This is a genomic window from Phenylobacterium sp. P4_E10 (assembly GCF_056401675.1).
On sequence record NZ_JBFUIW010000011.1, the window covers coordinates 1 to 54,203 of the forward strand.

57 protein-coding genes, 1 pseudogene and 1 riboswitch (1 of these 59 running past the window's edge) are annotated in these 54,203 nt (G+C 68.0%); of the genes and pseudogenes, 35 read left to right on the forward strand and 23 right to left on the reverse strand.

All coding sequences use genetic code 11. From position 1 onward, the window contains the following. The first annotated feature begins 127 nt into the window (after positions 1-127). The 11 genes from ctaD (at position 128) to AC1DQJ_RS13635 (ending at position 10,670) form a co-directional block, all read left to right on the forward strand. Positions 128-1,783: a cytochrome c oxidase subunit I gene (gene ctaD / locus AC1DQJ_RS13585; protein ID WP_477604125.1), complete on the forward strand. Its 1,656-nt coding sequence runs from the start codon at positions 128-130 to the stop codon at positions 1,781-1,783. 81 nt (positions 1,784-1,864) lie between these two features. Continuing rightward, entirely contained in the window at positions 1,865-2,836 is a 972-nt protein-coding gene (gene cyoE, locus AC1DQJ_RS13590) for a heme o synthase (protein WP_477604127.1), read from the forward strand. Then, positions 2,833-2,985: a hypothetical protein gene (locus AC1DQJ_RS13595; RefSeq protein ID WP_477604129.1), complete on the forward strand. Its 153-nt coding sequence runs from the start codon at positions 2,833-2,835 to the stop codon at positions 2,983-2,985. Before cyoE ends, AC1DQJ_RS13595 begins: the two co-directional genes overlap by 4 nt. A gap of 64 nt (positions 2,986-3,049) precedes the next feature. Then, positions 3,050-3,598 (forward strand): cytochrome c oxidase assembly protein, encoded by a 549-nt coding sequence (locus tag AC1DQJ_RS13600; protein ID WP_477604471.1) that lies wholly within the window; start codon positions 3,050-3,052, stop codon positions 3,596-3,598. A gap of 75 nt (positions 3,599-3,673) precedes the next feature. Next, entirely contained in the window at positions 3,674-4,549 is an 876-nt protein-coding gene (locus AC1DQJ_RS13605; protein WP_477604131.1) for a cytochrome c oxidase subunit 3, read from the forward strand. A 7-nt stretch (positions 4,550-4,556) separates the two neighbouring features. Further along, entirely contained in the window at positions 4,557-4,913 is a 357-nt protein-coding gene (locus tag AC1DQJ_RS13610) for a DUF983 domain-containing protein (RefSeq protein ID WP_477604133.1), read from the forward strand. Then, a complete protein-coding gene (locus AC1DQJ_RS13615; RefSeq protein WP_477604135.1) occupies positions 4,906-5,631 on the forward strand; it encodes an SURF1 family protein in 726 nt (241 codons plus the stop codon). The genes AC1DQJ_RS13610 and AC1DQJ_RS13615 overlap by 8 nt, the downstream gene beginning before the upstream one ends. After that, positions 5,631-7,025, forward strand: a complete 1,395-nt coding sequence (thrC, locus tag AC1DQJ_RS13620; RefSeq protein ID WP_477604137.1) for a threonine synthase — start codon at positions 5,631-5,633, stop codon at positions 7,023-7,025. Before AC1DQJ_RS13615 ends, thrC begins: the two co-directional genes overlap by 1 nt. Next, a complete protein-coding gene (locus tag AC1DQJ_RS13625) occupies positions 7,000-8,289 on the forward strand; it encodes a M16 family metallopeptidase (protein ID WP_477604139.1) in 1,290 nt (429 codons plus the stop codon). Before thrC ends, AC1DQJ_RS13625 begins: the two co-directional genes overlap by 26 nt. A gap of 48 nt (positions 8,290-8,337) precedes the next feature. Then, positions 8,338-8,949: a GNAT family N-acetyltransferase gene (locus AC1DQJ_RS13630; RefSeq protein WP_477604141.1), complete on the forward strand. Its 612-nt coding sequence runs from the start codon at positions 8,338-8,340 to the stop codon at positions 8,947-8,949. 62 nt (positions 8,950-9,011) lie between these two features. Next, the gene (locus AC1DQJ_RS13635; protein WP_477604143.1) at positions 9,012-10,670 is read left to right on the forward strand and encodes a putative bifunctional diguanylate cyclase/phosphodiesterase; all 1,659 of its coding nucleotides are present in this window, start codon (positions 9,012-9,014) and stop codon (positions 10,668-10,670) included. Positions 10,671-10,676: 6 nt separating this feature from the next. Here AC1DQJ_RS13635 and AC1DQJ_RS13640 read toward each other — a convergent pair whose 3' ends face one another. Beyond that, on the reverse strand, positions 10,677-11,246 hold the full coding sequence (locus AC1DQJ_RS13640; RefSeq protein WP_477604145.1) for a YqgE/AlgH family protein: 570 nt from the start codon (positions 11,244-11,246) through the stop codon (positions 10,677-10,679). 112 nt (positions 11,247-11,358) lie between these two features. Between AC1DQJ_RS13640 and AC1DQJ_RS13645 the strand changes: the two genes are divergently transcribed. From AC1DQJ_RS13645 to AC1DQJ_RS13655, 3 genes are all read left to right on the forward strand, one after another. Further along, positions 11,359-11,841: a redoxin family protein gene (locus AC1DQJ_RS13645; RefSeq protein ID WP_477604147.1), complete on the forward strand. Its 483-nt coding sequence runs from the start codon at positions 11,359-11,361 to the stop codon at positions 11,839-11,841. Positions 11,842-11,961: 120 nt separating this feature from the next. Beyond that, positions 11,962-13,143, forward strand: coding sequence for an amidohydrolase family protein (locus AC1DQJ_RS13650; protein WP_477604149.1), 1,182 nt, complete (start codon positions 11,962-11,964; stop codon positions 13,141-13,143). A gap of 40 nt (positions 13,144-13,183) precedes the next feature. Beyond that, complete coding sequence (locus AC1DQJ_RS13655; protein WP_477604151.1) at positions 13,184-14,413, forward strand: esterase-like activity of phytase family protein; 1,230 nt, start codon at positions 13,184-13,186, stop codon at positions 14,411-14,413. Here the strand turns inward: AC1DQJ_RS13655 and AC1DQJ_RS13660 are convergent. Next, positions 14,410-16,158, reverse strand: a complete 1,749-nt coding sequence (locus tag AC1DQJ_RS13660; protein WP_477604153.1) for an acyl-CoA dehydrogenase — start codon at positions 16,156-16,158, stop codon at positions 14,410-14,412. The genes AC1DQJ_RS13655 and AC1DQJ_RS13660 overlap by 4 nt on opposite strands. Before the next feature lie 147 nt (positions 16,159-16,305). Between AC1DQJ_RS13660 and AC1DQJ_RS13665 the strand changes: the two genes are divergently transcribed. From AC1DQJ_RS13665 to AC1DQJ_RS13695, 7 genes and pseudogenes are all read left to right on the forward strand, one after another. Beyond that, positions 16,306-17,583 (forward strand): YceI family protein, encoded by a 1,278-nt coding sequence (locus tag AC1DQJ_RS13665; protein ID WP_477604155.1) that lies wholly within the window; start codon positions 16,306-16,308, stop codon positions 17,581-17,583. An 8-nt stretch (positions 17,584-17,591) separates the two neighbouring features. Further along, positions 17,592-18,479, forward strand: coding sequence for an L-threonylcarbamoyladenylate synthase (locus AC1DQJ_RS13670; protein ID WP_477604473.1), 888 nt, complete (start codon positions 17,592-17,594; stop codon positions 18,477-18,479). A gap of 23 nt (positions 18,480-18,502) precedes the next feature. Beyond that, entirely contained in the window at positions 18,503-19,912 is a 1,410-nt protein-coding gene (locus AC1DQJ_RS13675) for an FAD-binding oxidoreductase (RefSeq protein ID WP_477604157.1), read from the forward strand. A 7-nt stretch (positions 19,913-19,919) separates the two neighbouring features. Further along, positions 19,920-20,717: a peroxide stress protein YaaA gene (gene yaaA / locus AC1DQJ_RS13680; protein ID WP_477604159.1), complete on the forward strand. Its 798-nt coding sequence runs from the start codon at positions 19,920-19,922 to the stop codon at positions 20,715-20,717. Between the two features lie 4 nt (positions 20,718-20,721). Next, a complete protein-coding gene (locus tag AC1DQJ_RS13685) occupies positions 20,722-21,519 on the forward strand; it encodes a 3-hydroxybutyrate dehydrogenase (protein WP_477604161.1) in 798 nt (265 codons plus the stop codon). A gap of 706 nt (positions 21,520-22,225) precedes the next feature. Further along, positions 22,226-22,558, forward strand: a pseudogene (locus AC1DQJ_RS13690) (helix-turn-helix domain-containing protein); the annotation flags it as partial. Between the two features lie 121 nt (positions 22,559-22,679). Then, positions 22,680-23,474, forward strand: coding sequence for a sterol desaturase family protein (locus AC1DQJ_RS13695; protein ID WP_477604163.1), 795 nt, complete (start codon positions 22,680-22,682; stop codon positions 23,472-23,474). 45 nt (positions 23,475-23,519) lie between these two features. Here the strand turns inward: AC1DQJ_RS13695 and AC1DQJ_RS13700 are convergent, their stop codons facing one another. Beyond that, the gene (locus AC1DQJ_RS13700; protein WP_477604165.1) at positions 23,520-23,957 is read right to left on the reverse strand and encodes a hypothetical protein; all 438 of its coding nucleotides are present in this window, start codon (positions 23,955-23,957) and stop codon (positions 23,520-23,522) included. A gap of 94 nt (positions 23,958-24,051) precedes the next feature. Then, the gene (locus AC1DQJ_RS13705) at positions 24,052-24,849 is read right to left on the reverse strand and encodes a glutathione S-transferase family protein (protein WP_477604167.1); all 798 of its coding nucleotides are present in this window, start codon (positions 24,847-24,849) and stop codon (positions 24,052-24,054) included. Between the two features lie 133 nt (positions 24,850-24,982). On the opposite strand from AC1DQJ_RS13705, the gene AC1DQJ_RS13710 reads away from it, so the two are divergent. Together AC1DQJ_RS13710 and AC1DQJ_RS13715 are read left to right on the forward strand one after the other, a co-directional pair. Next, a complete protein-coding gene (locus AC1DQJ_RS13710) occupies positions 24,983-25,765 on the forward strand; it encodes an SDR family NAD(P)-dependent oxidoreductase (RefSeq protein WP_477604169.1) in 783 nt (260 codons plus the stop codon). Between the two features lie 82 nt (positions 25,766-25,847). Then, complete coding sequence (locus AC1DQJ_RS13715; protein WP_477604171.1) at positions 25,848-26,825, forward strand: NAD(P)H-dependent flavin oxidoreductase; 978 nt, start codon at positions 25,848-25,850, stop codon at positions 26,823-26,825. 88 nt (positions 26,826-26,913) lie between these two features. On the opposite strand, the gene wrbA is transcribed toward AC1DQJ_RS13715, so the two are convergent. Beyond that, complete coding sequence (gene wrbA, locus AC1DQJ_RS13720; RefSeq protein WP_477604173.1) at positions 26,914-27,513, reverse strand: NAD(P)H:quinone oxidoreductase; 600 nt, start codon at positions 27,511-27,513, stop codon at positions 26,914-26,916. Positions 27,514-27,575: 62 nt separating this feature from the next. Then, positions 27,576-28,274, reverse strand: a complete 699-nt coding sequence (locus AC1DQJ_RS13725; protein ID WP_477604175.1) for a pirin family protein — start codon at positions 28,272-28,274, stop codon at positions 27,576-27,578. Between the two features lie 111 nt (positions 28,275-28,385). Here AC1DQJ_RS13725 and AC1DQJ_RS13730 point away from each other — a divergent pair, with 111 nt between their 5' ends. After that, positions 28,386-29,303: a LysR family transcriptional regulator gene (locus tag AC1DQJ_RS13730; protein WP_477604177.1), complete on the forward strand. Its 918-nt coding sequence runs from the start codon at positions 28,386-28,388 to the stop codon at positions 29,301-29,303. On the opposite strand, the gene AC1DQJ_RS13735 is transcribed toward AC1DQJ_RS13730, so the two are convergent. Next, entirely contained in the window at positions 29,300-29,827 is a 528-nt protein-coding gene (locus AC1DQJ_RS13735) for a type III secretion system chaperone family protein (protein ID WP_477604179.1), read from the reverse strand. The two genes, AC1DQJ_RS13730 and AC1DQJ_RS13735, sit on opposite strands and share 4 nt — an antisense overlap. A gap of 85 nt (positions 29,828-29,912) precedes the next feature. Here AC1DQJ_RS13735 and AC1DQJ_RS13740 point away from each other — a divergent pair, with 85 nt between their 5' ends. The 3 genes from AC1DQJ_RS13740 to AC1DQJ_RS13750 are packed head-to-tail and all read left to right on the forward strand — an operon-like array spanning position 29,913 to position 31,797. Next, positions 29,913-30,344: a TIGR02301 family protein gene (locus tag AC1DQJ_RS13740; RefSeq protein ID WP_477604181.1), complete on the forward strand. Its 432-nt coding sequence runs from the start codon at positions 29,913-29,915 to the stop codon at positions 30,342-30,344. Positions 30,345-30,377: 33 nt separating this feature from the next. Continuing rightward, positions 30,378-31,337: an SPFH domain-containing protein gene (locus AC1DQJ_RS13745; protein ID WP_477604475.1), complete on the forward strand. Its 960-nt coding sequence runs from the start codon at positions 30,378-30,380 to the stop codon at positions 31,335-31,337. Between the two features lie 4 nt (positions 31,338-31,341). Next, the gene (locus AC1DQJ_RS13750; RefSeq protein ID WP_477604183.1) at positions 31,342-31,797 is read left to right on the forward strand and encodes an NfeD family protein; all 456 of its coding nucleotides are present in this window, start codon (positions 31,342-31,344) and stop codon (positions 31,795-31,797) included. On the opposite strand, the gene AC1DQJ_RS13755 is transcribed toward AC1DQJ_RS13750, so the two are convergent. From AC1DQJ_RS13755 to ispH, 4 genes are read right to left on the reverse strand one after another with little or no spacing between them, the layout of a single operon-like run. Continuing rightward, positions 31,757-32,236: a MarR family winged helix-turn-helix transcriptional regulator gene (locus AC1DQJ_RS13755; protein WP_477604185.1), complete on the reverse strand. Its 480-nt coding sequence runs from the start codon at positions 32,234-32,236 to the stop codon at positions 31,757-31,759. The two genes, AC1DQJ_RS13750 and AC1DQJ_RS13755, sit on opposite strands and share 41 nt — an antisense overlap. 53 nt (positions 32,237-32,289) lie before the next feature. Then, on the reverse strand, positions 32,290-32,733 hold the full coding sequence (gene rnhA / locus AC1DQJ_RS13760) for a ribonuclease HI (RefSeq protein ID WP_477604187.1): 444 nt from the start codon (positions 32,731-32,733) through the stop codon (positions 32,290-32,292). Continuing rightward, the gene (gene thrB, locus AC1DQJ_RS13765; protein WP_477604189.1) at positions 32,730-33,698 is read right to left on the reverse strand and encodes a homoserine kinase; all 969 of its coding nucleotides are present in this window, start codon (positions 33,696-33,698) and stop codon (positions 32,730-32,732) included. The genes rnhA and thrB overlap by 4 nt, the downstream gene beginning before the upstream one ends. 34 nt (positions 33,699-33,732) lie before the next feature. After that, entirely contained in the window at positions 33,733-34,698 is a 966-nt protein-coding gene (gene ispH / locus AC1DQJ_RS13770) for a 4-hydroxy-3-methylbut-2-enyl diphosphate reductase (RefSeq protein ID WP_477604191.1), read from the reverse strand. 128 nt (positions 34,699-34,826) lie between these two features. On the opposite strand from ispH, the gene AC1DQJ_RS13775 reads away from it, so the two are divergent. Both AC1DQJ_RS13775 and argS read left to right on the forward strand, forming a co-directional pair. Next, complete coding sequence (locus AC1DQJ_RS13775) at positions 34,827-35,510, forward strand: Tat pathway signal sequence domain protein (RefSeq protein ID WP_477604193.1); 684 nt, start codon at positions 34,827-34,829, stop codon at positions 35,508-35,510. After that, positions 35,507-37,339 carry an arginine--tRNA ligase gene (gene argS, locus AC1DQJ_RS13780; RefSeq protein ID WP_477604195.1) on the forward strand — a complete coding sequence of 611 codons (1,833 nt, stop codon included), beginning with the start codon at positions 35,507-35,509 and terminating at the stop codon, positions 37,337-37,339. The genes AC1DQJ_RS13775 and argS overlap by 4 nt, the downstream gene beginning before the upstream one ends. 15 nt (positions 37,340-37,354) lie before the next feature. On the opposite strand, the gene AC1DQJ_RS13785 is transcribed toward argS, so the two are convergent. Beyond that, entirely contained in the window at positions 37,355-37,705 is a 351-nt protein-coding gene (locus AC1DQJ_RS13785; protein ID WP_477604197.1) for a nuclear transport factor 2 family protein, read from the reverse strand. 181 nt (positions 37,706-37,886) lie between these two features. Next, positions 37,887-37,980: riboswitch (glycine riboswitch) on the forward strand. 155 nt (positions 37,981-38,135) lie between these two features. On the opposite strand from AC1DQJ_RS13785, the gene gcvT reads away from it, so the two are divergent. The 5 genes from gcvT to AC1DQJ_RS13810 all read left to right on the forward strand — a co-directional run bounded on the left by gcvT (position 38,136) and on the right by AC1DQJ_RS13810 (position 43,132). Further along, a complete protein-coding gene (gcvT, locus tag AC1DQJ_RS13790; protein WP_477604199.1) occupies positions 38,136-39,248 on the forward strand; it encodes a glycine cleavage system aminomethyltransferase GcvT in 1,113 nt (370 codons plus the stop codon). A gap of 14 nt (positions 39,249-39,262) precedes the next feature. Then, entirely contained in the window at positions 39,263-39,628 is a 366-nt protein-coding gene (gcvH, locus tag AC1DQJ_RS13795; RefSeq protein ID WP_477604201.1) for a glycine cleavage system protein GcvH, read from the forward strand. A gap of 51 nt (positions 39,629-39,679) precedes the next feature. Further along, entirely contained in the window at positions 39,680-41,023 is a 1,344-nt protein-coding gene (gene gcvPA / locus AC1DQJ_RS13800; RefSeq protein WP_477604203.1) for an aminomethyl-transferring glycine dehydrogenase subunit GcvPA, read from the forward strand. Next, entirely contained in the window at positions 41,023-42,606 is a 1,584-nt protein-coding gene (gcvPB, locus tag AC1DQJ_RS13805) for an aminomethyl-transferring glycine dehydrogenase subunit GcvPB (protein WP_477604205.1), read from the forward strand. The genes gcvPA and gcvPB overlap by 1 nt, the downstream gene beginning before the upstream one ends. A gap of 139 nt (positions 42,607-42,745) precedes the next feature. Then, entirely contained in the window at positions 42,746-43,132 is a 387-nt protein-coding gene (locus AC1DQJ_RS13810; protein WP_477604207.1) for a PGPGW domain-containing protein, read from the forward strand. Positions 43,133-43,140: 8 nt separating this feature from the next. On the opposite strand, the gene AC1DQJ_RS13815 is transcribed toward AC1DQJ_RS13810, so the two are convergent. The 9 genes from AC1DQJ_RS13815 to AC1DQJ_RS13855 form a co-directional block, all read right to left on the reverse strand. Beyond that, positions 43,141-43,638, reverse strand: a complete 498-nt coding sequence (locus tag AC1DQJ_RS13815) for a F0F1 ATP synthase subunit B (RefSeq protein ID WP_477604209.1) — start codon at positions 43,636-43,638, stop codon at positions 43,141-43,143. Continuing rightward, positions 43,638-44,243 carry a F0F1 ATP synthase subunit B family protein gene (locus AC1DQJ_RS13820; protein ID WP_477604211.1) on the reverse strand — a complete coding sequence of 202 codons (606 nt, stop codon included), beginning with the start codon at positions 44,241-44,243 and terminating at the stop codon, positions 43,638-43,640. Before AC1DQJ_RS13820 ends, AC1DQJ_RS13815 begins: the two co-directional genes overlap by 1 nt. A 77-nt stretch (positions 44,244-44,320) precedes the next feature. Further along, positions 44,321-44,545 carry a F0F1 ATP synthase subunit C gene (locus tag AC1DQJ_RS13825; protein WP_477604213.1) on the reverse strand — a complete coding sequence of 75 codons (225 nt, stop codon included), beginning with the start codon at positions 44,543-44,545 and terminating at the stop codon, positions 44,321-44,323. A 49-nt stretch (positions 44,546-44,594) separates the two neighbouring features. Continuing rightward, a complete protein-coding gene (locus AC1DQJ_RS13830; RefSeq protein ID WP_477604215.1) occupies positions 44,595-45,380 on the reverse strand; it encodes a F0F1 ATP synthase subunit A in 786 nt (261 codons plus the stop codon). A 16-nt stretch (positions 45,381-45,396) separates the two neighbouring features. Then, positions 45,397-45,747, reverse strand: a complete 351-nt coding sequence (locus AC1DQJ_RS13835; protein WP_477604217.1) for an AtpZ/AtpI family protein — start codon at positions 45,745-45,747, stop codon at positions 45,397-45,399. 224 nt (positions 45,748-45,971) lie between these two features. Beyond that, entirely contained in the window at positions 45,972-49,415 is a 3,444-nt protein-coding gene (locus AC1DQJ_RS13840) for an AAA family ATPase (RefSeq protein WP_477604219.1), read from the reverse strand. Positions 49,416-49,432: 17 nt separating this feature from the next. Further along, entirely contained in the window at positions 49,433-50,047 is a 615-nt protein-coding gene (locus AC1DQJ_RS13845) for a thioredoxin domain-containing protein (RefSeq protein ID WP_477604221.1), read from the reverse strand. Between the two features lie 2 nt (positions 50,048-50,049). Further along, entirely contained in the window at positions 50,050-50,664 is a 615-nt protein-coding gene (locus AC1DQJ_RS13850) for a DsbA family protein (protein WP_477604223.1), read from the reverse strand. A gap of 76 nt (positions 50,665-50,740) precedes the next feature. Beyond that, positions 50,741-51,286, reverse strand: a complete 546-nt coding sequence (locus tag AC1DQJ_RS13855) for a DUF721 domain-containing protein (protein ID WP_477604225.1) — start codon at positions 51,284-51,286, stop codon at positions 50,741-50,743. 57 nt (positions 51,287-51,343) lie between these two features. Here AC1DQJ_RS13855 and mutY point away from each other — a divergent pair, with 57 nt between their 5' ends. After that, positions 51,344-52,390, forward strand: coding sequence for an A/G-specific adenine glycosylase (mutY, locus tag AC1DQJ_RS13860; protein WP_477604227.1), 1,047 nt, complete (start codon positions 51,344-51,346; stop codon positions 52,388-52,390). Here mutY and AC1DQJ_RS13865 read toward each other — a convergent pair. Both AC1DQJ_RS13865 and AC1DQJ_RS13870 read right to left on the reverse strand, forming a co-directional pair. Then, complete coding sequence (locus AC1DQJ_RS13865; RefSeq protein WP_477604229.1) at positions 52,387-53,469, reverse strand: DNA methyltransferase; 1,083 nt, start codon at positions 53,467-53,469, stop codon at positions 52,387-52,389. The two genes, mutY and AC1DQJ_RS13865, sit on opposite strands and share 4 nt — an antisense overlap. 88 nt (positions 53,470-53,557) lie before the next feature. Continuing rightward, positions 53,558-54,203 carry the 3' portion of a DUF2332 domain-containing protein gene (locus tag AC1DQJ_RS13870; RefSeq protein WP_477604231.1) on the reverse strand. It continues 407 nt past the right edge of the window, so 646 of the gene's 1,053 nt are visible here — the last part of the coding sequence; the start codon falls outside the window, past its right edge — the gene reads right to left on this strand; it ends in the stop codon at positions 53,558-53,560.

Consider the following 54,203-nt stretch of genomic DNA (forward strand, 5'->3'; position numbering starts at 1 on the left):
CTGCGGCCCCGGCCGCCGCTGCGGCTCCGGGTGCTGCGGCTCCCGCCGCGGCCGCTCCGGCCCCGACCTCCACGCCCGCCGCGCCCGCCGCGGCGCCGGCCGCGAAATGAGCCTAGGACACAGTAAGATGGCACAAGCCGCAGCTCACGATCATCACGACGAAGCCGACCACAAGCCGGGCTTCATCTCGCGTTGGTTCTTCTCGACCAACCACAAGGACATCGGCACGCTCTACATCCTGTTCGCCATCATGGCGGGCCTGGTGGGCGGCGCGCTGTCCGGCCTCATCCGCTGGGAACTGGCCGAGCCGGGCATCCAGATCTTCAAGGAAGGCTCGTCCATCCAACTGTTGGGCCTCGTGGAGCAGTCCAAGCACGGCTACAACGCCGTGGTCACCGCGCACGCCCTGATCATGATCTTCTTCATGGTCATGCCCGCCATGATCGGCGGTTTCGGGAACTGGTTCGTGCCGCTGATGATCGGCGCGCCGGACATGGCGTTCCCGCGCATGAACAACATCTCGTTCTGGCTGTTGGTGGCCGCGTGGGTGCTGCTGGTGACGTCGATGTTCGTCGACGGCGGCCCGGGTAAGGGCTTCGGCGGCGGCTGGACGGCCTATCCGCCCCTGTCGACCTCTGGTCACACGGGTCCGGCGATGGACTGCGCGATCCTCGCGCTCCACCTGGCCGGCGCCTCGTCGATCCTCGGCGCCATCAACTTCATCACCACCATCTTCAACATGCGCGCGCCGGGCATGACCCTGCACCGGATGCCGCTGTTTGTGTGGTCGGTGCTGGTCACCGTCTTCCTGCTGCTGCTCTCGCTGCCCGTCCTGGCCGGCGCGATCACCATGCTGCTGACCGACCGGAACTTTAAGACGCACTTCTTCGACGCGGCCGGTGGTGGCGACCCCATCATGTACCAGCACCTGTTCTGGTTCTTCGGTCACCCGGAAGTGTACATCCTGATCCTGCCGGGCTTCGGCATCGTCAGCCACATCGTGTCGACCTTCTCGCGCAAGCCGGTGTTCGGCTACCTCGCGATGGCCTACGCCATGGTCGCCATCGGCTTCATCGGCTTCATCGTGTGGGCTCACCACATGTACACGGTCGGGATGAGCATCAACCTGCGCGCCTACTTCGTGGCGGCCACCATGGTCATCGCGGTGCCCACCGGCGTGAAGATTTTCTCCTGGATCGCCACGATGTGGGGCGGCTCCATCGACTTCAAGACGCCCATGCTCTGGGCGATGGGCTTCATCTTCCTGTTCACCGTCGGCGGCGTGACCGGCGTCGTGCTGGCCAACGCGGGCATCGACTACAGCCTGCACGACACGTACTACGTCGTGGCGCACTTCCACTACGTGCTGTCGCTGGGCGCGGTGTTCGCCATCTTCGCGGGCTTCTACTACTGGTTCGAGAAGATGTTCGGCGTGAAGTACCGCGAGTGGCTCGGCCAAGTGCACTTCTGGGTGATGTTCGTCGGCGTGAACCTGGTGTTCTTCCCGCAGCACTTCCTGGGCCTGCAAGGCATGCCGCGTCGCTACGTCGACTATCCGGAAGCCTTCACCTACTGGAACCACGTTTCGTCGATCGGTTACCTGGTGACCCTGGCCGGCGTGGCTGTGTTCCTGGTGGTCCTGATCGACGCGATGGTGTTCCGCCGCAAGGCCGAGGCCAACCCGTGGGGCGAAGGCGCCACGACGCTGGAATGGACCCTGTCGTCGCCGCCGCCGTTCCACCAGTTCAACGAACTGCCGGTGGTCAAGCCGGACCTGCACTAGGTCCGGCTCGGTAGAAACTTCTGCGGGGCGCGGGCTGGGACATTCCAGCGCGCGCCCTTCGGTCGTTTTGAGAGTATTCTAATGACCATGTCGCCAGCCCTCTCCCGCTCCAGCGCGCCCCCGCGGTGGCAGGACTACGTCCAGCTGCTCAAGCCTCGGGTGATGTCGCTGGTGATCTTCACCGCAATCACCGGCCTGGTCTGCGCCAGCTCGCCGATCAACCCGGTGTTGGGGGCGGTGGCGATCCTCTGCATTGCGGTCGGAGCGGGCGCGTCCGCCTCGCTCAACATGTGGTACGACGCCGACATCGACGCGATCATGCGCCGCACCCGCGGCCGGCCGGTCCCGGCGGGCAAGGTGCAGGGCGCGGACGCCCTGGCGCTCGGCATCGTACTGTCGCTGTTCTCGGTGATGCTGCTGGGCATGACCACGAACTGGCTGGCCGCTGGCCTGCTGGCGTTCACGATCTTCTTCTATGCGATCGTCTACACGATGTGGCTGAAGCGCTCGACGCCGCAGAACATCGTCATTGGCGGCCTGGCCGGCGCGCTGCCGCCGGTGATCGGTTGGGCGGCGGCCACCGGCACGGCGCCGCTGAACGCCTGGCTGCTCTGCGCCATCATCTTCATGTGGACCCCGCCGCATTTCTGGGCGCTGTCGCTCTACACCAGCGAGGACTACCAGAAGGCCGGCGTGCCGATGATGCCGGTGACGGCGGGCGCCAAGTCCACCCGCAAGCAGATCCTGATCTACAGCCTGCTGTTCGTGCCGCTGTGCATCGTGCCGGCGTTCACCGGACTGGGCGGGTTGACCTATCTGGCGGTCGCGGGCCTCGGCGGCCTGGTGTTCCTGGTTCTGGCCTGGCGTGTGTTCAAGAGCCGAGCCGGCGAGACCGGCGGCCAGCGCAACGACGATGGCCTCTACGACGTCAAGGCCAGCTCCAAGGACGCGCGCAACCTGTTCGCCTTCTCGATCCTCTACCTGACCCTGTTGTTCGCGACGCTGCTGGCCGAGCACCTGCTCGACCTGCCCGCCGTTGGAGTTTTCTCGTGAACGAGCCCACGCCCGATCCTACCGCCGAAGCGCGCGCCCGCCGTGGCCGCAACATCGCTCTGGCGCTCGGCCTGGTGCTGTTCGTGGTCCTGGTCTTCGTGGTGACGGTCGTGCGCCTGGGAGGCAGCGTTGCCCATCGACCCCTCTAGCGGCGATCTCCGAGCCAAGCGCAATCGCAAGGTCGCGCTGATCTGCGCCGGCGGCTTCGTAGCCATGGTCGGCGCGGCGTTCGCCTCGGTGCCGCTCTACAAGGCGTTCTGTCAGGTCACCGGTTTCGACGGCACGGTTCGCCGCGCCGAGGCCGCGCCCGACAAGATGCTGGAGCGCAAGCTGCTCATCCGCTTCGACGCCAATGTCCGCGAGCTGCCCTGGACCTTCACCGCCGAGCAGACCTCGCAGGAAGTGCGAATCGGCCAGACCGGCCTCGCGTTCTTCAAGGTCACCAACAACGGCGACAAGCCGATCACCGGCCGCGCGATCTATAACGTCGTGCCGGAATCGGCGGGCGCCTACTTCCAGAAGCTCGAATGCTTCTGCTTCTCGGACCAGACGATTCCGGCCAAGACGACCATAGAATTCCCGGTCGTCTACTTCGTGGATCCCAAGTTCGCCGAGGATTTCGAAACCAAGGGCAAGGGCGAGGTGACCCTGTCCTACACCTTCTTCCCGTCGGTCGAGGCGCAGCGCGGCGAAAAGCGCGCAGACGCCACGCCGTCAAAGCACTCATCCGCCCTTGGCGTTCCGGCCAAGGCGGGGCTATAGCGTCACGCGAAATGTCATGCGCCGGTCCGAGAGAGGGACAGGCGTCTGTAAGATCTAAGAGGGGTTAGGACCGAAATGGCCCACGGCGAAGTTAAGCACGACTACCACCTGCTGCCGCCCAGCCCATGGCCGTTGGTCGGGTCCTTGTCCGCGACGGTGATGGCGCTTGGCGGCGTGGCCTGGATGAAGGGCCTGTTCGGCATTCCGCAGCACAATCCGTGGCTGTTCTTCGCGGGCCTCGCCGGCGTGCTCTACACGATGTTCGGCTGGTGGTCGGACGTGGTGAAGGAATCCAAGGCGGGCGACCACACGCCGGTCGTCTCGATCGGCCTGCGCTACGGCATGATCATGTTCATCGCTTCGGAAGTGATGTTCTTCGTCGCCTGGTTCTGGATCTTCTTCGAAATGGCCCTGTTCCACGGCCACCGCACCCTGTCCTCGATTGAGGAAGTGCGCACCGCCTGGGCCACTTGGCCGCCCGCCGGCATCGAAACCGTTCCGGCCTGGAACCTGCCCCTGGTGAACACCCTGACCCTGCTGCTCTCGGGCACCACGGTCACCTGGGCCCACCACGCGCTGCAGCAAGGCGACCGCAAGGGCACCAAGATCGCGCTGACCCTGACCATCATCCTGGGCGCGCTGTTCACGTCCATCCAGGCCTACGAGTACCACCACATCCTCGAGCACAAGTACTTCTTCGGCGCCGAGGGGCAGGCCAACTCCGGCCTGTACGGTTCCTCGTTCTTCATGGCGACCGGCTTCCACGGCTTCCACGTCCTGATCGGGACGATCTTCCTGGCCGTCTGCCTGATCCGCCTGCTGCGTGGCGGTTTCACCCCGCAGAAGCACTTCGGCTTCGAAGCCGCCGCTTGGTATTGGCACTTCGTCGACGTGGTCTGGCTCTTCCTGTTCGCCTTCATCTACGTGGTGTTCGGCGGGGCGGGCCACTAGGCCCGCCATGGACAGCCCCAATCCGCTCCTGGCCGGCCTGCGTGGCCGCTGCCCGAATTGCGGAGTGGGGCGTCTGTTCTCAGGCTTCCTGACGGTCGCTTCGGCCTGCGACCACTGCGGCTATGACCTAGCCAAGGCCGACTCTGGAGATGGTCCCGCGGTCTTCGTGATCCTGATCGCGGGCTTCCTCTGCGCCTTCGCCATGCTGTTCGTCGAGATGACGTTCAAGCCCCCGATCTGGGTGCATCTGGTCGTCTTCCTGCCCCTGACCCTAGCGGTTTGCATCGGCCTGCTGCGTCCGCTGAAGGGCCTGATGCTGGCGGCCCAGTTCGCCAACCACGCCTCGGAAGCCCGGCATGACTGACCCGTCGCGGCGCTTCCCGATCGGCCTCACCATCGCCGTCGGCATATCCCTCATCATCCTGCTCAGCCTGGGCGCCTGGCAGCTGCAGCGCCTGGCCTGGAAGGAAGGACTTCTGGCCCGCGTCGCGGCCCTGCAAGCGGCGCCCGCGACCTCGGGCGAGGCGGCTCTGGAGCGCATGGGCGCCGGCGCCGATCTTGACTTCACCCGTATTCACATCATTTGCCCCGGCTTGGCCGCCGCGCCCTCTCTGGAACTGTTCTCGGTCCGCGACGGTCAGGCGGGTTCGCGCCTGATCTCGGCCTGTCACGCGGCCGGCGGTCCCTATCGCAGCATCCTCGTCGACCGCGGCTTCGTCCGCGACGACGTCTCGGCCCGACCGGCCGTCAATGTCTCCGATCGCGCGCCAGTGGAGATCGTCGGCGTCCTGCGTGCGCCGGAGGCCGGCAACAGGTTCAGTCCGCCCAACGACGTCGCCGCCAATCGCTGGTACGTCCGTGACACCGCGGCGATGGCGCAGGCCCTGAAGGTCGAGAAGCCGGCTCCCATGTTCCTGATGGCCGAAACCTCCTCCAACCCGGAGTGGAAGGCGCTCGATCCGGCGCCGCTGCCGGCCGAAATCTCCAATCGCCACCTGGAATACGCCGTGACCTGGTTCGGCCTTGCCGCCGCCCTGGTCGGCGTCTATGCCGCCATGCTCTGGCGGAAGTGGAAATCTTGATGCGGTACGTCTCCACCCGGGGCCAAGCGCCCTCGGTCGGCTTTGTCGATGCGGTGCTCTCGGGCCTGGCGCCCGATGGCGGGCTGTATGTGCCCGAAGAGTGGCCGACCTTTACCCGCGACGAGATCGCCGCCTTCGCCGGCCGTCCCTACGCTGAGGTCGCCACGGCGGTGCTCGCCAAATTTGTCGGTGATGAGATCGATCGCGAGACCTTGGGCGAGATGTGCGCCGAGGCCTATGCGAGCTTCACCCACGCCGCTGTCGTTCCGGTCCGTCAGATCGGGCCAGGCGGCTTCATCGCCGAACTGTTTCACGGCCCGAGCCTGGCCTTCAAGGACGTGGCCATGCAGCTGCTGGCGCGGCTCTCGGACCATGTCCTCGCCGCCCAGAATCGTACGCAGACCATCCTCTGCGCCACCTCCGGCGACACTGGCGGCGCGGCGGTTGAGGCCTTCCGCGGCCGTGCGAACACGAAGATCGTGGTGATGTTCCCGGATGGCCGGATCTCCGAGGTCCAGCGCCGCTTCATGACCACGGCCGCCGAGGACAACGTCCGCTGCGTCGCGGTGGCCGGCGACTTCGACGATTGCCAGGCGATCCTGAAGACTTCGCTGGCCGACGCCGGTCTGAAGCAGTCGGTCGGCCTGTCGGCGGTCAACTCGATCAACTTCGCCCGCATCGTCGCCCAGAGCGTCTATTACTTCACCGCAGCGGTGGCGCTGGGTGCGCCGCATCGCGAGGTGGCGTTCGCCGTGCCGTCGGGCAACTTCGGCGACGGCTTCGCCGGCTATGTCGCCAAGCGCATGGGTCTGCCGATCGCGCGGATCATCATCGCCACCAACTCCAACGACATCCTCGCTCGCACCTTCGAGGACGGCCGTTATGTCCGCGGCGTCACCGCTCCCACCCAGTCTCCGGCCATGGACATTCAGTCGGCCTCGAACTTCGAGCGGCTATATTTTGAGTGCGTGCGCCGCGACGGCTTGGAGACCGCCCGCGCCTTCGCCGCCTTCGCGGAGACCGGCGGTGTCGATATCCCGCCGCAGGCCCTGGCCACCATGCGCGAGACCTTCACTGGCGTCGCGATCGGCGAGGGGGACACCACCCGGACCATCGTGGCGACCCTGCGCGAGACCGGCGAACTGATCGACCCGCACACCGCCGTCGGTGTCGCCGGGATGCAGCGGGCCCGAGCCGCGACCACCGCGCCGATCGTCGTGCTGTCGACGGCCCACCCGGCCAAGTTCCCGGAAACGGTCGAGGCGGCCACCGGAGAGACCCCGGTCATGCCGCGCACTGCCGCCCATCTGGCCGGCAAGCCCGAACGTTTCGACCGCCTGCCGGCTGACGCCGACGCCATCAAGGCCTATGTCAGGGCCTTTGCGGAAGGCTGAGGCTCTGCCCAACATCCACACTCTGAAGAATGGGGTTCGCGTCGTCTGCGATCCCATCGACGGGCTCGAAACCCTGGCCCTCTCGGTCGTCGCCGGCCGCGGCGCCCGCTCCGAGGACCCGCATCGTTCCGGCTGGTCGCATCTGCTCGAGCACATGGTGTTCAAGGGGGCGGGCGAACGCTCGGCCAAGGATATCGTTGAGACGATCGAGGCCGAGGGCGGCCAGATCAACGCCGCCACCGGCTATGAGCGCACCAGCTTCCAGGTCCGCGCCCTGAAGGGCGGCCTGGACCTCGGTTCGGCGGTCCTCGCCGACCTGGTTCAGCGGCCGACCATGGATGGGGCGGATCTGGTGCGCGAGATCCAGGTCGTCGGCCAGGAGATCGCCGAGGCGGCGGACACTCCGGACGACCACGTCTTCGAAATGGCGCAAGAGGCGGCTTTCGACGGTCAGCCGCTGGGACGCCCGATCCTCGGCACCGACGAGTCGATTGCCCGAGCCGACAGCGCCAGCCTTTCGGAATGGCGCGCCGCGCTTTACGCTCCCGACGCCTTGGTGATCAGCGCCTCTGGCGCGGTCGATGAGGACGAACTGCTGGCCCTGGCCGAGCGGGATTTCGGCGACGTGGCGGGGCAGGGCGCTCCCGCGCCCACCGGCGCCCGCTTCGAAGGCGGCGCGCGCACCTCCACGCGGCCGCTGGAGCAAGCCAACCTCGTCTTCCTGCTGCCGGCCGTCGGGGTCCGGGATGAGGCCTACTTCGCCCTGCGCCTCTATGCCGAGATACTCGGCGGCGGCATGGCCTCGCGCCTGTTCCAGGAAGCGCGGGAGAAGCGCGGCCTGGCCTATGCGGTCGACGCCTATTCCGAGACCTATGCCGATACTGGCGTGCTGGGCGTCTTCGCGGGCTGCGCAGCCAAGGATGCGGCCGAGCTGGCTAAGGTCGCGGCTGGCGAGATCAAGGGTATGGCCGAGCGCATCGAAGCGGGGGAACTCGCCCGAGCCAAGGCCCAGCTGAAGGCCTCGATGTTCATGGCCCGCGAGCAGCCGCTGTCGCGCTCGGAACAGGCTGCCGCGCAGGTGCTGCTGTTCGGGCGCACTCTCGCTCCGACTGAACTCGCCGCTCAGATCGATGCGGTGAGCGCAGATGACCTGACGCGATTGGGTGCGGCGATCCTGGCGCCGCGCCGCGCCGCCGCCAGCGTGCTTGGCCCCAAGGCGGCGACCAAGGCGGCCGACGCCTTCCAGAAGGCGCTGTTCGGCTAGGTCGGATGCGATCTTGACGCGCGCCCCCGGTTCCCGCGAGTCTCGGACATGGCCTTGCTGGATTGGATCGCGCCGGAGAGCGGCTTGCGCATCGAGGGGGACGGCGTGCGCCTGCGGCCGCCCCGCGCCGCCGACTTCGCCGAGTGGCGCGAGCTGCGCGCCCAGTCGAAAGACTTCCTGCAGCCTTGGGAGCCGACCTGGCCGGACGACGATCTGACCCGTGCGGCCTTCCGCCGCAGGCTGGCGGCCTACGGGCGTGACCGAGAGGCCGGAACAGCCTTTCCGTTCTTCGTCTTCCGCTCGCGCGACGATGCGCTGACCGGCGGCATAACGCTCTCCAACGTTCGTCGGGGCGTCGCCCAGATGGGTTCAATCGGTTACTGGTGCGGCCAACCCTTCGTCCGCCAGGGCCAGACCCTGGCTGCGGTGCGCGCCTTGGCGGTGTTTTCCTTCCGCACCCTTGCCCTGCATCGGCTGGAGGCGGCGTGCCTCCCCAGCAACGAGGCGTCTCGGAATCTTCTCAACCGAGCCGGGTTTCGCGAAGAAGGGCTCGCCCAGGCTTATCTGAAAATTAACGGCGTCTGGCGAGATCATGTGTTGTTCGGTCTCGTGTCTCCCCTGCGGATGCACGAGGAACCGGACGAAGGAGTGTCTGTTTAGCGCGCTTCGGCTGTCGTGGGCCGGACCGCTCTGCGGCGCGTTGGCCGAGATGTCTTGAGACAATGCCGAACGATCGTTGGAGCTGGGACGCAACCGCGACCTTGGAGGCGCTAGGCGCCGCTGATGTGGCGCTCTGGCTTTGGGAGCCCGAGAAGGATCGCCTTCACCTGACCGGCGCCTCGCGCGCGCTGGGTCTGGGTCCGCTCGCCCCTGAATGCTCGTCCGCGGCCATGCGCGCGCTCGCCCTGCCGCCGGACCGCGCCCTCGCAGAAGATGTGCTGCGCGTCCAGGAGCCGGGCACCGAGATTTCCGTGCGCATGCGCATGCGCGGCGGCGGCACCTGCATCTGGCGCGGTGTCTGGCTCGAAGAGGGCCTGCGCGCCGCCGGCGTGGTCGCCCCGGAAGCCAAGTTTGCCGCCTCCGATCAAGACAGCCTCACGGGCTTGCTCGACCGCAAGAGTTTCGTCGCTCACGCCCGCGAGCGCCTGCAGCGCCCGGGCCAACACGAGCTGGTGGTCGCCGACCTCGATCGCCTGCGCCGCCTGAACGAGGCCCTCGGCCACGAACGCGCCGACCTGGTGCTTGCGGCGCTGGGCTCGCGCCTGGCCGCGGCCTTCCCGCCGCACGCCCTGCTGGCCCGCGTCGGCGAAGACGAGTTCGCGGTGCTGACCACGGTCGGCCGTCCGTCCGCCGCCGAAACCCTACGCCAAGCCCTGGAGCAGCCCCTGCGGGTCGCCGGCTTCGATATCCATCCCACCCTCTCCATCGGCGCCGTGGAGGCCATCGGCGGGGAGGACGCGCCCGAGGCGGCCGAACTTCTGCGCCGGGCTGAACTCGCGGTGGAAGCCGCCAAGAGCGGCGGACGCGGCGGCGCGGCCGCCTACGGCCGCAGCCTGGAAAGCGATGGGCTTTCGCGTCTGGCGCTGGAAAGCGACCTACGCGGCGCCATGGGCCGCAACGAGATCGTTCCGTTCTATCAGCCGATCGTGCGCCTCTCGACCGGGGCGCTGTCGGGCTTCGAGGCGCTGGTCCGCTGGCGCCATCCCCGACGCGGCCTGCTGACGCCGGATCAGTTCCTGCCGCTGTGCGAGGAAATGGGCCTGATGAGCGAAATCGGCGCGCTGATGATGCGCCAGGCCGGCAACCAGCTGGCCGTTTGGCGACGCGACCACCGCGCCGCCGGCGAACTGACCGTCGCGGTCAATCTCTCGACCGGCGAGATCGATCGTCCCGACCTGATCTCCGACGTCCTCGCCATCCGACGCGAGACGGGTCTGCCGCCTGGCGCGCTGAAGCTGGAAGTCACGGAAGGCGACGTCATGCGCGATCCGGACCGAGCCGCCGTCGTGCTGCGCGACCTGCGCGAGGCCGGCGCGGCCCTGGCGCTGGACGACTTCGGCACCGGCTTCTCGTCGCTCAGCTACCTGACCCGCCTGCCATTCGACACCCTGAAGATCGACCGCTACTTCGTGCGCACCATGGCCACCAACGAGGGCTCGGCGAAGATCGTCTCCTCCGTGGTCAAGCTTGGTCAGGATCTGGCGCTGGAAGTCGTCGCCGAAGGCGTCGAGAACGCCCAGATGGCCCGCCAGCTGCTGTCGCTCGGCTGTGACTACGGTCAGGGCTTCGGTTACGCGCCGGCGCTCTCGCCGCAGGAAGCCGAGGTCTATCTCAATGAGAGCTATGTGGACGGCGCCGCACCGGTCAAGGCGCGAGGCTAGAGGGCTCTAGGCGCGGCCGGCGGTCGAACTGAGCAGGCTGGCGTCGACGCCGATCTTGGCCAGCGCCCGGGACCACTTGTGCGAATGGTCGCTGCCGAAGACCAGCTCTTCGTCGGGCTCGCAGGTCAGCCAGACGTTCTCGCGGATTTCCCGCTCCAACTGGCCTGCGCCCCAGCCGGCATAACCGAGGGCCAGCAGGGCGCGCCGCGGCGCATGGCCGTGGCCGCCCATGGCTTCCAGCACCTCGCGGGTGGCGGTCAGGGCCAGGTCGTCGCCGACCGCCAGGCTGTGCTCGCCGGCCATGTAGTCCTCGGTGTGCAGCACGAAGCCGCGCTCGCGATCCACCGGACCGCCTAGCAGCACCAAGTCGGGCGCGAGCTCGATCGAGGACTTCACGTCCAGGCGGCTCAGCAGGTCGGGCAGGGTCAGGCCCTCAACCGGCCGGTTCACGGCGATGCCCATGGCGTGTCCCTCGTCATGGGCGCAGATGAGCACCAGGGCGCGCTCGAAGCGCGGGTCGCCGATGCCAGGCATGGCGATCAGCATCTTGCCGGTAAGGAACGCGCCGTCTCCCATGCCCCGAATGTGACGCTGATCGCGGCGCTTTCAAGTCTTAGCGTTACACAAGGCCGTTGATGTGCTCGTCCAGCACGCTATCTGGTGGTCTTGAGACTAGGGAGAGAAGCACATGACCATCAAAGTCGGCGATAAGCTGCCCGCCGCCACCTTTTCCGCCGGGACGCCGGAAGGACCCAAGCCGATGACGGTCGACGAGATCTTCGTCGGCAAGAAGGTGGCTCTGTTCGCAGTGCCTGGCGCCTTCACCCCGACCTGCTCGGCGCGTCACCTGCCGGGATTCAAGGACCACGTGGCCGACTTCAAGGCCAAGGGCGTCGACGCCATCGCCTGTATTTCGGTCAACGACGCCTTTGTGATGAAGGCTTGGGGTGAAAGCCAGTCGATCGGCGACTCCATCCTCATGCTTGGCGACGGCAATGGCGACTTCACCAAGGCGCTCGGCCTGGAGATGGACGCCTCGAAGTTCGGCATGGGCGTGCGCTCGCAACGCTACTCGATGATCGTCGAGGACGGCGTGGTGAAGGAGCTCAACGTCGAGGCTCCGGGCGAGTTCAAGGTCTCGGCCGCGGACTACATGCTGGCCCAGCTTTGACGAAGACAGCCCGCAGTGTCGGATCGCGACGCCGCGGGCTGGACGCCGGCCGACTTGACGCGGCCGCCCAGTGGGTTCGAACTGGATTGAAAACAACGAACTCACCAGGGAAGAAGCGTCATGCCGTATGTCGAAGGACAGACCGTCCACGACGCCGACAGCCACGTGATGGAGCTGCCCGGCGCGATCCTCTCATATGTTGATCCCGGTCTGCGTGAGGCCTTCGCTGAGAAGACCGCCAAGCGCACCGCCCTGGCCGACTGGGCCGACAAGGCCAGGCGGCTGCACGACGACCCTGAGTTCCGGGCCGGCGACGAGGCCAACCTTCTCCTGCGGAAGAACTACCAAGCCCTAGGCGCCTTCCGGAACGCCGACCGGCCGCGGGCGCTCGACCTGCTAGGTTTCGCCAGTCAGCTGGTCTTCACCACCGACGCCCTGGGCAACTATGGGCTCGAGGAGCGGGGCGAGGTCGAGCTGGCTCTGGCCGGGGCCCGTGCGCACAATCGCATGATGACCGAGTTCTGCGGCGTGGATCGCCGGCTGCTGGCGACCGGCTATGTGCCGCTGATCGACCGCGCGCGGGCGCCCGAGATCGCGCGCGAGGCCGTCGCCATGGGTTGCAAGGGCCTGATTATCCCCTCTCGCCATCCCAACGGACATTCGCCCAGCCATATCGAACTCGACCCCGTCTGGGCCATCGCGGAGGAGGCCGGCGTGCCGATCCTCTTCCACGTCGGCGGCGAGGAGAAGATGCATCACGACTACATCGAGAACGGCGGACCCCAGGTCCTGGATTTCCACGGCGGGGCCGAGAACTTCACCTCGGTGACCTTCATGGCCATTCCGCTGTCGCTCTGGCAGACGCTCTCGGTGCTGGTTATCGACGGGGTGTTCGACCGCTTTCCGCGCCTGAAGTTCGGGGCGATCGAGCTGGGCGCCTCATGGCTTCCCAGTCTGATGCGGTTCATGGACTCAGGGGCGGCGGCGTTCGGCCGGGAGGACCGGCTACAGAAGCTTTCGGGCAAGCCGAGCGAGATCCTCCGCCGTCAGCTGCGGGTCACACCCTATCCGCACGAGGACGCCCGTTGGATCATCGAGAATTCCGGCGAGGAGATGTGCCTGTTCTCCTCGGACTTCCCGCACGTCGAGGGCGGCCGCAATCCGCTCAAGCGCTTCAACGACAATCTGGACAGCGCGTCGGAGGGGGCCAAACGCGGCTTCTACCGCGACAACTTCATCGACCTGATGGGCGCGGGCCTCGACGCCTCGCTGCACGACCTTCCCGGACTGGCCGCCGCCTGATCGCGGTGGACAGGGCCGCGGCGACTGGCCCAATGGCGACATGAGCCGCAGCCGTTTCACCGTCCAGCGCCTGGTTTGGCGCGATCATCTCCTGGCTGAAGTGACGCTGCCTAAAGGGACGCTGCGCATCACGTTGGGCCTCGGCTCGGGCCTGGCGAGCCTGGCCGGCGACCGCAGCGGCCGCCTGTGGGCCATCGGCGACCGCGGTCCCAATCTGAAGATCCGCCAGGCAGTCGGCGACTACGGCCTCCACCACCTGGCGAGGCTGGCGGACATCGACGGCGCCAAGGTCATGCCGCGGCCGGATATCGGCCCGACCATCGCCGAGTTGAGTGTGGAAGGCGACGAAGTCCGCTTCATTCGCGCTCTGCCATTGCTCACACCGTCCGGGCGGCCGCTGTCGGGCCTGCCGATGCCAGGCGGCGGCGAGGCGCAGATGGAGCCGGCCTTCGATCTCGATGGCCGCCTGATCCCCGCTGATGGCGGGGCGGACACCGAGGCGCTGGCTGTGTTGGCCAACGGCGGCTTCTGGGTTGCTGACGAGTATGGCCCTTCGTTGCTGCGGGTGGACGCGGACGGGGTGGTCATCCGCCGATGGGCGCCGGAGGGGGCGCAGGGCGCCTGCGACCCGCCGCTGGAGACGATCCTGCCGGCGATCGCCGGACGCCGCCGGTTGAACCGCGGCTTCGAGGCGCTCAGCGTTTCCGGCGACGAGGCCTGGCTTTACGCGACCTTCCAAAGTCCGCTGGAGCATGAGGACGATGACGGCCGGGCCCGGCATCTGCGGATCTGGAAGATCGACGCTGCGGGCGGCGCGGTCGCGGCTCAGTACGTCTATCCGCTGGACGCGCCTTCCAGCTTCGAGCGCGACCGCCAGGACGGGAAGGTCAAGCGACGGGACCTGAAGGTCTGCGAGACCGCGTGGCTGGGCCCCGATCGGTTGCTGGTGCTCGAGCGGATCTCAGCCACGGCCAAGGTCTATGTTGTCGATCTGTCCGGGCCAGGCGCGTCCGCCGAGCATCTCACGCTGGAGGCGCGGCCGACCCTGGAGCAACTGACGACCAAGGGCCTTGCGGCGGCGGGTGTGCCAGTCCTGGCCAAGACGCTGGTGTTCACCACCGACGATGCGCAGGACATCGACGCCGATCTGGAGGGCATGGCGGTCCTCTCAGACCGCCAACTGATCCTGGTCAACGACAATGACTACGGGATCGAAGGCGCGGAGACGAAGTTCTACCGCGTGACCTTCGACGAGCCGGTGCTGACCTAGGCGCCTAGCGCCTCAGGCGCGACCGCTTCCAGGTCGGCTGCTCCGTCCATGACGCCGTCCGCCAAGCCGGAAGCCTGGGCGAGAACCTGCCCGGCATAGACCCGCGCCAGGGCCGCCTTGCTCTTGGACCAGTCGTCGCTGGCCCCCGAAACGGCGAGCGCCTGCCGGGCCAGGACCCAGCCGCCGATGACATCGCCGGCCAGCTTCAGATAGGGCGTGGCGCCGGCCAGGGCGTTGGGGCCCTTGTTCTTCAGCAGCCAGTCGGTGGCGCGCTCCAGCGCGGCGACACCGGCGTCCAGTCGCGCGGCGACTCCGTCCAGGCCGGGCGCGGCGGACAGCTCGCCAACCGTGGCGTGCATGTCCGCGCAGAGGGCGTCCATGACGCCGCCGTTTTCCATCGGGACCTTGCGGCCGACCAGGTCGATGGCCTGGATGCCGTTGGTGCCTTCGTAGATCGGCGCGATGCGCGCGTCGCGATAGTGCTGCGCGGCGCCCGTCTCCTCGATGAAGCCCATGCCGCCGTGAACCTGCACGCCCATGGACGCGACCTCGACGCCGATGTCGGTCGACCAGGCCTTGGCGATCGGGGTCAGCAGCTCCTGGCGGGCCTTGGCGGTGGCGCGCTCGGCCTCGCTAGGCGCGAGACGGGCGGCGTCGGCCAGCACGCCGGTGATCATGCAGATGCCGCGGGCGGCCTCGATCTTGGCCTTCATCAGCAGCAGCGAACGTCGGACGTCGGGGTGGCCGTAGAGCGGGGCGGGATACTCCGCCGACCACACCGCGCGGCCCTGCTTGCGCTCCTGAGCGAAGGCGAGAGCCTGCTGGAACGCCCGCTCGGCGATGGCCACGCCCTGAACCCCGACCTGCAGGCGGGCGGCGTTCATCATCACGAACATATGGGCGATGCCGTTGTTGATCTCGCCGACCAGCTCGGCCTTGGCGCCTTCGAACAGCATCACGCAGGTGGGTGAGCCGTGGATGCCCAGCTTGTGCTCGATTGAGCCGGCCCGCAGCTCATTGGCGGCGCCCAGACCGCCTGCGTCGTTGACGAGCCGCTTGGTGGCCAGGAACAGCGAGATGCCCTTCACGCCGGGCGGGGAGTCGGGCAGGCGGGCCAGCACCAGGTGGCAGATGTTGTCCGCCGCGTCGTGGTCGCCCCAGGTGATGAAGATCTTCTGGCCGTAAAGGCGATAGCCGCCATCGCCGTCCGGCTCGGCTCGGGTCGTAACGGCCGCCAGGTCCGAGCCGGCCTGCGGCTCGGTCAGGTTCATGGTGCCGGTCCATTCGCCCGAGACAAGCTTGGGCAGCACCAGCCGCTTCTGGCGCTCCGTGCCGTGCAGGTCGAGCGCCTCGATGGCGCCCTGGGTCAGCATAGGGCAGAGGCCGAAGGCCATGTTCGAGGCGTGCACCATCTCGAACACCGCCAGTTCCATGGCCTTGGTCAGGCCCTGGCCGCCGTGTTCCGGGTCGGCCGACAGCGAGTTCCAACCCCCGGCGACAAAGGCTTGGTAGGCGCTTGCAAAGCCCGGCGCGGCGATCACCTGGCCGTTCTCGTACTTGGCGCCGACCTGGTCGCCCTTGCGGTTGAGGGGCGCGAGCTGCTCCTCGGTGAACGCGCCTGCCGCTTCCAGCACCGCGGTCACGGTGTCCTCGTCCAGCTCCGCGAATGCCTTCGAAACGAGCGCTGGATGCCCCGCGATCTGCAGGGACAGAGCAAGGTCACGGACAGGCGCGCGAAAGGACATGCGGAGCTCCAATGAATGCTGATCTCTTTAGGCCAGCGACAGGGCGCCTCCAAGCCTTCACGGCTTCGTGCGTGTGGGGCTACTTTGCGCTGAACTGAAGCTCGACCATCTGCAGTCCACACCGCCAGTCAGGGATTACGAAGCCGCATGTCCGCCAACCGCGCCCAGGCGCGCTACAGCACTGTCGCCATCGTCCTGCACTGGCTGATCGCCGCGGCGATTGTCTTCCAGATCATCCTGGCCTGGCGGATGGACGGGAAGACACCCGAGGGCTTCGCTCTGGTGCAGTTGCACAAGTCGGTGGGGATCACCGTGCTGGCGCTGAGCCTAGCCCGGCTAGCCTGGCGGCTGACCCATCGTCCGCCCGCGCTGCCGGCCGGCATGGCGGCCTGGGAGAAGCTTCTGGCCCACGTCGCCCACGTCGGGCTCTACGTGATCATGATCGGCATGCCGATCACCGGTTGGATCATGGTCTCCACCAGCCGATTCCAGGTGCCGACGGTGCTCTATGGCGCGATCCCCTGGCCGCACGTGCCGGGGCTGGGACATCTGGCCGATCCGGCCAAGAGCGCCTGGAACGGCTTTGGTCATACGGGGCACGAGGTGCTGGCCTGGGGCGCCTACGTCCTGATCGCGCTGCACGTGGCTGGGGCCCTGAAGCATCAGCTGTTCAGCCGCGACGAGCCGGTGCTGGCCCACATGGCGCCGGGCGCCAAGCCCGGGCGCTGGTTCGACCCGCGGCTGCTGGCGATTGCGGTCGTCGGGCTGGGAGTGGCCGCCGCTGCGACGGCCATTCGTCCCGCGCCGCCGGCCTCCAAGCCGCTGCCGCCGCCGGCCGCCGTCGAGGAGCCTGTGGCCGCCGAAGCTCCAGTCGCGGCTGCCGCGGCAGTCCCGCTCGAGGCCGCGCCGCCGGCTGCGGCCAGCAGCGAGCCCTCGGCCTGGAAAGTTGCGGGCGGATCAAGCTTAGGTTTTTCAACCACTTGGGGTGGGCAGGCCATCGAGGGGCGGTTCGATCGCTGGACCGCGGACGTTCTCTTCAGTCCGGACGCGCTGGATAAATCCAAGGTGAGCGTCAGCATCGACCTGGCCTCTGCGGTCACGGGCGACGGCCAGCGCGACCAGTCGCTGCAGGGGCCGGACTGGTTCGACGTCGCCAACAACACCAAAGCAACCTTCTCCACTACGCGCTTCGAGAAGACCGGCGAGGGACGCTATGTCGCCCACGGTCAGCTGAAGCTGCATGGGGTCAGCAAGGCCGTCCGGCTGCCGTTCAGCCTGAAGATCGAGGGCGACAAGGCGAGCGTGCGCGGTGTAACCAGCCTCGACCGCACGGCCTTTGGCGTCGGACAGGGCGAGTGGAAAAACACCGATCAGATACCGGCCGAGGTGAAGGTCAGCGTCAACCTCACGGCGACGCGCCGATAGAGGCCGCTATCGGCGCCTTGCGGGCCGGCGATCTCATCATCCTGCCGACGGAGACGGTCTATGGCCTGGGCGGCGACGCGTCGGACCCGCGGGCCGTGGCGGCGATCTTCGAAGCCAAGGGCCGGCCGAGCTTCAACCCCCTGATCTCGCACGTCGCCGACCTGGCGGCCGCCGAGAAGATCGCGATCTTCGACGAGCGAGCGCGGGCGCTGGCCAAGGCGTTCTGGCCCGGTCCCCTGACCCTGGTGCTGCCGATCGCGCCAGATACGCCGGTCAGCGAGTTGGCGCGGGCCGGGCTGGACACCGTCGCGGTGCGCGCGCCCGCCCATCCGCTGGCCCGAGCGGTGCTGCAGGGCTTCGGCGGACCGGTGGTGGCGCCCTCCGCAAACCGTTCGGGGCGGCCGAGCCCGACCAACTACGCCGACGCGATGGAGGAGACCGGCGACAAGGTCGCCGCGGCCCTGGACGGCGGCCCATGCGAGGTCGGCCTGGAGTCGACCGTGGTCGCGCTGCTGGACCAGCCACGGCTGTTGCGGCCAGGTTCGGTGACCCGCGCGCAGATCGAGGCGGTGATCGGCCCGCTGGCCGAGGCGGAGGCCGACGCCAAGCGTTCGCCGGGGCGTCTGGCGCGGCACTATTCGCCCAAGGCGCCTGTGCGGCTCAATGCGGCGGCTGCCGAACCTGGCGAGGCGTATCTGGCCTTTGGTCCGGGCGAGCATCGCTGGAACCTCAGCCCGACCGGCGACCTGCGCGAGGCCGCGGCGCGGCTGTTCGCCTATCTGCGCGACGCCGACCGTACGACGCCGACCGCCATCGCCGTGGCGCCCATTCCGCAGGACGGATTGGGCGAGGCGATCAACGACCGCCTCAAGCGCGCCGCGGGCTTTGTCGGCTAGACGCCAGGGGATAGATTGAGGCCATGACCGTCTCCGTCCCCGCCGATGTCCTTTCACGCCTGAAGGCGGTGCTCGGTGAGGGCGGCTGGAGCCAGGATCCGGACCGCCTCGCCCCAAAGCTGGTGGAATGGCGCGACCGCTGGCAGGGCGAGACGCCGTTCCTGGCCTTGCCGAAGACCACCGAGGACGTGGCCGCCGTGGTCGGCATCTGCGCGGAGGCCGGCGTTCCCATCGTGCCGCAAGGCGGCAACACCGGCCTGGTCGGCGGCCAGATCCCGCTGGGCGAGGTCCTGCTCTCCACCGAACGCATGCGGACGATCCGTGACATCGACGCCTTCGACGACGTGCTGGTGGCGGAGGCCGGCGTGACCTTGCAGGCGGCGCACGACGCGGCGCTGGAGAAGGGCCGCCGCTTCCCACTCGACATCGCCTCGCAGGGCACGGCGACGATCGGCGGCATCGTCTCGACCAACGCCGGCGGAACCGCGGTCCTGCGCTACGGCAACACCCGCGACCTGGTCCTGGGCCTCGAGGCGGTGCTGCCCAACGGCGAGATCTGGAACGGGCTGAAGCGCCTGCGCAAGGACAACACCGGCTACGACCTCAAGCAGCTGCTGATCGGGGCGGAGGGCACGCTGGGCGTGGTCACCGCCGCCAGCCTGAAGCTGTTCCCGGTGCTCGTGTCGCGGGCGACCGCCATCGCCGCCGTCGACAACCCCGAGGCCGCAATCCAGCTGCTGGCCCGCGCGAAGGACGAGGCCGGCGGCGCCGTGGAGGCGTTCGAGCTGATGGGCCGGCGCGGGGTCGAGTTTGTGCTCAAGAACATCCCGGACCAGCGCGATCCGCTCAGTGAGATCCACCCCTGGTACGTGCTGATCGAGATCGCCTCGGGCGAACCGGGCGCGGCCGAGGCGGCGATGGAGCGGCTGCTCGGCAAGGCGCTGGAGGCCGGGCTGATCCGCGACGCGGCGGTCGCCCAGAGCGAGGCCCACGCCAGGGCCTTCTGGTCGGTGCGCGAGAACCAGTCGCCGGGTCAGAAGCCTGAGGGCGCGACCTGGAAGCACGACGTATCGGTCCCGGTCAGCCGGGTGGCTGATTTTCTGAACCAGGCGACGGCGCGGATGGAGGCCCTGGTTCGCGGCGCGAGGGTGACCGCCTTCGGACATGTCGGCGACGGCAACATCCACTACGACGTCATCCGGCCCGACGGCGGAGACGACGCTGCGCACTCGGCGTTGCGCAGCGAGGGATCTCGCATCGTCCACGACATCGTCGCCTCGATGGGCGGCTCGATCTCGGCCGAGCATGGGCTGGGGTCGATGAAGACCGAGGAGGCCCGGCGCTACAAGTCGCCGGTCGAGGTTGCGGCGCTGTCGGCGATCCGGCAAAGCCTGGACCCCAAGCGGATCATGAATCCGCGCGTCCTGTTCTGAGTCTCCCATGCTGATCGTCATCTCTCCCGCCAAGGCGCTCAACTTCACGCGGCCGGACGGCGCCGCGCCGATGACGACGCCGGAGATGGGGGAGCACATCGCCGAGCTGGCGGTGACGGCCAAGAAGCTGAAGGTCGCCGACCTCAAGAAGATGATGGACCTGTCGGACAACCTGGCGACCCTCAACCGCGAGCGCTTCCAGGCTTTCGACCCCGCCATGGAGGACGGCCTGCAGGCGGCCTTCGCGTTCAACGGCGACGTCTATTCGGGGCTGAAGGCGCGGGAGCTGGACAAGAAGGGCCTGGCCTACGCCCAGAAGCACCTGCGCATCCTGTCGGGACTCTACGGCCTGCTGCGGCCCCTGGACGCCATCCAGCCCTATCGCCTGGAGATGGGCGTGCGGATCAAGACCAAGCGCGGAGGCAGCCTCTACGACTTCTGGGGCGACCGCATTTCGACGGCGCTGAACCAGGCCGGCGCCGGCCACAAGGACCGGACCCTGGTGAACTGCGCCAGCCAGGAATACTTCGGTGCGGTGGACCTGAAGGCGATCAATCTCCCGGTGGTGCACACGCGGTTCTTCGAGGAGAAGGACGGCAGCTCCAAGATCATCTCGTTCTACGCCAAGAAGGCGCGCGGCCTGATGGCCCGCTACGCCATCGACAATCGGATCGAGCGGGCGGAGGATCTGAAGTCCTTCGACACCGAGGGCTACCGCTTCCAGAAAAGCGCCTCGAGCGACACCGAGTGGGTGTTCTCGCGGCCTCAGCCGCCGCCGGTCTCAGCGGCGAAGAAGAAGGACTGACCGCATGGCCGTCGACTATGGGCTGCAGGGCCATGTGGCCGTCATCACCGGGTCCACCAGCGGGATCGGGCAGGCGCTGGCCGCTTCCCTGGCCGAGCAGGGGGTGAACGTCATCCTCAATGGTTTCGGCGACCCGGCGAAGATCGAGGCCGACCGCGCCGCGCTTCAGGCCCGCACCAATGCGGCCGTCCGCTACCATGCCGCGGACATGACCAAGCCGGACGAAATTACCGACCTGATCAACTACGCGGTTCGCGAGTTCGGACGGCTGGACATCCTGGTCAACAACGCCGGCATCCAGCACGTGGCCCCGGTCGACGAGTTCCCGCCGGAGAAGTGGGACGCGCTGATCGCCATCATCCTCTCCTCGACCTTCCACGCTAGCCGTGCGGCGATCCCGATCATGAAGTCCCAAGGGCGCGGGCGGATCGTCAACATCGCCTCGGCCCACGGCCTGGTGGCCTCGCCGTTCAAGGCCCCCTACGTGGCCGCCAAGCACGGTGTTGTCGGATTCACCAAGGGCCTGGGCGTCGAGCTGGCGCGCACCGGCATCACCGCCAACGCCATCTGCCCCGGCTATGTGAAGACGCCGCTGATCGAGGCGCAGATCGTCGATCAGGCCAAGACTCGCGGCATTCCCGAAGATCGGGTGATGGAAGAGGTGATCCTGGCCGCGCAGCCGACCAAGCAGTTCGTCGAGTACGACCAGCTGGCCGGCATGCTGCTCTATCTGGTGTCCGACATGGGCGCCTCGGCGACCGGCGCGGCGATGGTCGTGGACGGAGGCTGGACAGCGACCTGATCGCGCCAGCCGGGGGGCGGTTTAGATGGAACTCAGCGTCCTCGACACCTCGGTGAGGTTGGCGGCGGCGGGCTGCTTCACAGCCACCGCCATCGCCATCGTGGCTTCCCGCGCCAGGGGCGCCATGGCCTGGGCTGGGCCGATCTTCTTTCTCGCCGCCACGGGGCACGCGCTGTTCAACTGCGCGCTCCTGCGCGACACAGGCGACAATGTCGGCTGGCTGGTGACACTCACCTGGGCGCTGTCGACCCTGGGGGCCTGCTTCTTCTGGTTCTTCGCGATCGCGTTGTTCGAGGACGAGCGGCCGATCCCGTCCTGGGGGCTCGGCGTCCTGGCGACGCAAGTCCCGTTGGCCTGGATCGGCCGCTTCTCGCCTTATCCGGTGGACCGGATCGCCTGGACCGGCTTCCACCTGCTCTCGTTTGCGGTTGTGGCGTTGGCGCTGGCCGAGATCTGGCGCGGAGGGCGCGGCGACCTGGTCGAATCCCGCCGCCGGCTGCGGGCGCCGATGATGGCCGCCGCGGCCGCCTATGTGCTGCTGACGGTGGGGACCGACCTTGCCGCCACCTACGGCATGGCGGTTCACAACATGCGGCTTGCGCAGGGCAGCGTGCTGTTCCTGCTGTCGCTTTGCGCCGCGGTGGTGCTGCTGCGGCTCGACCCGCTGCTGATCGCCCAGGCCTCGCGATCGCGTCCGACGCCGGAGCCCGCCGACGCCGGGGCGCTCGTTCGTCTCGAGCAGGCGATGGACAAGGACGAGGTGTGGCGGCGGGAGGATCTGACCATCGGCATGTTGGCCGCCCACGTCGGCCTGCCCGAGCATCGGCTGCGCAAACTGATCAACGGCGAGCTTGGTCATCGCAACTTCGCAGCCTTCGTCAACGCCCGGCGGATCGCCGCGGCCAAGCGTGCGCTACGGGATCCGGCGCAGGCGAAGGCCTCGGTCTCGACCATCGCCTATGAGCTGGGCTTCGCGTCGCTGGGCCCGTTCAACCGGGCGTTCAAGGACCTGACCGGGGTCACACCCACCGCATGGCGGGCCTCGCCGAATTCGGAATTTCTCGCCGAAACCTGAAAAGGCGCGCCGTTTCCGCAATCGGCGAGACCGGCCGCGCCACCGAAGGGAAGTTCGGGCGATCGTTCACCGAGGAACCCGCCCCATGCCCCAGCTCGACCTGCCGCCCGTCGTCCTTCAGTGGCTGCACAACATGCAGAACGACCTGACGCGCTACGTGATCTTCGCCATCGGAACCTGGCTCGTCCTCTGGGTCGCGCTGGCGCCGCTGCTGCGCGGCCGCAAGATCCGTGAGGCGACGCCGCCGGCCCGCCAGCTGCTGACCGAGTTCGCCTGTTCGATCAGGTCGATCGCCATCTTCTCGACGGTGGGGCTCATCACCATCGTGCTGGCGCATATCGGAGTGCTGAACGGTCCGCGCCTGGCCGCCAGCCTAGGCCCCGCGTGGTTCTGGACGAGTCTGCTCCTGATGGTGGTCGCCCACGACGCCTGGTTCTACTGGACGCACCGCCTGATCCACGACCGCCGGCTGTTCCGCACGTTCCACCGGCGCCACCACCGGTCCAACAACCCGTCGCCCTTCACCGCCTACAGCTTCGACCTGGGCGAGGCGGCGATCAACGCGCTGTTCGTGCCGATCTGGATGCTGGTCGTTCCAACCCGGTGGGAGGTGGTCGGCCTCTTCATGCTGCACCAGATCGTGCGCAACACCATCGGCCACTCTGGCTACGAGCTCTTTCCCGCCGCCAAGGACGGCAAGCCGCTGCTGCCCTTCCTCACCACCGTCACCCACCACGACCTGCACCACGCGCAGGCGGGCTACAATTACGGGCTCTATTTCACCTTCTGGGACAAGGCGATGGGCACGGAGCATCCGGACTACGAGGCGCGGTTCGCACAGGCGGTCGGGCGCAAGACGTCGGTGGAGCAGCCGGCCTGAGGCGGGATGGAGCGGCGACCTGAGGCCGCCGTGCCAATCGCCCTACTACTTGAAGGTCAGTTCGCGGGCGCTCATGCCGCCGCGCAGAGTCCGGAGGGACTCGCGAGAAATGGCGGCCTGGTTGCCCTTGATCACGCTGCCGAAGGCCTTGGCCTGGATGGCGTCTTGCTCGTCGAGGCTGCGATCGAAGACGGCCATGTTCTTGAACTGGACCAAGAGGATGACGTCCGGCTCACCGTCTCGCGGGTTGTCGATCGACAGGATGCGGTAATCGAGGACATCGCCGCGCTTCTTGTTCTCTTCCTGGATGGCGCGCCAGGTGGTGTTCACATAGGCCATGTAGTCGTCGAACATACCGGGCTTGGTTTCGACATAGCCGATGGTCCAAACCGGGCCGAGGTCATAGGTTCTCGCGGCGTTCTGTGCCTGAGCTGATGTGCCGAGGGCCAAGGCGAGTACAGCCGATACAAGGATAGTTTTCACGCGCAACTCTCCCTTGTCTGTCGCGCGTCCGCCGCGCGAGGAGCACCCTGCGCCGCTGAAGTATGGATAACAACGTTATCAGAGTTGCGGAGTTCTAGCGCGGGCCAAAGTCAGGACTAAAGCGGATGTTGTCGCGTTCGAGCCCGTCGATCACCACCTGGGCGCCGCCGCTCTTGATCATCCATTCCAGGCGGTGGTCGCGGTATTCGCGCTTGAACAGCCCCTGACGCACCAGCTCTGCGACATTGGGCATGGCTGCCGCGCGGGAGGAAGCCGCGGCTTCCTCGGTTGTCTGGGCCACAGACGGGCGGGCGTTGGCCCTGGCCAGCCAGTCGCTGAGCCGACTGCCCTTGTCGGGCGGCAGGCCATGGCCGACCGAGCCGTTGAGGTAGGGCACAACGGCGAGATCGCCCCAGCCGAAGGTCTCGCCGTTGAACCAGGTGCGCTCGCCGAGCTGGCCCTCCAGCCATGCGAACCAGCGGCGTGTCTGGCTGGCGGCGCGGGCCAGCAGGGTGCGCTCCAGCTCACCCGCGGCCCGGCGGAACCAGCGGATCTCCGACAGGCCCCAATTGATCGCCTCGAAGTGGGTGTCCATGGCCTCTTCCAGCATCCGCACCCGGGCGCGTTCGGCGGGGGAGGCGGGCAGCAGCGGCGGGTCGGGCCAGCTCTCCTCGATGTATTCGAGGATGATGGTGGAATCGAAGATCGCGGCGTCGCCGTCGACCAGGGCGGGCACCTCGGCGCGTGGATTGGCCTGGAGGAATTCGCCTTGCGCGCCGCCGGCTCCGAGGCCGCCGGGCGTCAGGGTCTCGAACGGCTGGCCCTTCTCGCGCAGGGCGATCTTGACCTTCTGGGCGTAGGGCGACAGCGGGTGGTCGTAGAGCTTGAGCATGGTTGGCTCCTGCAGCGTTGATCTGATCGAGCCCGGTTGCCGGTCCGGAAGTCAATCGCGCCGTCTTGACGGCCCCGGCGTAAGCACGGCTCCCTGCTTCCCAACAATCGTTTGAACGAGAGGGAGGCGACCCATGGCCTACAAACCATTCGACCTGACCGGCAAGGTGGCGCTGGTGACCGGCGGCAACGGCGGCATCGGCTTCGGCATGGTCGAGGCCATGGCCCAGGCGGGCGCCGACATCGTCATCTGGGGCTCCAATCCGACGAAGAACGCCGACGCCGAGGCCAAGCTCAAGGCCACCGGCGTGCGGGTGCTGACCCAGGTGGTCAATGTCGCCGATGAAGAGGCCGTGCGAGCGGGCATGGTCGAGGCGGTGGCCAAGATGGGCCGGGTCGACACCGTGGTCGCCAACGCCGGCATCGGCGGCGGCGCCAAGTCGTTCGCCGAATTCGACACCGCCACCTATCGCAAAGTGCTGTCGGTAAATCTGGACGGGGTGTTCTTCACCTTCCGCGAGGCCTGCAAGCACATGGTCGAGCGCGCCGGCCAAGGCGACCACGGCGGCTCGCTGGTGGCGATCTCCTCGCTCTCGGCCCTGGACGGCGCAGCCCGCAACGAGGCCTACGCCGCAACCAAGGGCGCGCTGATCCCGATGATCCGCGCCATCGCCGTCGAGCACGCCCGCTACGGCGTGCGGGCCAACTGCATCCTGCCCGGCTGGATCGCGACCGACATGACCGCCGGCGCGCAGGACAACGACAAGTTCAACGACAACGTCATCAAGCGGGTGCCGATGCGCCGCTGGGGCAAGCCGGCCGACTTCGGCGGCATGGCGGTCTATTTCGCGTCGGACGCTTCGGCCTTCCACACAGGGGACTCGGTGCTGATCGACGGCGGCTACGCCATCTTCTGACGGCTGTCTAACGTCGGGTCATGGTTCCCATGGCCCGCGGCCGGCGCCATCCTCCCGACCATAAGAATTCGGGAGGAATACGATGAGCCTGCATACTCCGCTGTGCGACCTGCTGGGTGTGAAGCACCCGATCATGCTCGCCGGCATGGGCGGCGTGTCCTACGCCGAACTGGTGGCGGCGGTCTCCAACGCGGGCGGCTATGGCGTGCTGGGCATGGCCGGGCGCACGCCGGAGTTCATCCGCGACGAGATGCGCAAGGTCAAAAGCCTGACCGACAAGCCGTTCGGCGTCGATCTGCTAGCCGCTTCGCCGGAGAGCCTGACCGCCTCGGTCGAGATCATCATCGAGGAAGGCGCCTCGTCGTTCGTCGCCGGGCTGGGTATTCCGATGCCGATCATGGAGCGGCTCAAAAAGGCCGGGCTCAAGGTCATGGTCGTCTGCGGCGCGGTGAAACACGCGGTGAAGGCCGAACAGGCCGGCTGCGACGCGGTGATCTGCCAGGGTGGGGAAGGCGGCGGCCACACCGGCCTGGTCGGCACCATGCCGCTGGTCGCCCAGGCGGTGGAGGCCGTGAAGATCCCGGTGGTCGCGGCCGGCGGGCTCTATGACGGCCGCGGCCTGGCGGCGGCGCTGACGCTGGGCGCCACCGGGGTCTGGATGGGCACCCGCTTCATCGCCTCGCAGGAGGCCCACGCCGGCGAGCTGTACCGCGAGGCGGTGCTGGAAGCGGCCGACGAGGACACCGTCCGCACCCGTTCCTATTCCGGCAAGCCGATGCGGGTGAAGAAGAACCCCTATGTCGAGGAATGGGAGACCCGGCCGCAGGACATCCAGCCGTTCCCGATGCAGGCCATGCTCTCGAGCCGAGCTGGCGTGATGGGCGGCATTGGCGGTCAGATCGAGGGCCTCGATCCGGAGAAATCCTGCTTTGCGATGGGGCAGTCGGCGGGCGGCATCCACGAGGTGCTGCCGGCCGCGCAGATCGTCGCCAACCTGATCAAGGAAGCCGAGGCCGCCATCGACCGCACCGCCAAGCTGCGGTCCGCAGTTCCCGCCTAGGCCTCGAACGAAGGCGCCCGCCCTCGCGAGGAGGACGGGCGCCAGCGTTGCGGCGAAAGGGGTGTGCGCCTTCCGCCGGTAGTCCGGACTACGCGGCGACCTTGGCCGCAATCTGGGCCACATGCCGGCCTTGGTAGCGCGCGCCGTCCAGTTCGTTGGCGCTGGGCTGGCGCGAGCCGTCCCCGCCGGTGATGGTGGAGGCGCCGTAGGGGCTGCCGCCGGTGATCTCGTCCAGTCGCATCTGGCCGGCCCAGGCATAGGGCAGGCCGACGATCACCATGCCCTGGTGCAGCAGCTGGGTAATGGTCGAGATGATCGTGGTCTCCTGGCCGCCGTGCTGGGTGGCGGTCGAGGTGAAAACCGAACCGACCTTGCCGACCAAGGCGCCCTTGGCCCACAGCCCGCCGGTCTGATCCCAGAAGGCGGCCATCTGCGAGGCCATGCGGCCGTACCGGGTGCCGACACCCAGGATGATGGCGTCGTAGTTGGCCAGATCATCGACGGTGGCGACCGGCGCTTCCTGGTCGAGCTTGTAGCCCGAGGCCTTGGCCAATTCGGCTGGCACCGTTTCCGGCACGCGCTTGATGTCCACGGTCGCGCCGGCTTCACGGGCGCCTTCGGCGACCGCCTTGGCCATGGCTTCGATGTGGCCGTAGGTCGAATGATAGAGAACGAGCACTTTGGTCATCAGGCGGTTCCTGGCTGTGGGAAAGGGCGGCCCGGACGGGGGAGCGTCCGGGCCAGTTTGCGTCAGGCGGCATCGACGAGGACGAGTTCAGCGTCCTCCAGCGCGGTGACGCGGATGGTGTCCACGTCGCGGATGGCCAGGCCGTCGCGGGCCTTGGCCTTGACGCCGTTGACCTCAACCGAGCCGGTGGCCGGCACGAGGTAGGCGTAGCGGCCTTCGCCGAGCTGATACTCGGTGGTTTCGCCTGCCTTCAGCGTGGCGCCGGAGACGCGGCCGTCGGCGCGGATCGGCAGAGCGTCTTCGTCGCCGTCGACGCCGCTGGCCAGGGTCACGAACTTCCCGGCGCGGTCGCCCTTGGGGAAGGGCTTGGCGCCCCAGGAGGGCTCGCCGCCGGCCTTGGTCGGCAGGATCCAGATCTGGAACAGCGTCGTGTCTTCGTTCTCGACGTTGTACTCGGCATGGCGGATGCCCGAGCCGGCGCTCATCACCTGCACGTCGCCCGCCTCGGTCCGGCCCTTGTTGCCCAGGCTGTCCTGGTGGGTGATCGCGCCGCTGCGGACGTAGGTGATGATCTCCATGTTCGCATGCGGGTGCGGCGGGAAGCCGGAGTTCGGGGCGATCTTGTCGTCGTTCCAGACGCGCAGGGCGCCCCAGCTCATCCGCTTGGGATCGTGGTACTCGGCGAACGAGAAGTGATGCTTGGCGTCGAGCCAGCCGTGGTTGGCGCCGCCGAGCGTGTCAAAGGGTCGAAGGTCGATCATCGTCGTATCTCCGGGGACGGGTTTGCTTGGGCCGTCCGTTCGAGAAATAGGTAGCGATCCCTGGGGATTTAGAAATAGAAACGATAGAAACGGACCGTTTCCAAAATCGTCATGTCGAAACTCCCTGATTTCGAAGCCTGGGCCATCTTCGCAAGGGTGGCCGAGACCGGCTCCTTCGCCCGCGCGGCCGAGGAGCTGGACCTTTCCAAGGCGACGGTGTCGAAGGCCGTCAGCCGTCTGGAAGCGCGGCTGGGGGCCGGGCTGTTCCATCGCACCTCACGTCGGTTGTCGCTGACCGAGAGCGGCCGGGCCGCCCTGGAGCGCGCCAGCCGCATCCTCGCCGAGGGCGAGGCGGTGGAAGCCGAGACCGCGGCGCAGTCGGCGATCCCGCGCGGAATGGTCAGGCTGGCGGCGCCGGTCTCGTTCGGCCTGCTGCACATGGCAGACATCCTGCCCGACTTCCTGGCCCGCTATCCGGAGGTGTCGCTGGACGTGAACCTGGCCGACCACAAGGTCGACCTGGTGGCCGAGGGCTACGACCTGGCGGTGCGCATCGCCCAGTTGCAGGACTCGTCGTTGCTGGCGCGCAAGCTCTGCGACATGCGGGTCATGCTGGTCGGGGCGCCGCGCTACTTCGAGGCGTTCGGCAAGCCCGAGCACCCGCGCGACTTGGCCGACCACCGCTGCTTCACCTACGCCAATGTCGAGAACCCTGGCCTCTGGCGGTTCACCGGCCCGGACGGCGAGGAGCAAAGCGTGGCGGTGGATGGGCCTATGCGGGTCAACGGCTCCGAAAGCCTCAGCGCCTCGCTGCGGGCGGGCCTGGGGGTGGCGCTGCAGCCGGAGTTCATCTGCTGGCGGGACCTGAAGGAGGGGACGCTGGAGACCGCGATGTGCGATTGGCGCCCCCCAACGCCGGCCCTGCATATCGTCAGCCCGCCGGGGCGGCTGCGGCCGGCGCGGGTGAAGGTGCTGATGGAGTTCCTGGCCGAGCGGCTGGCCGCCGCGCCCTGGGAGACCGGTCTCTAGCCGCCGACGACGTAGGCCTGCGGATCGCGGTTGAACTTGCCGAAGGTGGTCAGGCAGCTCTGCCAGACGCCCAGGTGCTGTTTCATGTCCGCGGCGTTGAGGCGCGAGGTGAGCATGACCGCGTACATCACGTTGCTGCGTCCATCGTCGGTCAGGTAGCCGCGGCAGGCGACCTGGGTGCGGTTGAAGACGTTGATCTGCGCCAAGGTGGGGCCGCGGCGCTCGAAGGCGGTGGAGAAGGCGAGCGCCTGACAGGCCTTGCCCTTGGCGTCGCAGTCGACGAACTGGGCGCCGAACTTTCCGCCCGGCGTGACGATGTCGAGCACGACTATGTTCTTGTCGCCGGAGATCACGCTCGCCTGCGCGTCCATGCCGGCTAGCAGGGTGACCAGGGCGGCGGGGTCGCGCGCGTCGTAGGCGGCGCCGCTGGTCGCCGGCTTGGCCGCTGCGGGCTTGGCCGGCTTGTCGGCGGCCAGCGCGGGCGATGCGGCCGCGAGGGCCAGAACCAAGATCAACACGCGCATCCGGGACGCCTCCAGACCAGGAACAGACGGCTAAGCCGCGGACCTGCTGGTGACAAGGCCGCCCGCGCGGATTTAAGTGCGGCCCATGCGCCCGGCCCTTCTGATCGCCATTGCGATGACCGCGAGTTCCGCGCCGGCCCTGGCGCAGGACCGGACCGCGGACATGCGCGATACGCTGGTCGGCCTGACCCGAGTGTTGGGGGAGAGCCATGCGCTGCGGCAGGCCTGCGAGGGCTCCGACGATCAGTACTGGCGTTCACGGATGAACCGGCTGCTGGAAACCGAGAGCCCTGACGAGGAGCTCGAGGGGCGGATGAAGGCCAGCTTCAATGCCGGCTTTGCCGAAACCCGTAGGCTCTATCCGTTCTGCGGCGACGGCACTCGCCGCGCTCAGGGCTTGGCGGCGGCGCACGGCCAGGAACTGTCGACGACCCTCTCGCACGCCAGATACCGCACCGGGGTGGCGCCGGTGACCCCTGAAGAGGAGGGCGTGACGGCCGAGCCTGCTCCGGGCTAGTGTGCCCCTGTTCTCGGGGAGGTTGTCATGGAACTGGCTGCAGTCGTCGTCTTGGTGATCCTGGCGCTAGTGATCCTGTTCGGGGCGATCAAGATCGTTCCACAGGGCCGAGAGTTCACGGTCGAGCGGTTCGGCCGCTACACCCGCACCCTCCCGCCCGGCATCAGCTTCCTCACCCCGTTCGTCGAAGGCGTCGGCCGCCGGGTGAACATGATGGAGCAGGTGCTGGACGTGCCGCGCCAGGAGGTGATCACCAAGGACAACGCCGTGGTCCAGGTCGACGGCATCGTCTTCATCCAGGTGATGGACGCCGCCGCCGCCGCCTACCGCGTCGACAACCTCAACTACGCGATCGCGCAGCTGGCGATGACCAACCTGCGAACCGTGGTCGGGTCGATGGAGCTGGACGAGGTGCTGTCGCAACGCGACCAGATAAACAGCCGGCTGCTGCACGTCATCGATTCGGCGACCAGCCCGTGGGGCGTGAAGGTCGCACGTATCGAGATCAAGGATCTGATGCCCCCGCCGGACATCACCAACGCCATGGCGCGCCAAATGAAGGCTGAGCGTGAGCGGCGGGCGGTGATCACCGAGGCCGACGGCGAGAAGTCCGCCGCCATCGCCCGAGCGGAAGGCGCCAAGCAGGCGGCCATCCTGGAAGCCGAGGGCCGCCGCGAGGCCGCTTATCGCGACGCCGAGGCCCGTGAGCGCGAGGCTGAGGCCGAGGCCAAGGCCACCGCGATGGTCTCCGAGGCCATCGCCCGCGGCGACGTCAACGCCATCAACTACTTCGTCGCCCAAAAGTATGTGGAAGCCTTCGGCAAGCTGGCCGAAAGCCCGCAGCAGAAGACGGTGATCGTGCCGGCCGAGATGTCGGCCCTGGTGGGGTCGCTGGCCGGGGTCGGCGAGTTGGTCAAGACGATCCGCACCGACGAGCCGCCGCGTTCCGCGCCGCCGCGGACGCGAGGCGCCGTGCCGCCGACGGGGGTCTGACGAGATGGCCCTGGTCGAATTCTACCTCGAACACGGATTCTGGGTCTGGGTCGCGCTCGCCGCCGCCATCCTGGCGCTGGAGATCGCCTTTGGATCGGGTTGGCTGCTGTGGCCGGCGGCCAGCGCGGCAGTGGTGGCCGTGGTCAACCTGTTCACCCACAACGGCACCCTGGAGATTGGGCTGTTCGCGGTGCTGACCATCGTCACCACCTTGACCGCCCGCCGCTTCTGGCCGCGCCAGAAGCACCAGACCGTCGACATCAACGACAATGTCGCCCGGCTGGTCGGGCACCAGGGCCGGGTCACGGCCGCCTTCGTCCATGGCGCGGGTCGGGTGTTGGTGGACGGCAAGGAGTGGTCGGCGGAGTCGGTGGACGGCGCCCAGTTGGAGCTGGAATCGATCGTCGAGGTGATCGGCCTCAGCGGAGGCTCAAGGCTTCAGGTTCGGGCCCAGCGCTGATCTCTTCCAGAAAGGCGCGAAGGTTGCGCAGGAACGGCAGGGCCTGACGGAACTCGTTGTCCGTGAAGCCCTCGCGCAGCGCGTCCATCTTCCATTTCATGTCCTTGAGAATCTGCTGGTAGGCGCCGCCGCCGGCCCGGCCCATCCGCACGCGCTTCTTGCGACGGTCGCTGACGTCCGCCAGCACGACGATGAGGCCCAGCGCCTCCATCTTCTGCAGGGCGTTGGTCATCGCCGCCTTGGACAGCATCATTCCCTGCGCCAGTTCGGCCGGGGTTTGGCCGTCGCCGTTGCGATGGAAGTGCATCAGCAGTTCGAAGTGGGCGTAGGTCATCCCTGCCGGCAGATGCGCGATCACCGATAGGCGGATCAGGTGCTCGATGATCCCGATCTCGCTGAACACCGCGACGTCTGGGCGATCCTGAAGTGAAGGCGCCATGGCGTCCTCCTGAAATTCGACATCGAACAATGTTATCGTTCGATGTCGAACGGTCAAGGGCGGCGCGCGTCCTGCAGGCCCTTGCGCGCCAGTCCGTCGGCACGCTCGTTGAGCTCGTGGCCGGCGTGGCCCTTGACCCATTTCCAGGTGACGTCGTGACGCGACCGGGCCGAGTCAAGTCTGCGCCACAGGTCGTCGTTCTTCACCGGCTTGTTGTCGGCGGTCTTCCAGCCGCGCTTCTTCCAGCCGTGAATCCACTCCGAGATCCCCTTCATCACATAAGTGCTGTCGGTGTGGAGCTCGACCTTGCAGGGCTTCTTCAGGGCCTCCAGCGCCTGGATCGCGGCCATCAATTCCATACGATTATTGGTGGAGTCGGGCTCGCCGCCGCAGATCTCCTTGATGTGCTCGCCCGAGATCATGACCGCGCCCCAGCCGCCGGGCCCGGGATTCCCTGAGCAGGCCCCGTCTGTGTAGATCACCACTTCTGGGGTCACGAAGCCTCGCCGAGCAGGACCAGGTCGGGAGCCGCGCGATGAACGGCCAGCTTGCGCTCGTATTCCAGCGGATCCTTCGGCCGGACCAGCGCGCCAGGCGGCGTCGCGCCCCAGTCGTGCAGCCGGGTCAGGAAGAAGCGCATGGCTGCGCCGTGCGCCAGCACTGGCAGGGCGGCGCGTTCGGCGGGGGTCAGCGGGCGGTGGGCCTCATAGCCCGCCAGCATGGCGCGGGCGCTGGTGATGTTGAAGCTGCCGTCGGCCTCGAAGCACCAGGCGTTCAGCGCCACGGCGATGTCGTAGGCCAGGGCGTCGTTGCAGGCGAAATAGAAGTCGATGGCGCCCGCGAACTTGCCGCCCTGGTGGAAGAAGACGTTGTCCGGAAAGTAGTCGGCATGGATCACACCGCGGGGCAGGTCGGCGGGCCAGGCCGCGGCGATGCGTTCCAGGTCTGCCGCAATGACCGCCGCCAGGCCCGGCTTGAGCCCATCGGCCTCGTTCTTCAGGTTCGCGAACATCGGCCCCCAGGCCGCCTGGCCCAGATCGTTCGGCCGGCTCATCGCAAAACCGTCCGCCGCCAGGTGTAACCGAGCCAGGCCTTCGCCCGCCTCGCGGCAATGGGCGGCGGTCGGTCGGCGGACCGAGAGGCCGGGCAGGAAGGAGAAGATCGCGCAGGGCTTGCCGCGCACGCGCTTCAGCGCCTCGCCCTGGCGGTCCAGCATTGGCGTCGCGGACGGATAGCCGCGCTCGGCCAGCCAGTGGGTGAGGCCCAGGAAGTAGGGCAGCTCATCCTCACGGACCCGCTTCTCGTAGACGGTCAGGATGAACTGGCCAGCCTCCGTCTCCAGCAGAAAGTTGGAGTTCTCCACGCCTTCGGCGATCCCTTTGAACGCCAGCGGCGCCCCGAGATCGAAGTCGGACAGGAGGGCGTTCAGCTCCTCGTCGGAGATATCGGTGTAGACGGCCATGCTGGGGCCGGGATGCGGGAGCGCGGCCGCGCCGTCAAGCGTCGGTCGTCAGCTTTCGCGGCAGCTTGAAGCTCACGGTCTCGCGGACGGTCTCCACATCCTCGACGGTGACGTCGAAGACTTCGCCCAGCCGATCGATCAGGCCCTGGACCAGCAGCTCGGGCGCCGAGGCCCCGGCGGTGACGCCCACGCTGGAGGCGCCGTCCAGCCAGGCGAAGTCCAGACCGCTGGCGTCGTCGATCAGATAGGCGCCCTTGGCGCCCGAACGCTTGCCGACCTCGACCAACCGCACCGAGTTGGACGAGTTGGCCGAACCCAGCACCAGCAAGACGTCAGCCTGGGCGGCGACCTGCTTCACCGCGTCCTGGCGGTTGGTGGTGGCGTAGCAGATGTCTTCCTTGTGCGGAGCGGCGATGTCGGGGAAGCGTTCGCGCAGCGCCGCGACGATCTCGGCGGTGTCGTCCACTGACAAGGTTGTTTGGGTGGCGAAGGCCACGTTGGTCGCATCCATCGGCGTGTAGGCCCGGGCGTCCTCGACGGTCTCGATCAAGGTGACGGCGCCGTCCGGAAGCTGGCCCATGGTGCCGACCACTTCGGGGTGACCGGCGTGACCGATCAGCACGATCTCCATGCCGGCGTCGTAATGCCGCTGGGCCTCGACGTGGACCTTGGAGACCAGCGGGCAGGTAGCGTCGAGATAGAGCATCTGCCGGGTCTTGGCCTCGGCCGGCACCGACTTGGGCACGCCGTGCGCCGAGAACACCACCGGGCGATCCGTTGGGCACTCCGACAGCTCTTCGACGAAGACGGCGCCCAAATCCTTCAGGCGCTCGACCACGTGGCGGTTATGAACGATCTCGTGGCGGACATAGACCGGCGCGCCGTACTTCTCGATCGCGCGCTCGACGATCTGGATGGCGCGGTCGACGCCGGCGCAGAATCCGCGCGGCGTGGCCAGCAGGACCTTGAGCGGACGGCGGGGGCGGGGCTCTTGCAACATGGGCCGCAAACTAGGCGTTCGGGGCCGCGTTCGCCAGCCGCGTTGCGGCCTCAATCGATAGCCATTACTAGGGGCGTGCACGCGCAACGCCCGCAGGGGCCCGCGCCCTTTCTCTTTGGACGACCCTGATGCGCCGTTCCCTGATGCTGTTCGCCGCCGGCGTGATCCTGGCTGGAAGCGCCGTTCCTGAACTGGCGGCGGCTCAACGCCGTCCGAACGACCAGCAGAAGCAGGAACAAGAGGCCGCGAAGAAGAAGAAGCGCGACTCCGAGTGGAGCGACGTCCAGGCCCCGCTGCCGCAGCTGCGCAACGCCGGCCCATGCCCCTATGTGAAGGTGCTCTACGACGCCGCGCGCTATGTCGAGTTCAAGGACAACCGCGAGGCCTCGGCCAATGTCGGCTTTACCGGCGAGATCCAAGGGATCTCCGCGGGCTGCCAGTACAAGGACGACGAGCCGATCAAGGTGACGATGGAAATCCTCTTCGAGCTGGGCAAGGGCCCGCAGGCCGAGGGGACTTCGAAGAACTTCCGCTACTGGGTGGCGGTGACCAAGCGCGGCGACGCCGTGATGGCCAAGGAATACTTCGATCTGCCGATCAACTTCCCGGCCGGCCAGGATCGCATCTACGCGACCGAACAGATCGCCCAGATCACCATTCCGCGCGCCTCGGTGACGACCAGCGGCGCCAACTTCGAAGTCCTGGTGGGCTTTGACGTCACCCCGCAGATGGCGGCCTTCAACCGCGACGGCAAGCGCTTCCGGCTGAACGCCGGCCAAGCCGTCGCCGGGAACACCAACGAATCAAAATGAGCGACCTGAAGAGGGGCCTGAGCGAAGCGGTCGCCACCGCTTTCGCCGCGGCGGGACTGCCGGCCGAACTTGGCCGCGTGACGCCGTCCGACCGGCCCGACCTGGCGGACTTCCAATGCAATGGCGCCTTGCCCGCCGCCAAGGTGGCCAAGCGCGACCCGCGCGAGATCGCCGCCGAGGTGGTGGCCAAGCTGAGCGGTGATCCGCGGCTGGCTTCAGTCGAGGCCGCGGGCCTCGGCTTCATCAACATGCGGGTCAGCGACCAGGCGCTGTCGCAGCGGGCCAACGAAATCGCCGTCGATCCGCGTGTCGGAGCCCTGCAGGTTGCGACGCCCCGCAAGGTGATGGTCGACTACGGCGGCCCCAACGTCGCCAAGCCGATGCACGTGGGGCACCTGCGCTCCTCGATCATCGGCGAGTCGATCAAGCGCATCTATCGCTTCCGCGGCGACGAGGTGATCGGCGACGCTCACTTCGGCGACTGGGGCTACCAGATGGGCCTTTTGATCGGCGCCGTGTCCGACGAGGACGGGCAGATCGCGGCCGTAGTCCAGGCGCTGAACGGCAAGTCCGAGGTCAGCGCGCAGGAAGAGGCCGAGGCCTCCGCCCTGTTCGACAAGGTCACCCTCGGGGACCTCGACCGGCTGTATCCGCTGGCCGCGGCGCGCGGGAAGACCGAGCCGGAGTACCGCGATCGCGCGCGCAAGCTGACGGCCGAGTTGCAGGCCCGCAAGTCCGGCAACTACCTGCTCTGGCGGCACTTCGCCAAGGTCACCAAGGTGGCCCTGGAACGCGACTTTCACGCCCTCGGCGTCGACTTCGACCTCTGGAAGGGCGAGAGCGACGTCGACGACCTGATCAAGCCGATGGTCGAGGACCTGGAGGCCAAGGGCCTGCTGGTCGAGGACCAGGGCGCGCGCATCGTGCATGTCGCCGGTCCGAACGAGACCAAGAAGAAGAAGCTGCCTGACGGTTCGGTAGTTGTCGTGCCCAGCCCCGACCCGCTGCTGGTGGTGTCGTCTGAAGGCTCGGCCATGTACGGCACGACCGATCTGGCGACGATCCTCGACCGCAAGCAGAGCTTTGGTCCCGACCAGGTCCTCTATGCGGTCGACCAGCGTCAGGCCGATCACTTCGAGATCGTGTTCCGCGCCGCCTACCTGGCCGGATATGCCGAGAAGGGCAGCCTGGAGCACGTCGGCTTCGGGACCATGAACGGGACCGACGGCAAGCCGTTCAAGACCCGCGAAGGCGGCGTCCTGAAGCTGAACGACATGATTGTCATGACCCGCGACAAGGCGCGCGAGCGCCTGCACGAGGCGGACCTGGGCAGCGAACTGGATCCGGACACCTTCGAGGACACCGCCCACAAGGTCGCCGTCGCGGCGCTGAAGTTCGCCGATCTGCAGAACTTCCGCGGCACTTCCTACGTCTTCGACCTCGACCGCTTCTCCAGCTTCGAAGGCAAGACCGGCCCCTATCTGCTGTACCAGGCCGTGCGGGTGAAGTCGGTACTGCGCCGCGCTGCCGAGGAGGGCGCGAGCGCCGGTGAGATCGTTGTCTCAGAGCCGGCCGAACGCGATCTGGTCCTGTTGCTCGACGCCTTCGATCAGGCGCTGATCGACGCCTACGACAAGAAGGCGCCGAACTTCGTAGCCGAGCACGCCTACAAGCTGGCCCAGGCGTTCTCGAAGTTCTACGCGGCCTGCCCGATCCTCTCGGCGGCGTCGCCGGTCAAGGCCTCGCGCCTCGCGCTGGCCCAGACCACCTTGCGCCAACTCGAACAGGCGCTGGACCTGCTGGGCATCGAGGCGCCCGCGCGCATGTAGCCCTTGGGGCGCCGGTCAGACGTCCCAGGCTTGCACGGTGACTTGGTTGCGGATGCGTCCGTGGTCCAGGTCGAGCATAGCGGTGCAGAACACCTTGGTCCCGTCGGGGTAGGCGCATGACTCGCTGAACGCCATGTGCTCGCCGTCCGCCACGGCCGTCTCCAACTGGTGGGTCATCGCCCGGCTGCAGACGTCCTGGTAGTAGCGGGCGATCTGGTCCTTGCCGCGCAATTCCATCGGCGCGCTGGGCGTGTGATCGCGGTCGATGATGTGGATTACGGCGTCTTCGTCGTAGAAGCCGATCAAGGCCGAAGCGTCCCGGCCCTCGAGCGCCAGCTTTAGATTGCCTGGTGTGATTGAGGTCATGTCGTCGCCTCCGCCAAGCCGGGCCGAAGCCTCGCGGCCGAGAGCGACCGCCGTCGCGCTTGGCGCCGGAAATCTACCACGCGGCGCCTCGCCTCGCGACGGTCGCGCACAGATCATCACAAGTCCATGCGCCTCGGAGCATGCTGCATTGACTTGCCCGCTCGCTTCGAACAGGTTCGCGCCGACTCTCGCGGGAGAGATCGGGCCCTTCGGGGTCCGGAGCCGAAGGCGCAACCGCCCCGGAAACGCTCAGGCAAAAGGACCGCGCGAGCTGATGAACGCTGGAAAGTAGCGCCGGGAGACCGGAGCTCGCCGAAGGAGCAAGGGGAGTCTTCCCCGAAATCTCTCAGGCCCAAGGACAGCGGGGGCGCGAACGTGGCGAGGGATCGATCCCGCGCGCGCTCGCGAGATCATCAGCCGGAGTCCAGTCGTGTCCGATCAGAACCTGAAGTTCACCCCGCTCTATGAAGCCCATGTGACCGCCGGCGCGCGCATGGTGCCGTTCGCCGGCTATTCCATGCCGGTCCAGTACAAGGACGGCGTGCTCAAGGAGCACCTTTGGACGCGTGAGAACGCCGGCCTGTTCGACGTCTCGCACATGGGGCAGGCGCGGCTGCGCGGAGTTTCGCCGCTGTCGGCCTTCGAGGAGGTCACGCCTGGCGACTTCATCGGCCTCAAGCCTGGCAAGCAGCGCTATTCCGTCCTGCTCAACAAGAAGGGCGGCGTAATCGACGACCTGATGGCCGCCCGTCCGGACGACGACGGCCTGTTCGTGGTGGTCAACGGCGCCTGCAAGGACAACGACTTCAAGGTCATCGACGACGAGCTGGCCGGCCAGGTGCGGATTGAACGCCTAGAGGACCGCGCGCTGCTGGCGCTGCAAGGGCCCAAGGCCGCCGAAGTGCTGGTCGCCCACGCGCGGGAAGTCGCAGGCATGGTGTTCATGGACGCCCGGTCGATGAGCGCGTTCGGGACCGACGCCATCGTCTCGCGCTCAGGCTACACCGGCGAGGACGGCTACGAGATCTCGGTGCCGGCTTCGGAAGCCGCACGCATCTGGAGCCTCTTGCTGGCCAACGAGCGCGTGCGTCCGATCGGCCTGGGGGCCCGCGATTCCCTGCGCCTGGAAGCGGGCCTGCCGCTCTATGGCCACGACGTCGACGAATCCGTCAGCCCGATCGAGGCGGACCTGGGCTTCGCCGTCTCCAAGAAGCGTCGCGACGCCCGCGACTTCCCGGGCGCGGCTCGCATCGCCAAGGAACTGGCCGAAGGCGTCAGCCGCAAGCGCGTCGGCATGGTGGTGCTGGAAGGCGCCCCTGCCCGCGAGGGCGCAGAGATCGCCGATGAGGCCGGAAACGTCGTCGGCGTCGTGACGTCCGGCGGCTTTTCGCCCAGCCTGGGCAAGCCAATCGCCATGGGCTTCGTGCCGCCGGCGTTGGCGCAGGCAGGTACGAAGGTCAAAGTCATCGTTCGGGGCAAGGCCCAGACCGCCGAGGTCACAGCCATGCCCTTCGTTCCCCACCGCTATATCCGCAAGCTCTGAGGAGGGCTGCCCAGATGCGTTTCACTAAGGACCATGAGTGGGTCGTCCTTGAGGGCGACGTGGCCACCATTGGCATCACCGCCTATGCCGCCGAACAGCTCGGCGACGTGGTGTTCGTCGAGGTCCCGGAGGCCGGCAAGGCCGTGAAGACCGGCGACGGTCTGGCCGTGGTCGAGAGCGTCAAGGCCGCCTCCGACGTCTACGCCCCGATCTCGGGCGAGGTGGTCGAGGGCAACGCCGCTCTGGGCGACGCGCCGGAGACGGTCAACGACCAGCCGGAAGGCTCGGGCTGGTTCGCCAAGCTCAAGGTCGCCGACAAGGCTGAGTACGAGGCGCTGATGGATCGCGCCGCCTACGAAGACTACCTCGGCACGCTTTAAGTCATCCCAGCCGCACGTCCCGGCTGACTGGGACGTGCGGGGAGCATCCCTATGAGATACCTGCCCCTCTCTCCCGCCGACCGCGCCGAAATGTTGGCGACCATCGGCGTCGGCTCGATCGACGACCTGTTCGCCGACGTGCCCGCAGCTGCCCGCCGCAAGGACCTGTTCGATCTGCCGCTGCACGCAGGCGAGATGGAGGTGGAGCGTGAGCTCGCCGGCCTGGCCGCGATGAACCGTCCGGCCGGCGCCGGTCCGTTCTTCTGCGGGGCGGGGGCCTACAAGCACCATGTGCCGGCCACTGTGGACCACATCATCCAGCGGTCGGAATTCCTGACCAGCTACACGCCGTATCAGCCGGAAATCGCCCAGGGCACGCTGCAGGTCCTGTTCGAGTTCCAGACCCAGGTCGCGGCCCTGACCGGCCTCGATGTGGCCAACGCCTCGATGTACGACGGCTCCACCGCCTGCGCCGAAGCGGTGATGATGGCCCAGCGGGTCACCCGCCGTAAGAAGGCCGTCCTGTCGGGCGGCCTGCATCCGCACTACGCAGCCACCACCCAGACCATCGCCCACGCTGAGGGCATGGATATCGTTCGCCAGCCGGTGGCGATCGACGCCGAGGCCGCTGTGCTGGAAGCGATCGACGCCGACACCGCGGCAGTCGTGGTGCAGACCCCGAACGTCTTCGGCGTCGTCACAGACGTGACCAAGATCGCCGAAGCCGCCCACGCCGCCGGCGCTCTGCTGATCGTCGTGACGACCGAGGCGGTCTCCTATGGCCTGCTGAAGTCGCCGGGCGAAATGGGCGCCGACATCGCCGTGGCCGAAGGCCAGTCGATCGGCAACGGCCTGAACTTCGGCGGCCCCTATGTCGGCCTCTTCGCCTGCCGCGAGAAGCTGGTGCGGCAGATGCCGGGCCGGCTCTGCGGCGAAACCGTCGACGCCGACGGCCGCCGCGGCTTCGTGCTGACGCTGTCGACCCGCGAGCAGCACATCCGCCGCGAGAAGGCGACTTCGAACATCTGCACCAATTCGGGGCTCTGCGCCCTGGCCTTCACCATCCACTTGTCGCTGCTGGGCGAGCGCGGGCTGCGCGAGCTGGCGGCGCTGAACCATTCACGGGCCCGCGAACTGCGCGACGCCCTGGCCGCCGTGCCGGGCGTCGAGGTGTTGACCCCGCGCTTCTTCAACGAGTTCGCGATCCGCCTGAAGGGCGATGCGGCCAAGACCGTCGAGGCGCTGCTGGCCGATGGCGTCGTGGCCGGCGTGCCGTTCTCGCGGCTCGATCCAGCTGCCGGACTGGACGACGTCCTGCTGGTCGCGGCGACCGAAACCACCACCACTCAAGACATCCAAGCCTTCGCCCAGGCGCTGGCCGGGAGGACTGCCTAATGACCATGCAAAACGTTGGCCGCCCGACCCGTCCTGAAGCCGACAGCTCGGCCGAGGGCTTCGCCTCTCTGAACGGCGGCCGCGGCCTGCTGCAGGACGAGGCGCTGATTTTCGAACTGGGCGGCTGGGACAAGACCGGCGTCGACCTGGCCCCGGCGGCGCAGGACGCTTCCGACCTGGGCGACCTGGTGCGCGCCGCGCCGATCGGCCTGCCGGGCCTCTCGGAGCCGGAAGCCATGCGCCACTATGTGCGCCTGTCGCAGAAGAACCATGCGATCGATCTGGCGCTCTATCCGCTGGGCTCGTGCACGATGAAGCACAACCCGCGCCTGAACGAGAAGATGGCGCGGCTAGCCGGGTTTTCCGACCTGCATCCGCTGGCCCCGCAATCGACCGTCCAGGGCGCCCTGGCGCTGATGGATCGCCTCGCTCACTGGCTGAAGACCCTGACCGGCATGCCGGCGGTGGCGCTGTCGCCAAAGGCCGGCGCCCACGGCGAGCTCTGCGGCCTGCTGGCCATCAAGGCGGCTCACGAGGCCAAGGGGCAGGGGCATCGCCGCACCGTGCTGGTGCCGACCTCGGCCCACGGCACCAATCCGGCCACCGCCGCCTTCGTCGGCTATTCGGTGGTCGAGATCGCCCAGACCGACGACGGCCGTGTCGACATCGCCGATCTGGCGGCCAAGCTCTCGCCCGAGGTGGCGGCGATCATGGTCACCAACCCGAACACCTGCGGGCTGTTCGAGCGCGACATCCTGGAAATCTCGCGCCTGACCCATGAGGCCGGCGCGTACTTCTACTGCGACGGCGCCAATTTCAACGCCATCGTCGGCCGGGTGCGCCCGGGTGACCTGGGCGTCGACGCCATGCACATCAACCTGCACAAGACCTTCTCGACGCCGCACGGCGGCGGCGGTCCGGGCGCAGGCCCGGTGGTGCTGTCGGAGGCCCTGGCGCCGTTCGCTCCGGCCCCCTGGGTGGTCGCGGGCGAGGGCGGCTTCAAGCTGATCGAGGAGACCATCGAGGAAGCCGGTCAAGGCTTTGGCCGGATGAGCGCCTTCCACGGCCAGATGGGCATGTTCGTGCGGGCCTACGCGTACATGGTCAGCCATGGGACCGACGGCCTGCGGCAGGTGGCCGAGGACGCCGTGCTCAACGCCAACTACATCAAAGCGCGGCTGTCCCCGGTAATGAGCCCGGCGTTCCCGGAAGGGCCGTGCATGCACGAGGCGCTGTTCGACGACAATTGGCTGGAAGACACGGGCGTCACCACGCTCGACTTCGCCAAGGCGATGATCGACGAGGGCTTCCACCCGATGACCATGTACTTCCCGCTGGTTGTCCACGGAGCGATGCTGATCGAGCCGACTGAGACCGAACCGAAGCATGAGCTGGATCGTTTCTGTGATGCGCTCACTGCCCTGGCCCATGCGGCGAAGGCGGGCGACGCGGCTCGGTTCAAGGCGGCGCCGCACCTGGCGCCGTTGCGCCGACTGGACGAAACCCTAGCTGCTCGCAAGCCGCGCCTAACGTGGCGGCCGGATGACAAGGGTGTGTCCCCCGCGCCTCTAGCGGCTGAATAGCCACGGGTGGACGAAAATTAACGGCAGGATCGTCTTTACGACTCCCTGATACGTTCTCATATCGGCAGGACGCCCGACCGCTGGTCCTCCCCAGTTCGGCGCGCGGGCTTATTCCAGGTTGAACAACGTGTCACTCGCCATGCCTAGCGTGCGCGGTCATCGCGCCACCGACGACGTCACTCGCGATCTCGCGGGACGGCTCGTGCGCTTTGGGCTGGTCGTCGTTGGCGCTCTCGTCGTCATCGCCGGCATCCTGATCGCCCCGCTGCCGGGGCCGGGTGGGATCCCGGTGATCGTGGTCGGCCTGATGGTGATCCTGCGCAATTCGTTCAAGGCGCGACGGCAGTTCGTCCGCCTGCATCACGCGCACCCGCGGGTGATCTCACCGATCCGGCGGCTGCTGCGGCGTGACCCGCAAATCCTGAAAATGTCCTGGCATCAGGCTTTGAAGATCGAACGTCTTCTGGCGCCTAAGGGCCTTCGCTTCTTGGTTCGAGGCCGGCGCCTTTTCAGACGCCGGCCCTAAACCCGGACCTACTGGAGCTTGGAGCCCAGCTGGCTGATCGCGCGATCGACCAGCGGGTCAGACTTCACGGCCGAGAGGCGCTTGGTCAGCACCACTTCGGCGGCCTGGGCCGCCAGGTCGGCGGCGGCGGCCTTCACCTCGGCCGCGGCTTGCGCCTCGGCGTTGGCGATCTTGCGTTCGGCCAGTTGCTGACGGCGAGCCAGGCTCTCCTCCAGCTTCGCCTTCGCGTCGGCCTCGTAGCGACGGGCCTCCTCGTGGGCGGCGGCCAGCATCTCCTTGGCCTGTACCTCGGCTTCCGCACGCTCGGTCTTGAGTTGGGCCAGCAGGCGCTGGGCTTCCTCACGGATCCGGGCGGCTTCGTCCAGGTCGGCCTGGATCTTGGATGTCTTGGCGTCCAGGGCGGCGTTGATCGCCTTCGGGGCCTTGGCCACGAAGATCACGATGCCCAGGAAGATGAGCAGGCCAATGCCAACCCATGTTTCGGCTTCTGCGAGCAACTCAGGCATCAGGCGGCTCCTTGAACGCGGGCGGTGAGCGCCGCGTCGATCTCGGCCCCGGTCACCTTCTGACCGGTCAGCTTCTCGACCATGGCCTGAGCCGTCTCGCCGGCGATGCCGCGGACGTTGGACATGGCCTGGTCGCGCAGACCGCGGATGCGGGTTTCGGCCTCATCCATCTGAGCTTGCAGGCGCTCGTCCTCAGCCTTTTGGCTGCGGGCCAGTTCGCCGGCGGCCTTGGCCTTGGCTTCGACGGCGAGACCACGCGCGCGGGCGCGGGCTTCGTCGATCTCGGCTTGGGCGGCCTTGGCTTGCGCCTCGGCCTCGGCCTGGACGCTACGCGCCTGGTTCACCGCGTCGGCGATGGTGGCGGCGCGGTCGTCCTGGATCTTGCGGAGCCGCGGCACGAAGACCTTGGCCAGCAGGACGTAGAGGACGGCGAAGATGAGGAAGAGCCAGACGATCTGACCGCCCCAGTATTCCATTCGGAACTGGGGCAGACCGCCGCTCGCTTCGCCACCGTGAGCGGCGGCGACTTCCGTCGTGCCGGCCGGAGCGTTGGCCCCGTGCTCGACGCCGTCGGTATCGGCGTGGGTAGTGGTCTCGGCGGCCATAAGGCTTAGGCGTCCTTAAAAACGCAGGTCAGGGCGCGGCGTTGTCGACGCGCCCCTCGGGACCTGCGGATCTGGCTTTAGGAGAACAGGATGAGCAGGCCGAGCACGAAGGCCAGAATGCCCAGAGCTTCGGTCAGAGCCGCGCCGAGGATCAGGTTGGTGAACTGGCCGCCGGCGGCCGACGGGTTGCGCGTGGCGCCCGCCAGGAAGTGGCCGAAGATGGTGCCGACGCCGACGCCGGCGCCGATCATGCCGAGGGTCGCCAGGCCAGCGCCGATGTACTTAGCGGCTTGCGGATCCATAGTTTTCAGTCCCGTTTGAAGTTGAAGAGGTAGAGTTGCTGTTCGGCGATCAGTGGTGATGGCCGAGGTTGACCACGTCGTTGAGATAGACGCAGGCCAGAACCGCGAAAACGAAGGCCTGCAGGAAGGCCACCAGGAACTCCAGCGCCGTCAGAGCCACGACGCCGCCCAGCGACAGCGCGGCGGCCGCGAAGCCCAGGCTGGCGACACCGCCGGTCATGCCCAAGGCGGTCAGCGAGACGACGAAGCCAGCGAACACCTTCAGGGCCACGTGGCCGCCGAGCATGTTGCCGAACAGACGCAGAGCCAGGGTGACCGGGCGCAGCAGGAAGGAGAGGATCTCGATCGGAGTGACCAGGATCAGCATGTACCAGGGGATGCCGGCCGGGACGAACAGCTTGTACATGTTCGCGCCGTTGCGCAGCACGCCGTAGAGGATGACGATCAGGATGGTCATGACGGCCAGCGAGGCGGTGACCGCCAGTTGCGAGGTCGCCGTGAAGACCAGGAACAGGCCCAGCATGTTCATCGCCAGGATGAACATGAACAGGGTGAAGATGTACGGGAAGAACTTCCGGCCTTCGTGGCCGATGATCCCGACGACAAGGTCGTCGATATAGCTGAAGACCCCCTCGCCGATGACCTGCAAGCGGCCCGGTACGACGGCGGCCTTGGCGGTGGTCACCGCAAAGAACACAACGACCAGGGTCGCGGCCAGCAGCATGGCGACGGTCGAATTGGTAATCGACAGGTCGATAGCGCCGATGCCCGGAAGGGTGATGGCGGGCAGATCCAGCACCTTCTGGATCTCAAACTGATGCATCGGGTCGGCCATGCCGCCTCGAACTCCTTCAATCGTCCTCGTCGTCGGGGGGGAGATCCTGAGGCGGACCCCACTCCCTCGCCGCTTCGGCGGACATGCGCTGAGCCGAACTAACGGCCATCCAAATCGAAACTCCGAAGCCCACCAGGACTCCGATGATCATCCCCCAAGGCGCCGTCTTAAGAACAACGTCCGCCCCGGCGCCGAAGCCCAGCCCCACAAAGACGCCGCCTATCAGCACGCCCATGAGGCGATAGCCGTAGCCGGCGGCTTGGGAGCCATAGTCGCGCGGCGTCTGAGCCGTACGCTGTTCCAGCGCAGCAGCCCTTTCGTCGAGGCTCCTGATAGCCTCGTCGCGCGAATTTTCCGGATGCGGCATGCGTTGCGGCCTAAAGGACCACGACGTCGCCCGCCGCGGCCGGGGCTTCAAGTCGCGCGGAACCTATAGACGCGGGTGCAGTGCGTCAAGGCTGGGGTTGTGTGATTTAGGGTATTGTATTCGTTACATAATCTGGCGTCGCGACAACTCGTCCTGCCGCCCCTGCGACCGTATGGCGGACCTGGGCGCCGGACGGGGCCGGGATTCCCTTGCGGAACGCCCGTCTATTGCGCCGCCATGGCCTCGGCTTGACGCAGATCGACGGAGACCAACTGCGACACTCCGCGCTCGGCCATGGTCACCCCGAACAGCCGATCCATGCGAGCCATGGTCACCGGATTGTGGGTGATGGTGATGAATCGGGTCTCGGTGCGCCGGCGCATCTCGTCGAGCAGGTTGCAGTAGCGATCGACATTGGCGTCATCGAGCGGGGCGTCCACCTCGTCCAGGACGCAGATCGGCGCCGGCTGGGCGAGGAACACGCCGAAGATCAGGGCGCAGGCGGTCAGCGCCTGCTCGCCGCCGCTCATCAGGCTCATGGTCGAGAGCCGCTTGCCGGGCGGGCAGGCGTAGATTTCCAGGCCGGCTTCCAGCGGATCGTCGGATTCGACCAGCCTGAGCTCGGCCTGGCCGCCCTGGAACAGGGCCTGGAAGAGCGCCTTGAAGTGCTCGTTGATGACCTCGAAGGCGGCCAGCAGCCGTTCACGGCCTTCGCCGTTCAGCTCGTCGATGCCTTGGCGCAGGCGGGCGATGGCCCCGGTCAGGTCGGCGCGCTCGCTGAGCATGGTCTCCAAGCGGGCAGCGTGCTCGTTGGCCTCTTCCTCGGCGCGCAGGTTCACCGCCCCGATCGAGTCGCGCTGGCGTTCGAGATTGTAGAGGTGAGCCTCCATGCCGCCGGCGTCGGTCGGGATGGCGACTGCCTCGTCCGACAACTTGCGGCCCAGTTGCTCGGGCTCAATGCGGGCGGTCTCGCGGATCTGGCCGGTAATCTCGGCCAAGCGCTCGATGGCGGCTTCCAGCTTGGCGGCAAGGGAGGCGCGCAATTCGCGGGCTTGCCCGGCCGCGCCTTCGGCGGCGCGCAAGGCGCGGTCGGCCTGGGTGCGGGCGGCCTCGGCCTGAGCCAGGGCGTCGGAGGACTGGGCGCGGCGGGCCTCTGCGGCGGCCAGTTCGTCGAGCAGTTTGCCGAGCCGTTCCTGATGCGAGGCCGGAGCTTCCTGCGCCTTGTCGAGATTGGCCTGCACCTTGGCGCGGCCCTCGGCCAGATCGTCCAGGCGACGAGTGGCGGCCTTGCCGCGGCGGGTCCAGTCGTCGGCGTCGCGCTTGAGGTTCTCGTGACGGCGAGCGCGGCCGTCCCGTTCGCGCACTTCCTGCTCCAGCTCCGAGCGCGCGGCGGCGGCGGTCTCGCGGGCCGGGCCGGCGGCGGCACGCGCTGCGAGCAGGCGCTCGGCGACGTCGCCGGCCTCGCCGTCGCTGGAGGTTTCCGCGATCGCCACGGCCAGGATCGCCTCGGCGTCGGTGAGCTCAGCCTCGAAGCGGCCGATCATGTCGTCCAGCGACTGGGCCTGCGCCTCGCGGCGGGTGGCCTCGCGGTCCAGCTTCTCAAGGGTTCCGCGCGCCGCGGAGACCTTCTGTTCGGCGACCGGCGGCTCACGGCGGGCGTTGCGTACGGCGTCCTCGGCGGTGCGCATGCGGGTGCTGGCGGCCTGCAGGGCCTCCTTGGCGGAGGCCGCCTTGGGCGAGATCGACTCGATCTCGGTTTCCACCTCGGCCAGCCGGGTCTTCTGCTCCATGCGGATGGCGGCCGGCTTGGGCGCGTCGGCGCGGGCGACGAAACCGTCCCAGCGCCAGAGGTCGCCCTCCTTGGAGACCAGTCGAGCGCCGGGCGGCAGCAGCGACTGCAGTCGGTCGCCATCCTCGCGCGCCACCACGGCGATGTAGGCAAGGCGGGCGGCCAGGGCTTCGGGAGCCTTGACCTTCGCAGTCAGCGGCTCGGCCCCATCGGGCCAGGTCGCGGGCGAAGCCTCGCCGCCGCCCCAGTAGGCGGGCGCCTTCGGATCCAGCGCGGCGTCCAGGTCGTCGCCGAGCGCAGCGGCGACCGCGCGTTCGTAGCCGCGCGCGGGGGCCACGGAGTCCAGAGCCGGGGCGAAACCGGCCCGGCGCTGCTGGGCGACGATCTGCGCCAGCGCGCGGGCTTCGGCGGTCAGCCGGCCGAGTTGCTCGTCCTGGCGGCGTGAGGCCTCGCGCGCCTCGGCCTCGGCGGCGGCGGCCTTGCCGCGCTCCTCCTCGGCGGCCTCGAGCGCCGCGCGCAGGGCGGTGAGCGCGGCCTGGGCGCGGTCGAGTTCGGCCCGAGCGTCTTCGATCTGCGGTGTCACCGCCGGCCCGAGCTGAGCGCGTTCGGACTTGGCTTGGTCGAGGGCGCGACGGGTGCGGGCGACGCGGTTCTGGGCTTCGTCGACGCGGGCGGCGCCGGCGCGGCGGCGAGCCTCGTCGGCGGCGGCCTGGGCGGCCAGCTCTTCGACCGCCTTGTCGGCGGCGATGCGGGCTTGCTCGGCGGCGCGGGCCGCGGCTTCCAGTTCGGGGACCCGTTCGGGCGCGGCGGCGATGGCCGCTTCCAGCGCTTCCAGGTCTTCGGCCATGCGCGCCAAGGCGTGGTCGGCGTCGTGGGCGATCTGGGTCTCACGGGCGCGGTCGGCGTCGATGCGGCCGAGATCGGCGCTCAGCCGCTCGACCTCCGCGGCCAGGGCCTCGCCCTCGCGCTCCAGCCGGTCCTTGTCGATCGCCAGACGGTTGAGGATGGCGGCGGCGATGGTCTCGGCCTCGCGCAGCGGCTTGATGGCTTCCTCGGCCTGGGCCGCCCGGGTCGTGGCTGCAGCGGCTTCGCGAGTGTTGGCTTCCACGGCGGCGGCGGCGGCGGCGGCGTCTTCGCGCAGGCGGGCGGCGGCGTCGCGGGCCTCGGACCAGCGCGAGAACAGCACGGCGCCCTGCAAGGCGCGGATCTCCGCGGACAGCTTCTTGTAGCGTTCGGCCTGGCGGGCCTCGCGCTTCAGGCGGTTCAGCGCGCTCTCCAGCTCACGCGATACGTCGTCGAGGCGCGCCAGGTTGGTTTCGGCCGCCCGCAGCCGCAACTCGGCCTCGTGGCGGCGGGAGTGGAGGCCCGAGACGCCGGCCGCCTCTTCCAGGATCAGGCGGCGGTTCTGCGGCTTGGCGGCGATCAGTTCGGAGATCTGGCCCTGGCGGACCAGGGCCGGCGAGTTGGAGCCGGTGGAGGCGTCCGCGAACAGCAACTGGACGTCGCGGGCGCGAACCTCGCGGCCATTGATCTTGTAGGTCGATCCGGCGCCCTTATCGATCCGCCGGACCACCTCCAGCACCGGCGTGTCGTTGAAGGCTGGCGGCGCGCGGCGGTCGCTGTTGTCGATGGTCAGGGTGACCTCGGCGTGGTTGCGCGAGGCGCGGGCCCCGGAGCCGGCGAAGATCACGTCGTCCATGCCGCCGGCGCGCATCGCCTTGGCGGAATTGGCCCCCATCACCCAGCGCAGCGCTTCCAGCAGGTTCGACTTGCCGCAGCCGTTCGGCCCGACGATGCCCGTGACTCCGGGCTCGATCCGAAATTCCGTCGGATCGACGAAGGACTTGAACCCGGAGAGTCTGAGGCGCTGGAAGTGCACGGGCCCGGGGCGCCTCCCTATCGCTTGGAGGCCGCGGCCACAGCCGCGTCGAGATCTGCGGCGCTCATCTCGCCTTCCTTCACCTTCTTGCCGTTGAAGAAGAAGGTCGGCGTGCCGCTGATGGCGCCTTCTTGTGCGGCCTTATTCACTCGGGTCTGCATTGCTTCCAGGGCGGCCTGATCGGTGATGCAGGCCTTGACCTGTTCCTCGCCCAGCCCGCCGGCGGCGCCGGCGCGGACAATCGAGGCCAGCGCGTTGCCGGTCGTGGACCATTCCGGAAACTCGCGAAACATCGCATCGACGACGGTGAAGTACTTGTCCTTGCCGGCGCAGCGCGCGGTCATGAAGCCGGCGGCGGCCACCTCATGCGGCGCGGTCAGGATCTCGCGCAGCGTGTAGTGCACCTTGCCGGTGTCGATGTACTTCTTCTTGAAGGGCGGGAAGATCTCGTTGTTGAAGGTCGCGCAGTGGCTGCAGCTCAGCGAGGCGTACTCGACCATCTTCACCTTGGCGCTCGGCTTGCCAAGGGTCATGTCGCCGACGGCCGGCGGCGGCGCAGCCAGCGCCGAACCGCCTGCAAAGGCTAGCGTCGCGAGGACGGCTATGGCGATGCGGCGGTTCGGCTTGGTCATGGCTACTTCGAGGCCTCGGCGATGGCCGCGTCGAGCTCGGACATGCTCATCTCGCCTTCTTTCACGGTCTTGCCGTTGATCTTGAAGGTCGGGGTGGCCGCGATCTTGTCGGTCTTGATGGCCTTTTCGACGCGGGCGTCCAGCGCCTTCAGGGCCGCCTCGTCGGTGATGCAGGCGTTGAACTGCTCTTCCGTCAGGCCCGCCGATTGAGCGGTGCGAAGCAGCACGCCGCGCATGTCGCCGGTGGTGAACATCTCTTCCTGGGCGTGGAAGATCGCGTCGGTGACGTTGAAGTACTTATCCTTGCCGGCGCAACGGGCGATCAGGAAGCCGGCGGCGGCGACCTGGTTCGGCGGGGTCAGGAATTCCTTGAAGGTGTAGTGCACCTTGCCGGTGTCGATGTACTTCTTCTTGAACTCCGGGAAGACCTCGTTGTTGAACTTGCCGCAGTGGCTGCAGGTGAGTGAGGCGTACTCGGTCATCTTCACCTTGGCGTTCGGATCGCCCAGGGTCATGTCGGCGGTGTCGGCAGCCCCGCCGCCGCTCTTGGAGCAGCCGGCCAGGGCGAGCGCGCCCAGGGCCGCGACGACGAGAAGACGACGGTTGAAGTTCGGCATTTGCACCTCTGCGGAAGTCCGAATGATTGAGTAAAGCGCGATTCCCGGCCGCAGGAACGTGGCGGCTGACTCAAAGTCAACCGGGGGTGCGCCGCATAACGCCCCGACCCAAGCTGAGCAATGCGGCTTTCAGAGGGCCGTCGGGGGCCTTGTCCAGACCCTTGTTCAGTTCGGCCTCGGCCGCGGCGTCGAGCGGCGCGGTCCGGCGGCGGGCCGGCTTGGCGGCGTCGGCGCTCGTGGCGCGCAAGGGTCCTTGCACGATGCGCAGCTTGTTCACCGCGCCCTCGCCGAGGAAGAGGTTCACCCGTGCGACGATCTCTGGGGCCTGATGCTGGATCAGGGCGGCCGAAGCGCCGGCGACACGGATCTCCAGCGCGCCGGGCCCGCCGCCGCGCGGCTTGCTGAGCTTCACCGGCTCGGTGCGCTTGGCGATCTCGGGCCCGACGATCTCGCGCCAGCGAGCCTGTAGCGCGCCTGGGCCCTGGCCGTACTTGGCGTCCAGTTCCTTGAGCAGCTTGGAGAGCCCGCGCGCGGCGACCGGCGGCGGCCGGTGCTGCGGCCGCGTGCGCTTGCGCGAGAGGATCGCGGCGGCTTCGGCGTGAGTGGGCAGCGGGCGAGGCATTGTACGCACTCTACAACAGGGCTCCCCGTCGAGGCGAGGATCGGTTAGCGAGGGAGGGTGAGCCCCGAGACCCTGCGCGCCCGACTGCTGGCCTGGTACGACGCCAACGCCCGCGACCTGCCTTGGCGGGTTGGGCCGGCCGATCAGGCCGTTGGCGTGCGCGCCGATCCTTATCGGGTCTGGCTATCGGAGGTGATGCTGCAGCAGACCACCGTGCCGCACGCCGCTCCCTACTTCCTGAAGTTCATCCGCCGCTGGCCGAGCGTCGCGGACCTGGCGGCCGAGGACGACGGCGAGGTGATGGCCGCCTGGGCCGGGCTTGGCTACTACGCCCGGGCCCGCAACCTGCTGGCCTGCGCGAGGGCTGTGGCGCGGGGCCATGGCGGGGTGTTTCCCGATACGGAAGAAGGGCTTAGGTCGTTGCCAGGACTGGGGCCCTATACCGCCGCCGCGGTCGGGGCGATCGCCTTCGACCTGCCGACCAACGTGGTCGACGGCAATGTCGAGCGGGTGATGGCGCGGCTGTTCGCGGTCGAGGCGCCGATGCCCGAGGGCAAGGCCGACCTCAAGACCCTGGCCGGCGCGCTGGTCCGCAACGAGCGGCCCGGCGACTGGGCGCAGGCGCTGATGGACCTGGGGGCCACGGTCTGCCGTCCCAAGGCCCCGCTGTGCGACCGCTGCCCGCTGGCCGAGGGCTGCGCAGGGCTGGCCGGCGGCGAGCCGGAGACCTATCCGCGCAAGACCCCGAAGGCCGCGCGGCCGCACCGCAACGGCGTGGCCTATATCCTCACGCGTGGAAGCGAGGTGGCGCTGGTGCGACGACCGCCGAAGGGGTTGCTCGGCGGAATGCTGGCCCTGCCGACCAGCGACTGGCGGGCGATCGGGTGGACCGACGCCGAGGCGGCCGCCGCTGCGCCTGCGTTCGCCGACTGGCGGGCAGTGGGCGAGGTCGAGCACGTGTTCACGCACTTCAGCCTGACCCTGCGCCTGATGCGCGCCGAGGGCGATGCGGACGGCGTGATCTGGACCCCGCGCGCAGGCCTCGAGGCCCTACCGAGCGTGTTTCTGAAGGCGGCGCGAGCGGGGCTGGGCAACCTGCTCTAGGCCTGCGGCATCGCCGAGCGGATCTTGGCGCGCAGCACGTCGATCGGGGCCAGGCCCTTGTCCGACTTGAAGTGCCAGTAGGTCCAACCGTTGCAGGCCGGCGCCGATTGCACCATCGCCCCGACCTTGTGGATCGAGCCGGAGAGGTCGCCGACCACCAGGCTGCCGTCAGCGCGCACGCGGGCCATGCGCTCGCCCTTGGGGCAGTAGAGCGCGTCGCCGGGGCTGAGCAGGCCAGCTTCCAGCACCTGGCCGAAGGGCACGCGCGGCTCGGACTTCTTGGAGCCGGTGACCTCAAGGTCGCCAGGAGCGATCGGGATGATCTTCGAGATCCGCTCGCGGGCGAGCTTCACGTACTTCTCTTCCTGCTCCAGGCCGATGTAGCGACGGCCGAGGCGCTTGGCCGCCGCGCCGGTGGTGCCGGTGCCGAAGAACGGGTCGAGGATGATGTCGCCGGGCTTGGTCGAGGCCAGGATCACCCGGTGCAGCAGGGCTTCCGGCTTCTGCGTCGGATGGGCCTTGGCGCCGTTCTCGTCCTTCAGGCGCTCTTCGCCGGTGCACAGCGGGAAGGTCCAGTCCGAGCGCATCTGAACGTCGTCATTGGCCATCTTCATGGCGTCGTAGTTGAAGGTGTAGCGGCGCGAGCCGCGGCCCTTTGCGGCCCAGATCAGGGTCTCGTGGGCGTTGGTGAACCGGGTGCCCTTGAAGTTCGGCATCGGGTTGGTCTTGCGCCAGACGATGTCGTTCAGCAGCCAGAACCCCAGGTCCTGCAAGGTGGCGCCGACCCGGAAGATGTTGTGGTAGCTGCCGATCACCCACAGGGCGCCGTCGTCCTTCAGCACCCGGCGGCATTCTGTCAGCCACTCGCGGGTGAACTTGTCGTAGGCCGCGAAGCTCTCGAACTGGTCCCAGTGGTCGTCGACCGCATCGACCTTGGAATTGTCGGGACGCAGCAGGTCGCCGCCGAGCTGGAGGTTGTAGGGCGGGTCGGCGAAGACAAGGTCGACCGACTTTTCGGGGAGCTTCTTCAGCTCCGCGATGCAGTCGCCTTGAATGATCGTGTCGGCCAGTACGCCCATAGCTCACCTCGATGTCCGGAGTCAGAATCCTGAGTCATCGTGGTGAAGAGCCCGTTTCCGAACGTGGTTAACGGGCGTTAGCCATGTTTTAGCCGCGCCAGCCGACGGAGGCTCCGTGCGGGTGAACTTGGGCCAACAGACGCTCTTCGCCGCCGGGCCACAGGGTCAGACGTACTTCCATGGCGGCCATGTTGTCGGCCGGAGGCTCCATCCGCAACCACGCCAGGGGTGCGTCGGGCGTCGCAGTTTGCGCTTGTTCGTCAATGGCTTGGCGCAGGGCGGCCTGGCTTTCCGGCGTCATGTACTGCCAAAACACGGAGTGGTAGATGACCGTGGCGGCGCCGGCGCGCGGCGCGGCCGTGCGGCGTGTCCAGTCGATGGCGTCGGCGGTTTCCACGCGGACCCGATTGTCGAGGGCGACCTCGATCGCGGCGCGAATTCGTTCCAGACGCTCGAACTGATCGGGCCAGACATAGGCCAGCAAGCGGTGGCGAAGGACGGGATCGGTCAGGTCCACGGGCCGCCGGTCGCAGGCGGCGCGCTCCAGGACTTCTACCTTGGCGTCCAGTGGCGGGAGCGACCCGGACCAGGCGGTGGGCAGCAGAACCGGACTCGCCGGGCCCCAGGCTGCGCCGCCGAGGTCGTAATGGTAGCGGTCCCAGGAGAGGTTGAGGCCGGCGCTGGCGGCGATCTCGAAACAGCGTAGCGGCAGGCCGGTCTGCGCGGCGATGGTC

Coding starts and splice junctions, on each gene's coding strand:
- ctaD (WP_477604125.1), top strand. CDS start 128: ATGGCACAAGCCGCAGCTCACGATCATCACGACGAAGCCGACCACAAG.
- cyoE (WP_477604127.1), top strand. CDS start 1,865: ATGACCATGTCGCCAGCCCTCTCCCGCTCCAGCGCGCCCCCGCGGTGG.
- AC1DQJ_RS13600 (WP_477604471.1), top strand. CDS start 3,050: ATGGTCGGCGCGGCGTTCGCCTCGGTGCCGCTCTACAAGGCGTTCTGT.
- AC1DQJ_RS13605 (WP_477604131.1), top strand. CDS start 3,674: ATGGCCCACGGCGAAGTTAAGCACGACTACCACCTGCTGCCGCCCAGC.
- AC1DQJ_RS13610 (WP_477604133.1), top strand. CDS start 4,557: ATGGACAGCCCCAATCCGCTCCTGGCCGGCCTGCGTGGCCGCTGCCCG.
- AC1DQJ_RS13615 (WP_477604135.1), top strand. CDS start 4,906: ATGACTGACCCGTCGCGGCGCTTCCCGATCGGCCTCACCATCGCCGTC.
- thrC (WP_477604137.1), top strand. CDS start 5,631: ATGCGGTACGTCTCCACCCGGGGCCAAGCGCCCTCGGTCGGCTTTGTC.
- AC1DQJ_RS13625 (WP_477604139.1), top strand. CDS start 7,000: ATGTCAGGGCCTTTGCGGAAGGCTGAGGCTCTGCCCAACATCCACACT.
- AC1DQJ_RS13630 (WP_477604141.1), top strand. CDS start 8,338: ATGGCCTTGCTGGATTGGATCGCGCCGGAGAGCGGCTTGCGCATCGAG.
- AC1DQJ_RS13635 (WP_477604143.1), top strand. CDS start 9,012: ATGCCGAACGATCGTTGGAGCTGGGACGCAACCGCGACCTTGGAGGCG.
- AC1DQJ_RS13640 (WP_477604145.1), bottom strand. CDS start 11,246: ATGGGAGACGGCGCGTTCCTTACCGGCAAGATGCTGATCGCCATGCCT.
- AC1DQJ_RS13645 (WP_477604147.1), top strand. CDS start 11,359: ATGACCATCAAAGTCGGCGATAAGCTGCCCGCCGCCACCTTTTCCGCC.
- AC1DQJ_RS13650 (WP_477604149.1), top strand. CDS start 11,962: ATGCCGTATGTCGAAGGACAGACCGTCCACGACGCCGACAGCCACGTG.
- AC1DQJ_RS13655 (WP_477604151.1), top strand. CDS start 13,184: ATGAGCCGCAGCCGTTTCACCGTCCAGCGCCTGGTTTGGCGCGATCAT.
- AC1DQJ_RS13660 (WP_477604153.1), bottom strand. CDS start 16,158: ATGTCCTTTCGCGCGCCTGTCCGTGACCTTGCTCTGTCCCTGCAGATC.
- AC1DQJ_RS13665 (WP_477604155.1), top strand. CDS start 16,306: ATGTCCGCCAACCGCGCCCAGGCGCGCTACAGCACTGTCGCCATCGTC.
- AC1DQJ_RS13675 (WP_477604157.1), top strand. CDS start 18,503: ATGACCGTCTCCGTCCCCGCCGATGTCCTTTCACGCCTGAAGGCGGTG.
- yaaA (WP_477604159.1), top strand. CDS start 19,920: ATGCTGATCGTCATCTCTCCCGCCAAGGCGCTCAACTTCACGCGGCCG.
- AC1DQJ_RS13685 (WP_477604161.1), top strand. CDS start 20,722: ATGGCCGTCGACTATGGGCTGCAGGGCCATGTGGCCGTCATCACCGGG.
- AC1DQJ_RS13695 (WP_477604163.1), top strand. CDS start 22,680: ATGCCCCAGCTCGACCTGCCGCCCGTCGTCCTTCAGTGGCTGCACAAC.
- AC1DQJ_RS13705 (WP_477604167.1), bottom strand. CDS start 24,849: ATGCTCAAGCTCTACGACCACCCGCTGTCGCCCTACGCCCAGAAGGTC.
- AC1DQJ_RS13710 (WP_477604169.1), top strand. CDS start 24,983: ATGGCCTACAAACCATTCGACCTGACCGGCAAGGTGGCGCTGGTGACC.
- AC1DQJ_RS13715 (WP_477604171.1), top strand. CDS start 25,848: ATGAGCCTGCATACTCCGCTGTGCGACCTGCTGGGTGTGAAGCACCCG.
- wrbA (WP_477604173.1), bottom strand. CDS start 27,513: ATGACCAAAGTGCTCGTTCTCTATCATTCGACCTACGGCCACATCGAA.
- AC1DQJ_RS13725 (WP_477604175.1), bottom strand. CDS start 28,274: ATGATCGACCTTCGACCCTTTGACACGCTCGGCGGCGCCAACCACGGC.
- AC1DQJ_RS13730 (WP_477604177.1), top strand. CDS start 28,386: ATGTCGAAACTCCCTGATTTCGAAGCCTGGGCCATCTTCGCAAGGGTG.
- AC1DQJ_RS13735 (WP_477604179.1), bottom strand. CDS start 29,827: ATGCGCGTGTTGATCTTGGTTCTGGCCCTCGCGGCCGCATCGCCCGCG.
- AC1DQJ_RS13740 (WP_477604181.1), top strand. CDS start 29,913: ATGCGCCCGGCCCTTCTGATCGCCATTGCGATGACCGCGAGTTCCGCG.
- AC1DQJ_RS13750 (WP_477604183.1), top strand. CDS start 31,342: ATGGCCCTGGTCGAATTCTACCTCGAACACGGATTCTGGGTCTGGGTC.
- AC1DQJ_RS13755 (WP_477604185.1), bottom strand. CDS start 32,236: ATGGCGCCTTCACTTCAGGATCGCCCAGACGTCGCGGTGTTCAGCGAG.
- thrB (WP_477604189.1), bottom strand. CDS start 33,698: ATGGCCGTCTACACCGATATCTCCGACGAGGAGCTGAACGCCCTCCTG.
- ispH (WP_477604191.1), bottom strand. CDS start 34,698: ATGTTGCAAGAGCCCCGCCCCCGCCGTCCGCTCAAGGTCCTGCTGGCC.
- AC1DQJ_RS13775 (WP_477604193.1), top strand. CDS start 34,827: ATGCGCCGTTCCCTGATGCTGTTCGCCGCCGGCGTGATCCTGGCTGGA.
- argS (WP_477604195.1), top strand. CDS start 35,507: ATGAGCGACCTGAAGAGGGGCCTGAGCGAAGCGGTCGCCACCGCTTTC.
- AC1DQJ_RS13785 (WP_477604197.1), bottom strand. CDS start 37,705: ATGACCTCAATCACACCAGGCAATCTAAAGCTGGCGCTCGAGGGCCGG.
- gcvH (WP_477604201.1), top strand. CDS start 39,263: ATGCGTTTCACTAAGGACCATGAGTGGGTCGTCCTTGAGGGCGACGTG.
- gcvPA (WP_477604203.1), top strand. CDS start 39,680: ATGAGATACCTGCCCCTCTCTCCCGCCGACCGCGCCGAAATGTTGGCG.
- gcvPB (WP_477604205.1), top strand. CDS start 41,023: ATGACCATGCAAAACGTTGGCCGCCCGACCCGTCCTGAAGCCGACAGC.
- AC1DQJ_RS13810 (WP_477604207.1), top strand. CDS start 42,746: ATGCCTAGCGTGCGCGGTCATCGCGCCACCGACGACGTCACTCGCGAT.
- AC1DQJ_RS13815 (WP_477604209.1), bottom strand. CDS start 43,638: ATGCCTGAGTTGCTCGCAGAAGCCGAAACATGGGTTGGCATTGGCCTG.
- AC1DQJ_RS13820 (WP_477604211.1), bottom strand. CDS start 44,243: ATGGCCGCCGAGACCACTACCCACGCCGATACCGACGGCGTCGAGCAC.
- AC1DQJ_RS13825 (WP_477604213.1), bottom strand. CDS start 44,545: ATGGATCCGCAAGCCGCTAAGTACATCGGCGCTGGCCTGGCGACCCTC.
- AC1DQJ_RS13830 (WP_477604215.1), bottom strand. CDS start 45,380: ATGGCCGACCCGATGCATCAGTTTGAGATCCAGAAGGTGCTGGATCTG.
- AC1DQJ_RS13835 (WP_477604217.1), bottom strand. CDS start 45,747: ATGCCGCATCCGGAAAATTCGCGCGACGAGGCTATCAGGAGCCTCGAC.
- AC1DQJ_RS13845 (WP_477604221.1), bottom strand. CDS start 50,047: ATGACCAAGCCGAACCGCCGCATCGCCATAGCCGTCCTCGCGACGCTA.
- AC1DQJ_RS13850 (WP_477604223.1), bottom strand. CDS start 50,664: ATGCCGAACTTCAACCGTCGTCTTCTCGTCGTCGCGGCCCTGGGCGCG.
- AC1DQJ_RS13855 (WP_477604225.1), bottom strand. CDS start 51,286: ATGCCTCGCCCGCTGCCCACTCACGCCGAAGCCGCCGCGATCCTCTCG.
- AC1DQJ_RS13865 (WP_477604229.1), bottom strand. CDS start 53,469: ATGGGCGTACTGGCCGACACGATCATTCAAGGCGACTGCATCGCGGAG.